Origin of the sequence: Yersinia hibernica, assembly GCF_004124235.1 — a bacterium.
In the GTDB taxonomy this organism is placed as follows: Bacteria; Pseudomonadota; Gammaproteobacteria; order Enterobacterales; family Enterobacteriaceae; genus Yersinia; species Yersinia hibernica.
Window position 1 is genome coordinate 2,072,556 of record NZ_CP032487.1, and the last position, 57,671, is coordinate 2,130,226.

Below are 57,671 nucleotides of genomic sequence, written 5' to 3' on the forward strand. Positions count from 1 at the left end.
GGCGCAGCGGCGCTGGTGATGACGGCAACACTGGCCGGCTGTAACCAACTGACTCAGTACACACTGAGTGAACAAGAAGTGAATGACTATCTGCAAAAGCACAATAACTATGAAAAACAGATAGGTATTCCAGGATTGGTTGATGCTCATATTACGCTAACTCAGTTGCAGAGCCAGATTGGTCGCGCTGAGCCGGGCAAAGTGACATTAACAGGTAATGCCAAAGTGGATATCACTTCGATCCTCGGGCCACAAACCGCGGAGATGACATTAACCTTAAAAGCGCAGCCGACATTTGATCGCGAAAAAGGCGCTATCTTCCTAAAAGATATGGAATTAACTGACTATACGGTTAAACCAGAAAAAATGGACTCGGTGATGAAAGCGCTGACCCCTTATTTGAATCAGTCGCTGAAATCTTATTTTGATCAGCAACCCGCTTATGTGCTGGACGGCGAAAAGAGTAAAGCCGAAGGGATGGCGAAAAAATTGGCAAAAGGTTTAGAGGTGAAACCGGGCCAATTAGTCATCCCACTGACTGACTAATTCTGCGGCCGGCTAATTATCGGGGTTAACTCGGGAGGAGACTGACATCACTCCTCCGGGTTATCCGCCTCAGACAGCTCATCCCACATGGCTTGCAGCGCTTCGCGGCTCAATTGTGCCAAAGTGCGATAAAAACCACTGGTGGCATGCGCTTCGACTTTGCCCAGAAAGCGGCCACACCACGGCAGCAAATAGTCATTGAATAGGGCAAATTGTGCGGCCACTTCATCTGGCTCAGCATTATCCTCAAGCCAGGATGCGGCCAATAATAAACCGCCAAAATGGTCTGTAGGCCCCGTACCTAGCGGCATTCCGCGCTGTTGCATAAAGGCTCTCACTTCGGCTTCAGGGCGCGCATCTTCATAATCGGAACCGTATGGTGAGACACTGCGCTCGTCACCGACAAACAGCGCATTATAGTCCGCGGCCAACACTTCAGGCTGATACTCTTGTTGCAGGCGCGCCAGTAACTCACTTTGCTCTAACGGCCAATGCTGCTCCAATTTCCCCTGACTTATCAGTGTAAAAAGAGGTTCTAACAGCGGATCTTGTGGCTGGCGATAAAAGAGTGATCCAAGGATACGGCACATCAGGGAAAAATCGTTCATTTACATCATCCTGTTTCTTATACATTTTTTAAATCAAATTTGTGACAACGTCACAAAAATCACAACTCGGCCAGTTCAGGTATCGGCGAGCTGCCGCGTTGTTCAAGATAGTTGAGTAGGCGGCGCGGGCTCACATTTAAAATGCGCTGCTGCGGGAAATCCACTTCGGCAATAATGCGCTCACAATGTTCAAAAATCCCCAATGAGTAGGCAATATGAGAATCTGACCCCAAAGCTAGCCATCCGCCGGCATCACGCACCGCCGCGGCAATCGCCCGGCAATTCGCTTCGCTCCCTTTACGTGAATGTGTAAAAGATGAATTGTTCAATTCCAGCGCCACATTATAGTGGGCCGCGGCTTCAGCAATGGCTTTAATATCAACCGGATACTTAGGATTACCGGGGTGGCTGATAATATGCACATGCCCCTGCGCCATGGTGGCAATCATCGCCTGAGTATGGGCGGCTTTATCTTGGGGTGGGAACACCGGCTCATGGAAACCGGCAATCAGTAAATCGATGGCATCGAGCATCGGGCCAGTGCAATCGATATCACCGGCCAGGTTTTTAATATTCGCTTCAATACCGCGCAAAATCCCCACACCATCCACCAGCCGTGGCCAGACCCGCATGTTCATAAAGTGCCAATAATGCGGGGCATCCGCCATATCCGGGCCATGGTCGGTAATGGCGAACAGTTTGATATTTTTTAGCTTAGCTTCGGCAATATAATCGTGCAGGGTACTGTAAGCATGGGTACTGGCAATGGTATGCATATGTAAATCAACAGGATACATGACTACTCCACAAGGTCTTTTAAGGCGGCATAGCTTTTTTGCAGGCAAAACATAGTCCGCTAATGATAGCAGGAATTCCGCTCATCAGCAGCGCTAAAACCTCGCCGGCAACCGCTCCCCCCAACAAACGGTGGTAGATCAGTACCCCCTCACCACATCCACTCGCCCAACGGGTTCTCTTCCCGCTTCGATAGCCCGGATATTGGCGACCACCTGATCCATTGCCGCCTCAGGCAAGGTGACAGCCGCAATATGTGGGGTGATAGTAATGCGCGGGTGGCTCCAGAAAGGATGCATCGAGGGCAGCGGCTCTTCTGCAAACACATCTAAGGTCGCCGCGGCGACTTGACCAACACTCATTGCTGCCAGCAAATCTCGCTCCAGGAGATGCGCACCCCGGGCAATATTGATGATATAAGCATTGGCATTCAATTGTGAAAAAAACGCCAGATTAAGGATACCGGCGGTCTCAGGGGTGTTGGGCAAGAGATTAATCACTAATTGTGTCCCTTGAATGAACACTGGCAACTGCTCTTTACCGGCATAGCTGGTCACACCATCAATCTGTTTTGGTGTGCGGCTCCAGCAACGAACCGTAAAACCAAATTCAGCCAGTTTGTGGGCGACACTCTTGCCCAATACCCCCGCGCCGAGAATCCCTATGGTGAATTTATCGTGCTGATGTGGCTCCAGCGGTTGCCACAGTTTCTGTTGTTGTTGCAGTTGGTACTCATCCATGCGGCGAAAATAGCACAGTACCGTCGCCACCACATATTCCTGCATCTGCAAAGACATACCGGTATCTTCTAACCGCACCAACGGCACGCCGGCAGGTAATGTCCCCGGGTGGCGGCGCTCTTGATCCAAGATAGCATCCACTCCGGCTCCTAACGCAAAAATACCCTTTAATTCAACACGACTGGCTAGCATTTCCTGCGGTGGCTGCCAAACCAATGCATAATCTGCCGGTTGTGTATCGCCACGACGCCATTGCCTGATATTCGCGGTAGGCAAGCGCGACCGCACCCCTGACAACCACTGTTTTGCTTCAAAAAACGGGTGATAAAAAATAATATTCATTATTTGCCAGCTCCTTGCGAAAGTGCTTGCTAGATTTCCGCGATTATCGTGCAGATGCAAGCGCTACTGATAAGAAATGCCGATGAAATCAGCAAACTGCTGTAACTTTAGCTAAACAGCAATAAAGCGCACATAAGAGGGTTGACGCTGGGCACACTTTTGCCTACATTACGCCGGTCAGCCTGTTGAACACGGCTGATTGCAGTAACACGGTGAGGTGTCTGAGTGGCTGAAGGAGCACGCCTGGAAAGTGTGTATACGCGTAAGCGTATCGAGGGTTCGAACCCCTCCCTCACCGCCATATAAAATAGCTCGCAGGTTAAATACTTGGAGCCAGTCAGCGGCAATCAATAGCAAGTTTGGTGTTTCTGCCCAAAATTTGTTTTGATTGCCGTTTTTTTTTGTCTTTTTTACCGCCCCCGAAGTCCTGCAAACTATTTTTGCCGTTGACCTCCTCATATTTCCACTCGGTATAAATAACAAATATTCCCCACTGATTATAAAACTCCGTTGCTATTAATTGATTATGTCGCTCTCTGGTACCCCATGTTACAACGGGGAAATATTTTGATGCTGAGATATAAACCCTAAGGGAAAAAGCATATGAAACTCTCATTTACGTCTTTATTACTTCTTTTTTATCTGCAAACCCCATTGGCAGCCCCGATGATTGTTGCTCACCGGGCGGGCACTGCTGATCATCCTGAAAATACCCTGCATGCTATCAATATGGCATTACAAAATAGTGCTAATGTTATCTGGTTAAGTCTTCAATTCACGAAGGAAGGCATCCCGGTATTGTATCGGCCGAGTGACCTTAATACCCTGACAGATGGCCACGGCCCGGTTTCAGCACATCATTGGCAAGAAATACAACAATTAGATGCCGCATATCATTTTAATATTCAAGGGCAATACATTTATCGCGGTTTAGGGGTAAAAATACCCACCCTACGACAAGCGCTTATTGCCTACCCTAATGCAGAGTTTATTCTTGATATTAAATCCCCGGATGCAGACCCCGCCATAATGGCAGAGATACTCGATGAATTACTCACAGAGACAAATTCACTGGATAGAGTAAGATTCTATTCGACTGAGAAACGATATTTGACTGCACTGCCAGCCACGATGAATAAATTCAAACCCCGAAATCTTACCCGCAAGATTCTCGCCAATGCCATCATGGCAAATTACTGTGAACTCGCCACAACTCAGGACAAAAAATCCAACAGATATTCAGATGAATATCATGCATTCGAATTAAGGCGGGATGTGAGAGTCGTTGAGAAATTCACCCTTGGCAGAGGCACATCAAAAGCGCAATTAGTCTGGAGCCCAGCAGCTATGGCCTGTTTTAAACACAATCCTAATACTAAAGTTCTCCTAATAGGGATAAGTTCCTATCAAGATTACCAAATAGCTCAAAGTCTTGGTGCCGATTATGTGATGGTAGATTCCCCTGCCGCGGCTAAACACTGGCGTTAAATGAACAAAATTTACCCGCGATTCACCCTATATGCACGCGGAATAACCAGATGACAAACAACGAATAAATACTGCTTGACCATCAGGCTGCTGCTCACTATAGTACCGCCCCGTTGCAGTGCATAGCGCGGTAACGAACGGTGAGGTGTCTGAGTGGCTGAAGGAGCACGCCTGGAAAGTGTGTATACGCGAAAGTGTATCGAGGGTTCGAACCCCTCTCTCACCGCCATATTCGAGCAAAAGGCTCTGACGAAAGTCATGGCCTTTTTCTTTGGTGTGCAAAACTAATGTTCCCTAAATCGTAAGTTTAGATAATAGTTGCCGCTTCCAACCTAAATCTTCGCTGTGAGATAGCCTTTATGGCTGAGAACTTCATCATGTGGCGCTTTCTGTTGTCAGATAACCAGATATTACCTGAACACTGAGACCCAACAGGATGACACATATCACTCGGTTTCCAGTGACTGGAGTGAAAAAGAGGTGATATCAGGGATAATGTTCACTTTTTATTTAATCATAGATAAAAAATGCATGGCCACCATGAATCTGTTCATCTAAAACACTTTATAAAATACACAGTTATCTACATTCTCGTCAGAGCTTGATATACATCTAGTTCTCCTGATGAGAATTGACGTATCCTTACTGCTCGCTATCGGAGACGGCCCCATACTGGCCCGCCATTTATTTTGTCTTTTCTTTACTTGGTTTGCAACTTAGATGAAAACGCACGGAATTAACGGCATCAGGCCGTTCAGCGCGATTATTGACGCTTGTTGGCGAGAAAAATACACATTACAAAGACTTACAAAAGATGTAATTGCCGGTATTACTGTCGGCATTATTGCGATTCCACTGGCGATGGCGCTAGCCATTGCCAGTGGTGTTCCCCCCCAGTACGGCTTGTACACCTCGGCAATTGCCGGAATCGTGATTGCTGTTAGCGGGGGTTCCCGCTATAGCGTATCTGGCCCAACGGCCGCCTTTGTGGTTATTCTTTACCCCGTTTCGCAGCAATTTGGCTTGGCTGGCTTATTGCTGGCAACATTACTCTCTGGTGTATTTTTACTGTGTATGGGGCTGGGGAGGCTAGGCCGGTTAATCGAATACATTCCGCTATCCGTCACCCTGGGTTTCACCTCGGGGATCGGCATCACCATCGCCACTATGCAGGTAAAAGATTTCTTTGGCCTGCATCTCCCAGAAGTGCCAGAAACCTATGTAGGTAAAGTGGCCGCGCTGGCACAGGCAATGCCAACCATTAACTTCAGTGATACGTTAATTGCTACTGTGACTTTAATGGTATTGATTCTCTGGCCACGATTAAAGCTGAAGTTACCGGGTCACTTACCCGCACTGGTCGCTGGCACCGTCGTTATGGGCCTGCTATCACTCTTTGACCAGCAGGTTGCGACTATCGGATCACGTTTTGGTTATTTGTTGGCAGACGGCACTCAAGGCCAAGGTATTCCGCCTATTTTGCCGCAATTCCTGTTACCTTGGCATCTTCCTGCCGCGAATGGACAAGAGTTTGTCTTAAACTGGGCAACACTTTCGGCGCTACTGCCGGCGGCCTTTTCGATGGCTATGCTCGGCGCGATTGAGTCGTTATTATGCGCGGTGGTGCTTGATGGGATGACCGGGCAAAAACATCATTCAAATAGTGAGTTAGTCGGGCAAGGATTAGGCAATATGGTCGCGCCGTTCTTTGGCGGCATCACTGCGACCGCCGCGATTGCTCGCTCAGCGGCCAACGTTCGTGCTGGCGCGACCTCGCCGGTCTCTGCGATTGTCCACGCCCTGCTGGTGTTATTGGCTTTATTAGTTCTAGCGCCGATGTTGTCTTACCTGCCGTTGGCGGCGATGGCTTCGTTGTTATTAATTGTGGCCTGGAACATGAGTGAGGCCCACAAAGTTGTCGACTTACTGCGCCGCGGCCCTAAAGACGACATCATCGTGATGGTGCTGTGCATGAGTTTGACGGTGTTATTTGACATGGTCATTGCCATCACCGTGGGGATTGTACTGGCCTCACTGCTGTTTATGCGCCGTATTGCCCGGATGACACGCCTGAGTGAGATACCCGCCGAAATGAGCGAGCACCGCCTGGTCTTACGGGTTAACGGGCCACTGTTTTTCGCCGCCGCTGAGCGGATATTTAACGAGTTATTGAGTCGTAGTGAACATTACGAGACGATTATTCTGCAATGGGATGCCGTCCCGGTGCTGGATGCCGGAGGGCTGAATGCGTTCCTGCGCTTCACTGAGGCCTTAGGTAAGCATCAGCAACTCATCATCACCGATATTCCCTTCCAGCCCCTGAAGACGCTGGCAAGAGCACGAGTGAAGCCCATTGAGGGGAAACTGAGTTTTTATGGTTCCTTGCCAGAAGCCCTGGCAGCATTACAAGCGAACAATTAAGTCATTTCAGCGGCAAAAAAGGCAATGTAGGTTGCTACATTGCCTTTTCTTTATTCACTTTAGCGTCGAGAGCGAAAGATATTTATTTGCTAGTGTCGAGTTCTGGGAAGTTTTTCACCAAATCGTCGATAGCTTTCATCTGCACCAGGAACGGCTCCAACTTGTCTAATGGCAAGGCGGACGGGCCATCGCATTTAGCGCTGTTCGGCTCAGGATGTGCTTCGATAAACAGCCCTGCCAAGCCAACGGCCATTCCCGCGCGAGCCAGTTCCGCCACTTGAGCACGGCGACCGCCGGATGCCGAGCCAAACGGGTCACGGCATTGTAATGCATGGGTGACGTCGAAAATGACCGGGTGGCCGCCTGTCGCTTGTACCATGACATTGATGCCCAACATATCAACCACCAGATTGTCATAACCGAAGTTACTGCCACGATCACAAAGAATAACCTGGTCATTACCGGCTTCTTTGAATTTCTCCACGATATTGCCCATCTGGCCGGGGCTAACAAACTGAGGTTTCTTCACATTGATAACCGCGCCAGTACGCGCCATCGCCTCGACCAAATCAGTTTGGCGCGCCAAAAATGCCGGTAACTGAATGACATCAACCACCTCAGCCACCGGCTGACATTGGCTTATTTCGTGCACATCAGTAATGACTTTCACACCAAACTGCTGCTTCAGTTCCTGGAAAATTTTCATCCCCTCTTCCAGGCCGGGACCACGGTAAGAATGAATTGAAGAACGGTTGGCTTTGTCGAACGAGGCTTTAAAAACGTAAGGAATCCCTAATTTTTGGGTCACAGTCACGTAATGCTCGCAGATGCGCATCGCCAGATCACGCGACTCAAGCACGTTCATGCCACCAAACAGCACGAAAGGCAGGTCGTTCGCTACGTTGATATCGCCAATGCTAACCACTTTCTGTTTCATACTAATACCTTTATAAAGGGTAAATCGAGATTAATGACGGCGACTGAGACACCACAAATAGCACCTAGCTCCACGCCGAATTCATGCCGCCACACGCCGTCTAGAAAAGAATATCAGTGCAATGTCACTCGTTGCTGCTCAATGGAGTGGATCTGCATTTTTATCATTTCAGCAATGGGGTCTTCCGGGCACTGTTCGACAAAATAGCTTAAATCAGAGATAGCAATATGGTTGCAATCCAATTGGGCATAAATCAGGCCACGATCGCGGATTTCATAGGGGTCATCGGGATCAAAAGCCAAAACGGCTTCACTGGCGCGCAAGGCCAGTTCCATCTGCTTCTCTTCCATTAATGCGGCTTTCAGTGTGTCGAGCATTTTGCGCACAATCAGGGTGTTTTCCGCCTCTTCCAAATCCTCATCTTCCAGTTCGGCGCTCAAACCCAAGTTGCCTTTGATCCACACTTCGAGCATATGCTCACTTAAGGTTTCACCATTCAACGGGTTAATCAGCCACATCTCTTCATCTAGCCAATCGGCACGAAGGATTAATTGGGTTGGGAAAATAACGGGCATCAATGGCAAGTCGAGTTGATGCGCAATATGCAGGAAAATAACCCCCAGAGATACCGGGGTTCCCTGGCGCTTATCCAGCACTTTATCCAGCCAGATAGCATCTGACAGACGGTAAACTCCCCCGGCACCGCCAAATTTCCATTGGCGGTAAAACAGATCGATAAGCACTTCTAATTGCTGATCCTGATTGAGCCCTTCGGGTATCGCAGCCTTGGCATCATCAACCAGCTGTTGCAGTTGATTGCGCACATCAGCCAGCGGAAAATTCGGTCGAATCTCCTGGGTAACCAGTAGCACCCCATCACACAGGGACGCGTTGTTAAATTCGAAATCAGCAATGCTACTCATAGATATCCCATCAGCAGTGGTAACTTAGTTGTTGCCAGTTTTATAATCAAATACAGGCAACCCAATGCGAGTATAAAGGCAAGCCAGCGACAATTCTGGCTGCGAGTTCGCTTACCTAATGCAACATAGCCAAGCAGGATATAGATAATAACGCCAAACAGCTTTTCAGTCAGCCATGTTCCTTGCGGACTGAACGGGTAAAATCCGGTAATGAAAATCAACACAATGCCGCTGACAAACAGCAGCGTATCATTGATATGCGGTGTTATTTTTACCCAGCGTTTATCCATCATGGCTGAACCGCGACATTTCCAGAAGAAACGTAACACAAACAGCGTAATACTGATAACCACTGTAAGTAAATGCAAATACTTCATCGCGATGTAATCAATCCACATGACTTCCGCTTCCTTATTTTACCCTGTTCATTTGGCCATGCCGCGGTGTTGAGCTGCCACACCAATGACCTAGGTTCTGTTAATTATTCATCGCTCGATATTCAGTACATAAATTCGACTGTCACGGGAATTTTCTTGAGGCAACACCCCATTGCCCCAAAGTGACGCGATCATTATTACCATAATCTTTATACGTCATTACAGCACTAAATCCGGTATTGTTAAGGTGATTTTGTACTGCTTCAGCTTGCTGCCAACCGTGCTCCAGCATTAGCCAGCCCCCGGCTTCTAAATAGCCGGAGGATTGGTGAATAATTTCAATCAAATCCGCCATGCCCTCAGCCGGTGCTACCAGCGCACTGTGCGGTTCATAGCGCACATCACCCTCATTAAGGTGAGGGTCATTAGCATCAATATAGGGCGGGTTGCTGACAATAAGTGCAAAGCGCCCAGCCACTGAGTCAAACCAGCGACTTTGCAGGAAATGCACATTATCTATCGCCAGTTTTTCTGCGTTATGGCGAGCCAAAGCCACAGCATCAGCTTTAATATCAACCCCCACGACCGTGCAATCTGGGCGTTCACTGGCTAATGCCAACGCAATTGCGCCGGTGCCAGTCCCTAAATCCAGTATCCGACACGGGGTATTAGCGATATGGGCCAAAGCTTGCTCAACCAGACACTCAGTATCCGGGCGGGGAATCAATGTCGCGGAGGAAACACTCAACGGCAGCGACCAGAACTCGCGCTCCCCGACCAAATAGGCAATGGGTTCGCCGAGTTCACGGCGTGCCGCCAAAGGTGCTAAAGCCGCTAACTGCTCGGCGGTAAGCACAGTTTCACCGAAAGCCAGTAAATAGGTACGTGCGCGCCCGGTGACAAAACTCAGTAAAATCTCGGCATCGCGCTTCGGGCTGTCACTTTGGCTAAAACGGGCTGCCGTTAACGACAGCCACTGCTGATAATTCATTAGTCTTGCTCAGACAACGCAGAGAGCTGATCCGCTTGATATTCCTGCACAATTGGCTGGATAAGCATATCCAGTTTCCCTTCCATAACCTCATCCAGACGATACAGTGTCAGGTTGATACGATGGTCAGTCACGCGCCCTTGCGGGAAATTATAAGTACGATTACGGTCAGAGCGATCACCAGAGCCTAACAAGTTGCGGCGTTCTGAAGCTTCGGCTTGCTGACGTTTTTGCATTTCTGCGGCCCGAATACGTGCGCCCAACACCGACATTGCTTTCGCTTTGTTCTTATGTTGCGAACGCTCATCCTGACACTCCACCACAATTCCGGTTGGAATATGGGTTATACGAATGGCGGAATCCGTGGTGTTAACGTGCTGGCCACCCGCACCTGATGAGCGGAAGGTATCAATACGTAAGTCACCCGCATTGATTTCTGGCATTTCAGCTTCTGGGATAGCTGGCATGACGGCAACAGTACAAGCTGAAGTATGAATGCGGCCCTGTGATTCGGTTTCGGGGACACGTTGAACACGGTGACCGCCCGACTCAAATTTCAGTCGCCCAAAGACCCCCTCACCGGAGACCTTGGCAATCACCTCTTTATAACCGCCATGCTCACCCTCACTGGCGCTCATGATTTCCACTTTCCAGCGACGCGCTTCGGCATATCGGCTATACATACGGAACATATCACCGGCAAAAATAGCCGCCTCATCACCACCGGTTCCGGCACGGATTTCCAGGAAGCAATCGCGCTCATCATCCGGATCTTTTGGCAACAACAGAACTTGCAGTTGTTGCTCTAACTCTTCACTACGAGCTTTAGCGTCTTTCAGCTCTTCCTGTGCCATCTCACGCATTTCGAGATCGTCGAGCATCATTTCTGCGGCTTCGATATCATCTTGCACACTACGCCACTCTTTAAAACAGCGAGTGACATCCGTTAATTGCGCATATTCACGTGATAACGCGCGGAAACGGTCTTGGTCGGCAATAACATTGGCATCGCCAAGGTGCGCTAGCACTTCTTCGTGGCGCTCTTGTAACGCTTCCAGTTTGGCAACAATAGAAGACTTCATCCGTGGTTTTAAACCCTGTAATTAGAGGAAACTAGTGCTGATCCAGCCCAAGGCTGTCGCGTAATAATTGCAACCGCTCCATATCGCCATCACTGGCGGCTTGCTGGAGGGATTTGGTGGGGGCATGAATTAGGCGGTTAGTCAGTTTGTAGGCCAGTTCATTAACCACCTGTTCAACATTAGCACCCTGCTCAATAGCGGCCAATGCTTTTGCCGTCATCTCGCTGCGAACCTGTTCGGCTTGAGAACGGTAATCACGAATGGTTTCGACCGCCCCCTGAGCGCGTAGCCAGGTCATAAAATTGATGCTTTCTTGCTGTACTATCGACTCCGCCTGAACTGCGGCAGCCTGACGTTGCGCCATATTGTGCTGAATAATCGTCTGTAGATCATCAACACTGTATAAATAAGCATTAGACAGTTTACCCACTTCCGGCTCAATATCGCGCGGCACTGCGATATCAACAAACAGCATCGGCTGGTTGCGGCGGCTTTTCAGGGCGCGCTCTACCATCCCTTTACCAATAATCGGCAGTGGGCTGGCCGTTGAGCTGATAATGATGTCGGCATCGGCTAGGCGCGCATCAATTTCAGGTAAAGTAATCACTTCAGCCCCAACCTCCGTGGCCAAGGCTTGCGCTCGCTCACGGGTGCGGTTAGCGATAATCATATGTTTGACTTGATGCTCTCGCAGATGGCGCGCGACTAATTCTATCGTTTCACCCGCCCCGACCAACAACACATTCAGTTCAGAAAGTGATTCAAAAATTTGCCGCGCCAAGGTACAGGCCGCAAATGCCACCGAAACAGCACTGGCACCGATTTCAGTTTCTGTCCGAACCCGTTTGGCAACTGAGAAGGTTTTTTGGAACAACCGCTCCAATTCGCCGGAGAGCGATTGTTCGCGTTGAGATTCTGCAAAAGCTTTTTTCACCTGCCCCAGAATTTGGGGTTCACCCAAGACCAAGGAATCCAACCCACTGGCAACGCGCATCAAATGGCTGACGGCATCATTACCATGATGCCAATAGAGGCTCTTTTTCACTTCATCCGGGCTGAGCCGATGATAGTTACACAGCCAGGCGATAAGTTGTTCATGCAGATTTTCTTGCTGTTCTACACTGAGGTATAACTCAGTTCGGTTACACGTAGACAACACGACACCGCCCTGCACCAACGGTTGTTGGAGCAAGCTAGCCAGTGCCCTATCGATCGATTCCGGTGAAAATGTCACGCGTTCACGTAGCGATACAGGAGCGGTTTTGTGGTTAATGCCTAGTGCAAGCAGAGTCATGAGAACGGCTTCGAGTAATACTGATGTTAGTATGGATTCTCGTCTGAACCGCATTCTACTTGATGCGCGAGATCAATAAAAGTCACAGTGCAATATCCTAACTATTATCATAAATTATGCTCAAAAATTGGTTATCTGCTGTACAGAAATAGAACAATGTATTGACGCCCCGCCGTTAGGCCGTTAGCGTGGGCAAAAATGATGCCCATTATTCAAACGCATCGACAAAATTTGCTTTATCATAAAGCCGCTTTATAGAAACGTGCCGCCAGTGAAAAACGCGACCGATAGGATTCATACCCATATGCCTCAGCGCAAAATCAGTTTTTATCGCCTACTTCCGTTAGCGACTTTAGTGCTAGCCGCCTGTAGCACCACCCCGTCATCCGGCCCGGCGACCAGTCCCACCTCGCCTCAATGGCGTCAACATGAACAGCAATTACAGCAATTGAGCCAATTTCAAACGCGTGGTGCTTTTGCCTATATCTCAGAAAAACAAAAAGTTTATGCGCGTTTCTTCTGGCAACAAACCACCCCAGAGCGCTATCGCCTCTTGCTAACCAACCCGTTGGGCAGCACTGAGTTGGAGTTGCTGGTGCAGCCGGGGGTAACCCAGTTGACGGATAACCAGGGCAAGCGCTATGTCAGTGATGACCCACAAGAAATGATTCAAAAGTTAACCGGAATGTCGATTCCTTTGGCAAGTTTACGCCAATGGATTCTGGGATTACCGGGCGATACCACTGATTTTACTCTCGATGATAAATACCGCCTGAAACAGCTGACTTATCAACAAAATGGCGTGACGTGGGTCGTTGATTATCAGGAATACAATACTCAAGTCACCCCAGCACTGCCTAGCCGTATGGAACTGAGTCAAGGTGGGCAACGCATTAAACTAAAAATGGATAACTGGACGGTCAAATAGCATGGTTAGCACCAATCAACATGTCTGGCCAGCGCCCGCAAAATTGAATTTATTTCTCTATGTCACCGGGCAACGTGCTGATGGTTATCATCTATTACAGACTTTGTTCCAATTTCTCGATTATGGTGATGTGTTAACTATCGTGCCGCGTAATGATACACAGATTCGTTTGTTGACACCGATTGCCGGGGTAGCAAACGAGCAAAATCTGATAATCCGCGCGGCGCGATTACTGCAACAGCATCCTGGCGTGGCAAAAGTGCCGCGCGGCGCGGATATCAGTATCGATAAACGCTTACCCATGGGCGGCGGTCTCGGCGGTGGTTCGTCCAATGCCGCCACCGTGTTAGTGGCTCTCAATACTCTGTGGCAATGTGGTTTATCTGATGACGAACTGGCTACCCTTGGCCTCACATTAGGTGCCGATGTGCCCGTGTTTGTTCGAGGGCATGCCGCCTTTGCCGAGGGCGTTGGTGAGAAGTTGCAGCCAGCAGACCCGGCAGAAAAGTGGTATTTGGTGGCTCATCCGGGTGTAAACATCCCAACCCCGATTATTTTTTCTGATCCTGAATTAAAAAGAAATACGCCAACTCGCCCACTGGCGGCGCTTTTAAGCACTCCGTACGCAAATGATTGCGAACCGATCGCAAGAAAACGTTTTCGCGAGGTTGAACAGGCTCTTTCATGGCTGTTAGAATATGCTCCGTCACGCCTTACCGGAACCGGCGCTTGTGTCTTTGCTGAATTTGACACTGAGTCATCGGCCCGGCAGGTGTTAAGTATTGCCCCTGAGTGGTTGCACGGTTTTGTCGCCCGTGGAGTGAACATTTCTCCACTGCACCGCGTACGCTCTGGGAAAAGTGAAGCCGTGAGCACAGATACCGATTTACAGCGAAGGTCTAAGTAATGGCACCCCTGACCTTGGGTTCTGAAAATACCTGTCTCATTTGATTGAAAGCCGGTTCATAATGCTGTTTTAGGTTTGATGTGTTTTGGCTTTAAATACCCGTATGTATATTGCAATCAGTATGAATAATCGCCCGTGATTACTGATCCGACAATATCTTCTCTGGACGCATGCCTGAGGTTCTTCTCGTGCCTGATATGAAGCTTTTTGCTGGTAACGCCACCCCGGAACTAGCACAACGTATTGCCAACCGTTTGTACACCAGTCTTGGTGACGCCGCTGTAGGTCGTTTTAGCGACGGCGAAGTGAGCGTGCAAATCAACGAAAATGTACGCGGTGGTGATATTTTCATCATCCAGTCCACCTGCGCACCCACGAACGATAACCTGATGGAACTGGTTGTCATGGTTGATGCCCTGCGTCGCGCCTCCGCAGGACGTATTACTGCTGTTATTCCTTACTTCGGTTACGCCCGTCAGGATCGCCGCGTGCGTTCCGCTCGTGTACCTATCACTGCCAAAGTTGTGGCCGACTTCCTCTCAAGTGTTGGGGTTGACCGCGTATTGACAGTGGATCTTCATGCTGAACAGATCCAAGGCTTCTTTGATGTTCCGGTCGATAACGTATTTGGTAGCCCAATCCTGCTGGAAGATATGTTGCAGCAGAATCTGGAAAACCCAATTGTTGTCTCACCAGACATTGGCGGCGTTGTTCGCGCCAGAGCCATCGCAAAACTGCTGAACGACACTGATATGGCGATTATCGACAAACGCCGTCCACGCGCTAACGTTTCTCAGGTGATGCATATCATCGGTGATGTCGCTGGTCGTGACTGCGTATTAGTTGACGATATGATCGATACCGGTGGGACTTTGTGTAAAGCGGCAGAAGCTTTGAAAGAACGCGGTGCCAAGCGTGTATTCGCTTACGCAACTCACCCGATCTTCTCCGGCAACGCCGTTGAAAACATCAAACACTCTGTCATTGATGAAGTGATTGTTTGTGACACTATCCCGTTGTCAGCTGAAATCAAAGCATTGAAAAATGTTCGCACTCTGACACTGTCCGGCATGTTGGCTGAAGCCATCCGTCGCATCAGTAATGAAGAGTCGATTTCTGCAATGTTTGAGCATTAATCAATCTTCGGTTGTGAGTATCCCTGCGGTGCTATCTGGCCGCAGTAGTTAGCCTGATGAGCCACCTTGGGCATCATTACGGGATGTTTATGACTGACAGGCGATGAGCCAGCGAAAGCAGATAAAGAAAAACCCGTTGAAGCAACTGCAACAACGGGTTTTCTACTCTTGGTCTATAGGCTCTTGACCAATAGATTCTTGAGCCGCCATTTACGCCTCCGGGACATTAGCTCAATTCAACGCTGTGGAAACAGATTATCATTTGTTATCCACCTCATGTCATATGCAAAAGTTATGAATGGCGTTGGTTGCGGTTACACCGTTTATCGAAGTGTTTAACCCACCAATAGCGATCAGCAACTTGTTCACGGCCACCAATACGAGCGCCCACCAGCCAGAGCAGTGCGCCAACAAAAATACTCATAACCGCACCGTGGGCAAAGAATTGTGGTAAACCAATCTGTGTGACTTCAGCCAAAATTGAGTAACCGACCCCAACGACCATTGTCACCAGCCCCAGACCCATTAGCACATTACCGAGCATTGCTGCGCTTTTACGTTTCATAAGCCACCTCCACTTGGGTTGCCAATAAATAATCACTTCACAGAGCGTTCAAAAGTGCTTGCTTAATGCGATTATTCATGTCCATTTAATAACTCAGTATAGTCAGCCTGACGATAATGGTATTGCGCTTGCGATCACAACTGGCAAATATATTCCGACAAATCTTTACATTATCCAGCTATTTGGCACTAAACTTGAATTATTCCGCAAGTGAACTATTCACCCTTCTAATTATTCACTCCCAGCAAACTTGCACTGCACTCTGACGTTGATGGCCCTCATCGGAAAAAGGCCGGTTTCGCTTGGTTTTGTTATTACGCTTCATGACAGGTAAACTGTCACACTTTAATTCCTTTAGTAATAGCGAATGACGACGTGAGTAGCATTAAATTAATCGTTGGGCTGGCAAATCCGGGCGCTGAATATGCCCAAACCCGCCATAATGCGGGAGCCTGGTATGTGGACTTATTGGCGCAGCGTTATCAGCAAGAACTGAAAGAAGAGAGCAAATTCTTCGGCTATACCGCGCGGTTAAATCTGGCAGGCCAAGATGTGCGCTTGTTGGTGCCGTCTACTTTTATGAATTTAAGTGGCAAGGCGGTTGCGGCGATGGCGGGTTTTTACCGCATCTTACCGGAAGAAATTTTGGTTGCTCACGATGAGCTAGATATCCCACCCGGGGTAGCGAAATTAAAACTCGGGGGTGGCAATGGCGGCCACAATGGCCTGAAGGACATTCAGAGCAAACTTGGGAATAACCCAAACTTCTACCGCTTGCGCATTGGTATCGGTCACCCTGGTGATAAAAGTAAAGTTACCGGTTTTGTCCTGGGTAAACCCCCGGCTAGCGAACAAACCTTAATTGATGACGCAATTGATGAGTCGATTCGCTGTACTGAAGTGCTGCTAAAAGAAGATATCACCAAGGCGATGAATCGCCTGCACTCCTTTAAAGCCACGGCATCGTAATTGACTCCGTTCCCCGGATAGCCGATATGGGCCGGGGAATGGCCTTTCACATCATTCATTTTTATGACACAGCGCATTAATTCCCTGCTGGCCTTCACTGGTCAGAACAACCCCGGCAATAATCACCCTAACCTGCCCGAAAAAATTATGACTTTTAGCATCATATTCGCCCGCGATATCTTGTAGTGTGTCAGTACAAAAAAGCTTCTCCCACTCAGCGGCCTTTCTCTTATTATCTGCCAAATCGTGGCTACGCTCGAACGTGCCGTTTATGGCAGTAAACTTCAATTGGACGCTATCAAAATCCTCATAAAGTGTATTTTTCTTGAAGCCAACATATTTCACACTATTGTCGGAGTGATTTTCTATTTGCACGCCGTATTGATCCACTAGCTGCGCAAAAGTTGGCCCAGAAGGCTCGGTATCTGCCGTCAGCAACCGCATTCCCAAGATACCCAAGGTGCCCCCAAACAACATCACTATCAGCCATTTATAGATATTCATTTCCATGGGGGAATTCCACATTCAGTATGCAAACCCTAATGACTAGTTATCGGACATCAATCAGAAAACTTCAGGTAGCAGAAGCGTGATCTCGAGCACAGAGCGAGAAAAATCAATTACCTATCGACTATTACGATAAAAGCAATTCCGGCAACGAAACAGCATGATCGAGATAAATCGTCATTATGTGTATAATGGCGGCATAAATATTGATTGCATCGGTCCGTTAAATCTAACGTACTGATTTTTAAGTTATTTAAGGTGATATAAAACATGGGATTCAAATGCGGTATTGTGGGCTTGCCTAACGTGGGTAAATCCACCCTGTTCAACGCGTTGACACAAGCGGGCATCGAAGCAGCTAACTTCCCGTTCTGCACCATTGAGCCCAATACGGGTGTGGTGCCAATGCCGGATCCGCGTCTGGACCAACTGGCCGAGATAGTTAAACCTCAGCGCATCTTACCAACCACGATGGAATTCGTTGATATCGCGGGCTTGGTTAAAGGGGCATCCAAAGGTGAAGGCCTAGGTAACCAATTTCTGACCAATATTCGTGAAACTGAAGCGATTGGCCATGTGGTGCGTTGCTTTGAAAATGACAATATCATCCATGTTGCTGGCAAAGTTGATCCAGCGGATGACATTGACACCATCAATACTGAATTGGCCCTTTCCGACCTGGAAACTTGCGAACGTGCTATTCATCGGGTGCAGAAGAAAGCCAAAGGTGGCGATAAAGACGCTAAAGCCGAACTGGAAGCACTGGAAAAATGTCTGCCACATTTAGAGAATGCCGGCATGTTGCGCGCGCTGAATCTCACAGCAGAAGATAAAGCAGCCATCCGTTATCTGAGCTTCCTGACACTGAAACCCACGATGTACATTGCTAACGTCAATGAAGATGGTTTCGAAAATAACCCCTATCTGGATCAGGTGCGGGCTATCGCCGCAGCTGAAGGTTCTGTCGTCGTAGCCGTTTGTGCGGCAGTCGAATCTGATATTGCCGAACTGGAAGATGAAGACCGCGCTGAGTTTATGGCTGAATTGGGTATTGAAGAGCCCGGCCTGAACCGGGTGATCCGCGCCGGTTATGAATTACTGAATCTGCAAACCTATTTCACCGCCGGTGTTAAAGAAGTTCGCGCCTGGACTATTCCGGTTGGCGCAACCGCCCCACAAGCCGCAGGTAAAATTCACACTGACTTCGAAAAAGGCTTTATCCGCGCCCAAACTATTGCTTTTGATGACTTTATTACCTACAAAGGTGAGCAAGGCGCGAAAGAAGCTGGGAAAATGCGCTCCGAGGGTAAAGATTACATCGTCAAAGATGGCGATGTGATGAACTTCTTGTTCAACGTCTAAATGGTTCCTGTTGTCTCATTAGTTCTCACTGAATCTCATTAAGACTAACAAAACCCATAAAATCCACGCAATTGCGTGGATTTTTCATTTCATAATATCTCAACTCATCTCGTAACAACGCTGTCAAAAATGAGTACATGAATGAGTACAACATTCTTCCACCTTCATTTTAAGTGAGTACAATAACGGTATAATAAATATACAATAAATTGTTATGCTCACAGATACACAATGCCGCACTGCTAAGCCGAAAGAAAAGCTTTACCGGCTCAATGACTTCGATGGCCTGTACCTCGAAGTCAAACCCAACGGTCAAACTTGCCGAAGCTCGCGAGAAATGCGAGCAAGCACGTAAGCAAGTCGCAGATGGAGTTAGCCCGACACGGGCTCGTCATATCGCGAATGCTATATTTGTTCTTCACCCTCAGTTCAATGATTTTGTTGTGCAACTGCAGGTCAGCTTGGCTACCTTTGAATCTCCCCGCCGTTTTAGCCTGAGTGATGCCCTCTTCCTGTCGCCGGCGTCGGTCTTCATAATCTTTACGTGCAATGGCCGCCAACATATCCAGCATCATACCATTGATGGCATTTAACATGTTCTTGGTGAATTGGTCACTGGTATTGACAAAAAAACACCGTATGGCTGGTTGGCAAATCCAGGCTAACCACAATCAAGCTCTTCTCCAAGATTAACACCTTCAATTTCTACAAGCCTTCATCATCGAGTCGAGAAAGCCGGTCTACTTGTTCGATAAGAATAATGTCACGGGGGCAGCGTCATCGAGCAGTCTTAACGGGTTTGTTGCAAAAAATGGTCACGTATTCAATGTGTAGATAGGGTCATTGCAGGTAATGCTCACGCTCAATGAACGTGCCGATTATCTTGTCATGCATTTCTGCCGATTTTGAGTACCCAAGCGTTTTGCGATTCAGTCGTTTTAACCGGTTACGAAGATTCAGGTTTTTGCGTTCAATCCGCTGGGTGTAAAGCTTACCTGTGATGTCTTTTGTAGCCGGTAACATCTCATAAGCACTGAAGTTGTCTGTACACCAGAAGGCGACTCTGAAGCCCGACAGTAAACCCAGTAATTTGCACTGCGTCATTTTGCTCCTGCGCCCAAAAGCATGAGCAACAATACGTTTGAGACGAGGCTCCCATGCATACCACAGCCAACGCTGACGCTTTTTATTGCCAACAAACGACCACATTTCATCAACTTCACAGATAAGCTGAATTTGCAGGTTATCCAGAGGAAGCGTGGTTACAACTCTCGGCGAGAGTTTTTTAGTGTGCGCACAACGGCATTAATGCTGATATGTAAAGCTCGGGCAGTGTCTCGAATACCGGCATTGTTCATTGCAAGGTCGACAATTTGTGATTTCATGCCGGGTTGGCAGGCGCGATAAGCATAATCGAGCTGGAAAGTACGGCAGCACGACTGGCACCGATAGCGCTGAAGTTTGGCCTTACCCAGGCCATGCTTTTTAACAGATTCGATTTGCTCACAAAACGTGCATTTTACGTCAACTTTAGCCATCAGATGCACACTTCAAAAAGAGTGATTCTACCGCATGATCAACACATTGAATACTTGACCTATTTTTCCTGACGCTGCCCACTGAAGAGGTAATCCACACCACTGATTTCAAAATCAAAAATGTCAGCCAAAATAAAGATGCAATTCATATTGATTATGAACATAAGGATTTCGATGTCACGGTGGTGCTTAACATCCTCAAAGGGAAGTATGCCAGCATTGACTACACCATCCAGGCGAGAGGTGAACCACGGGAGGTCGCCAAAATCACGTTCTTCCCCACCAAAGGTCAGTCGCAAGCACCTTATGTTGATGGCGCTATTAATAGCTCCCCCATCATCGCCGACAGTTTTTTTATACTGCCGGAAAAACCCATCGTTAATACTTATGCATATGAAACAACAACCCACCTGAATGTTGAGCTTAAAACGCCGATTAAGACAGATGTGCCCGTGACCTTTACCACCTATTTCGGCACCTTTGAAGAAGCAAATCAGCTGCGCCGCAACTTCAATCAATTCATTAACACCATGCGGGCGCGGCCGTATCAACCCTATCTTCACTACAATAGCTGGATGGATATTGGTTTTTTCACAACCTATACCGAGCAAGAAGTGCTCGACCGAATGGACACTTATGCCCACGAACTCATCAAAAAACGCGGCGTGAAATTGGATGGTTTTCTGCTGGATGATGGCTGGGATGACCGCACCGGAAAATGGCTGTTTGGCCCGGCGTTCAGCAACGGATTTGGCGTCGTGAAACAGAAAGCTGACAGCCTGCATACCTCCGTTGGTTTATGGCTATCCCCGTGGGGCGGATATAATAAACCACGTGATATTCGTGTTTCACATGCAAAAGAGAGTGGCTTCGAAACCGTTGATGGGAAGTTCGCGCTCTCCGGCCCTAATTATTTCCGTAATTTTAATGAGCAGATTATTAAACTCATCCAAAATGAACATATCACCTCCTTCAAGCTGGACGGTATGGGCAACGCCAATACCTATATTAAGGGCAGCCAGTTTGCTTCTGACTTTGACGCCTCCATCGAACTGATTAAAAACATGCGCGCGGTCAATAACGAGCTGTTTATCAACCTGACAACCGGCACCAATGCCAGCCCCTCGTGGCTATTTTACGCAGATTCTATCTGGCGTCAGGGCGATGATATCAATGTCTTTGGCAAAGGCTCCCCCGCCCAACAGTGGATGACCTACCGAGATGCCGAAACCTACCGCTCCATTGCGCGCAAAGGGCCGCTGTTCCCGATAAACTCACTGATGTACCACGGCATTGTCAGTGCCGAAAATGCCTATTTTGGCCTGGAAAAAGTACAAACCGACCGGGACTCAGCTACAGGAGCTCTACATCACACCATCAATGCTCAACAGTAATAAATGGGACACTCTGGCAAATGCCGCTAAATGGTCGCGGGAAAATAGCGCGGTTCTGGTAGATACCCACTGGGTTGGCGGTGACCCTACGGCACTGGATATTTATGGTTGGGCATCATGGAGCCCAAATAAAGCCATTCTGGGCCTGCGTAACCCATCGGATAAAGCGCAAAGTTACTATTTAGATTTGGCGAAAAGCTTCGAAACGCCAAGTGACGCCCCCGCCCATTTCACTCTCAAACCGGTCTACGGCACCAATGCATCACTGGTCAAAGATTACCTCGCCCCGGTGATTATCACCTTACAACCCCTTGAAACCTTGGTCATTGAAGCCCGCCCCATAGCTAACATAAAATAATCTTCACCTCATCGTCAGGCCTGATAACCGCGGTTATCAAGCCTGCCTCGAGTCAAATTCTTAGCAATAATCCGGTTCTGGCTTTTGACGCCTATAGCTCAAATGTTACTATAGGCAGCTGAGGGAATTTGACATCACGATGACAAAGGAAACGTTTTGAACACGAAAAGCGCAATGCGGTTGTGGCCACGGTTGGCGGTATATGCGATGGCTATCTTGTTATTAGCTGGGTGCTCAAATAAATCAAATCGTGACTATGCCAAACTGCCAAAAGGCAGTTACAACGACAAATCCTATACCGTTAAAAAGGGTGATACCCTCTATTTCATTGCTTGGATAAGTGACAGTGAAGTGAGTGACATTGCGCGTATCAACAAACTAAAACCCCCTTATAGACTGGAAGTCGGGCAAAAACTGCAACTCGAGAGTTCCACGTCGACCGGGCGTTTGACATCAAATAAACGTAAATCCTCGAACACCGCACTGGCAAAATCAACGCCTCCGCCAGGCGCGAGCCGCTGCTGGCGTTGGCCCACCAGCGGGCAGGTCATCTCCAAATATTCTACTGCTGATGGCGGCAACAAAGGGATTGATATTGCAGGTAAACGCGGGCAGCCCGTCTATGCATCAGCCAAAGGGCGGGTGGTGTACGTCGGGAATCAACTACGCGGTTATGGCAATCTCATCATGATTAAGCACGGTGAAGATTTCATCACAGCTTACGCCCATAACGACACCATGCTGGTGAAGAATGCTCAGGATGTGAAAGCCGGGCAGAAGATTGCCACCATGGGCAGCACCGGAACAGACACCCTAATGCTGCATTTTCAAATTCGTTATCGCGCAACGGCACTTGACCCACTGCGTTACTTGCCTGCCCAAGGAACCTCACCTAAGTGTTAGTCAAACAGAAGCGCTCCCGTCATGTTAGACGGTTACAGCAACACAAAAGGCCCCTTTTCAGGGGCCTTAGTTCTTAAAACTTGCGGCGGTTTTACGCTAAAATCTGTTTCACAAAGGCTTTAATTTCTTCAACCTGACAGTTGTCGAAGAAGCACTGTTGGAAACGTTCACCGCTCACGGCTGTTTTCACCAATTCTGGATCAATTGCACGCAATGTATCCAGATAGTTTTCTTTCACCACTGCCGCTTTCACTTGGTTCAAAATACCGGCATTACGGACTTGCGGCTCTTTACGATCCAGTGGGTAACCTTCACCTTTCACGCCAGTAAAGGCTTTCTCAAAGATGTAACGCACATTCAGCTCAGCACCCCAGCCAAACCCTTTGGCGAATGGCAGTGACAGTGCATTACCATTGTTAATTTGAGCAAACAGGAAAGCATCTGCCGGATCGATGCAATAACCGCACACGACACCAGGATGAATGTTCAATGACATCATTGCGCCCTGACCGGTGCCACAACCCGTCACCACGAAATCAACAGCTTTAGAGTTAAGCAGGATGCTGGCCATAATCCCCAGATGGATATAAGTCAGGTGATGGTCATTTTCATCACTCATACCTACGTTGTATACCGGGTACGCTTTTTCCGAAGCCACCGCGTTCAGCTCTTTCAGAATAATAGCGTTTTTAGTTGCCTGACTGTTTTCCATCATCAGTGCAATTTTCATTATGTTCTCTCCGATTGGGTCAATGAAACAAAATCCATTGAATGTATTGTTTGGCTTGATTATAGCGAACATAGCACTAGTAAAACAACATTTCAATTTTAATGAAAATTAGTTCTACAGCCATCACAAATCACAATCACCCACCCACCCAAGGGTGCCAATGAAAGACTTCAGTGTCGAGCCTGCCCCTCGGCAATCAACCCGCCCATCAGATGAACTTTAATGTCTCTGATTCAGGGCAAAATGGCAGGATAACAACAGGGTAAATCAGGCTGCTATCTAAAACTAAAGCCGCGTCATTGGCTAGCGCGGCTTTTTTATATTTTAGTGATGTAACATCTCGTGAATAATATCATTTTTATCTTGAGATATCGGATAAAAGGTTGGCCAATTATCCATTTCTTTAAGCAGTTTCTCTTGTGACTCGTTACCCATGTAAATATGAAAATGATGGGATTTTTGCGGTTCAATAATATGGTCACTAAATTGAACATATTTGGGGGCTTTAGAGTGAGTATCTTTACATTCGTATAAATAACGCACACCTTTCTTTCCAGAATCATAATGCATTATTTTCAAGCCAGCGTAGCTGTATTGGCAGGAGTTAACAGCTTCAGGGGTATGGAAATCAATAGTGTTATTTTCAATACCAATCATCGTGATATCAGTGGCATAACCCTTTTTGTAATATTCTCTATATTCCTCAATTGTTTTATTTTGACTCTTTTTCGCTTTATTGGCCAAGACGGGATCTAAATCCCCCTGTAATAAATAAGGATTGATAGATTGCCAAACGCCATCCCAGTTACTCAGTGGCCTGTCTTTCACATCTTTATCTGCAAAAATACCCTCACTCGCTCTACGCGCACTTTCCGATTGTTGCTGCTCATGACCATGACTATGTTTACCATGAGCGAATGAATTAAAACTGGTCAATACCACACAAAGACTAAGAGGCATGATGAATAGATAAGGCAATTTCTTTGGCATGAATCACTCCTGACTGATTGTTAGTTATGTAATGTTATATTATTACACAACTAGCAATCAATCGTTATTCACGACAAATGACTAACGTTTTTTACGATTACGGTGCATATCAATAGCCACTGCGCTAACAATAATAACCCCTTTGATAATGTCCTGAATGTATGAATCTACGCCAATAAATGTAAAACCACTCTTGATAAGCCCCAAGATAACCGCCCCAATAACCGTGCCAGTGATACGGCCCACACCGCCCATCAGGCTACTACCGCCAATAACTGCGGCAGCGATCGCATCTAGCTCATATGATTGACCCATGCTAGATTGCCCGCTACTCACACGCGCTGCCAACACCACCCCGGCCAACCCTGCAAGCCCTCCGGCAATGGTATAAACCAGCACCAGATATTTATTAACATTAATACCCGAAACTTTCGCAGAAATCATATTGCCACCAATGGCATATACATATTTTCCATAGCGAGTATGTCTTAGGGCGATATGAAAAATCACGGCAACAACCAAGAAAATAATTACCGGCATTGCTCCCTGACCAATCGCCGTAAAATCATCCGAAAGGAAACTCACAGGGTTACCCTTGGTATAATATTGAGCAAGCCCTCGAGCAGAAACCATCATCCCCAGTGTTGCAATAAACGGCGGGATCCCCGTACGGGTGATCAAAAAACCATTAATAAAGCCGCATATTATCCCAACACCTATTCCAGCTGTAATGGGAATAGCTGCAGGCAAATCCAATAAATGGGGATACATAGGTGCAATACTGTCTGATGTTTGCGCCAAACTGGCGGCCACCACGGCGGTTAAGGCAATTAAAGAACCCGATGAGAGATCAATACCGGTAGTAATAATAACTTGAGTAACCCCAACGGCAATAATACCAATAATGGCAACCTGCAAAATAATTAATAATAATCGGTTGGGGTTGAGTAAAAAGGATTGATCGCGGATAAACCAGCCTAAAAACTCAAAGATTAATGCAATACCAATCATGACAATAAAAATACCGGTATCTTTAGGTAACTTACCCTTTATCCCAGACATAAACGAATATTCTTTTATCGAATCAGCCGCTGGTGATTTATCAATTTTAATGTTATTCATTATCATAACCCTTCTACAATTATTCAGAGGCCAGTGCCATTATTCTCTCTTGACTCGCATCTTGCTTATCTAATATTCCCGTAATATGGCCTCCATGCATGACCATAACTCTGTCACTCATGCCGAGAACTTCAGGTAGTTCCGAAGAAACTAAAATAATAGCGACACCCCGGTTTGCCAGCTCACTAATTAAACGATATATTTCTGCTTTTGCCCCAACATCAATACCGCGAGTAGGTTCATCAAGAATTAGTATCTTAGGTTGAGCTAATAGCCAACGAGCAATTAAGACTTTCTGTTGGTTTCCTCCACTCAGATTATTAATAATTTGATCCATGGTTGGAGTTTTGATATTTAATTTTTTAATCTGCTCCATACAGTCTTGTGCCATTTGGTCATGACTGACAAAGCCTTTTTTATTAATATATTCAGAAAGGTTGACAATACTCATATTTTCAACCACAGATAGCACGAGAAATAGTCCCGACTTTTTGCGATCTTCCGTCAAAAAAGCTAATCCTTGCTCAATGGCTTTTGATGGGGAATCAATATTAGCAGGTAAGCCCTCAATGAAAATTTCACCACTATCCGCTGGGTGCATACCAAATAAGCTTTCCATCACTTCACTGCGGCCTGCTCCGACCAATCCAGCAACACCCAATATTTCGCCACGTTTCACAGAAAATGAAATATCGCGGAATAGGCCAGCACGCTGTAGCCCACTGACTTTCAGCACTTCCTCACCAATATTATTATTAAATTTGGGGAACATATGAGTCAGCTCACGCCCCACCATCATGGTAATTAATGATTGCTTGGTTAAATTTTCGGTCTTATCAGTGGCCACCAACAGACCATCACGGAAAATACTGACTTCATCCGTAATTTCAAAAATCTCATCCATTTTATGGCTAATATAAATAATGCCTTTCCCTTGTTCTTTTAATTCCTTAATGATAGCAAAAAGGTGGAAAACCTCACCTTCTGTCAAGGCCGATGTCGGTTCATCCATAATCAACACATCAGCATCATAGGAGACAGCCTTAGCAATTTCGACCATCTGCTGACTGGCAATATTTAAGTCTCCGACAATCATATCTGGTTTTAATTTTATATTAAGATATTGTAATAAATCTTGTGTTTTGCTATTCAGTAAATCATGATTAACGAGCCCATAATGGACAGGCTCTCTCCCTAACCAAATATTTTCCGCAACAGTCATATGTGGAACTAAATTTAACTCCTGATGAATCATTGCAATTCCAGCATGGAGTGCATCTAAAGTATCGTTAAAAGTAACTGTCTCACCTCTTACTTTTATCGTTCCCTCATCCGGGTGATATATACCAATCAAGCATTTCATCAATGTTGACTTTCCCGCACCATTCTCTCCCATTAATGCATGGACACTGCCTGGTTTTATTTTAATGCCCACTTTATTCAGTGCCTTTACACCAGGAAATTGCTTACTGATGCTTTCAGCTTCGAGAATGTAAGGATACATATCATCATCTCCATAATCATCTCAACACTTTCATTTTGGTAAAATACCGAGTTTATCAATTGAATAAACTCGGTGTATTTATCCATTAGAATCGAGTAATACACATTTTATTTTATGTGTAATTCTAGTCTTAAAAATATTACCTATTCCATGAGTGTTATTTACGCCCTATCCGGCACCGTAAATTATTTATTTCTTATTTTTATTCGCGAAGTCTTGATAATTATCTTTAGTTATAAGCTGATAAGGGATCATTACACTACTTTCTACTTTCTGACCTGATGCTAATTTAATCGCAGTATCTACCGCGCCCTCACCCTGCCCTTTCGCATCCTGGAAAATACTGACATTAAGATCGCCTTTCTTAATAAATTCGAGTGCATCTGGCGTACCATCAATACCGCCAATTACGACACCTTTTTTCTTTGCCTGTTTCAATGCAAGGATAGCGCCAATGGCCATTTCATCATTATTTGAGGCAATCGCATCAATTTGCTGTCCAGAGAGGATCCAATCTGTCGTGACATCCACCGCTTCTTTACGGAAGAATTTCGCTGTTTGTTTATCAATAATATGAATATCTGGGTACTGAGCTGCAACTTTCTCGACACCGCGGGTTCTGTCGCGGGTGGCCTCACTGGAGAGTTCGCCCATAAGAATCATGACATTGCCTTTTCCCCCCATCAATTTTGCCAGCTCCTCCATCTGTAGCCGTCCTGCAAGTTCAGAATCTGAACCCACATAGGCCATACCTGCTGGCAAGGTTATCTCCGGGCGACGATTCACAAAAACCAGTGGGATTTTTGCCTGCTCCGCTAATTTAATCATCGGCTTCACGCCCTGAGTATCAACCGGGTTCAGAATGATGGCATCAACCCCTTGGCTGACAAAGTTTTCTACCTGCTGAATTTGTTGAGCAATATCTCCTTTTGCATCTTCAAACTGCCCAGAAACATTGCCCTCTTCTTTCATTTTATTTTGCATTGCCTGACGTAATATTGTCAGGAAATTGTCATCGAAGTAAGCCATGGAAACCCCGATTTTAAGATCTTTAGCATAGGCGCCCAGTGGCAGCATACAGATAGCAAGTGAGGCAATAATGATTTTTTTCAGCTTCATGATCTATACCCTTAAATAATGGAATGCATAAACATATCGGTGCCTTTATATTGAAAATATTTTTTTACAATGACTTAACTCAGCACAGCGTAAACATCGCTATATTAGGCACTTCAATGCGCTTTCCGTGAATGAAACTGCCCCATCCCCGGCCTAATCTTTACAAATAAGTAAGTTAAAACAATAAATTACTCTTTTATTATTTTACTACTGCCATCTCTCCTTTCTTTTTTAAACGTTTATTTCAAAATTAAGATTATTGAAATTTTTAACACCAAACAACCGAAATGTGTGTTTTGAACCTGACAAATAACAAAACTATGACAGGGATCTAACAAATGCTGTTAATTTGAGCGCTTCGGAGGGGTAAACACGAGACTTCGCAAGCAACAAAGCCGCGAGATATCATTAAAGAAGTGAGAAAGAGAAGGTAAGAATAATGGGAGAAAGCGATAGAGTAATGGCCACTGTACATTCAGGGCCATTACTTTCGCGCCCAAATTTATATTAACAATTACAATCAATAGATAACGGAAACTGCCAATACTTGAAATGAACAAAGCAATATATGAGTTACCGCTCAGGGAACAAACTTACCCACAATAAACAGCTGTCGGTAACCAGTGGCTGCAATTGCCCCCCTTTAATAGCTGGCCGCCACCAGCACCCTTGCGAAGCAGCAAGTTCATGTGTTTCGGTATGGCTGATAAGCCATTTCCCTCTCACAACATAGATTAAACCACCGTGCGATGCCGGTAGTTCTTGTTGCGATTGAATCGGCATTACACTCGCCTGCCAGCACCCCCGCCGAGTCATGATATTAAAATCTTGGCTACTTCCCCCGAGTAAGCGAGCATGAATGGGAATATCACCAGGAAACGTAAAAGGCTGTAATGGTGTTGAAAGTGTATGGGCCTCCCAATCTGGGCTGGAAAGCACAACCCCATCACCCGATAGTAATGTTATAGACCGGTCAATATCTGGAAATACTGAAAATGGGCCATCCTGTTCAATCGTCGCGATACTGGCACGCCAGGCAAAATCATCTCCCCCGACGGGCCAACAGGCGATTTCACGGGTTTCGCCACCACCATTTCGCCAGCGGCTAACCGGTAAATCAGCAAAATCAAAAGCAGTAAAGCTCATCAGACCTCCTGTTGACAGGCTTTTAATAGCGCCAGAAAAGCCTGTGCAGTTTGCTGTTGCATTGGGTGATATCTATCCACTATTACTGCTTTGCCTGCCACATAAACATCCCGAATTTGCGATTTATCCCCCGCAAATAACCACCGATTCAAGAGTGAAGCAGATTCCGTGCCAGCGATATAAGGATCATCGCCATCTAAAACTAACCAGTCAGCTCGGTAACCTTCCGCTAGCTGACTGATATTACGACCACAAGCTTGCCGGCCCCCGGCTAAAGCTTGGGTATAAAGTAGATTAGCCACCGCTGGATACTGTTCATTTATCAGGCGATTACGGCGTTGATCACGCAAGCGCTGCCCATACTCAAGCCAGCGTAGCTCCTCCACAACATTCAGAGAAACATGGCTATCAGAGCCAATCCCCCAACACCCTTGATGATTTAAAAAATCTACTGCCGGAAAGATACCGTCCCCCAGATTGGCTTCTGTCGTTGGGCATAATCCGGCTACCGCCTGACTTTTAGCCAACCGCACAAGCTCAGACTCATCTAGATGTGTAGCATGAACCAGACACCATCGGCTATCGACCGATAAATGGTCATACAGCCATGCCACTGGCCGTTGGCCACTCCAGGCAATACAGTCGTTAACCTCTTTTTGTTGCTCCGCGATATGAATGTGTACCGGTAATTTGTTATCCGAAGCCTGCAAAACTTCCTGCATCTGGCTCAACTCGACAGCACGCAATGAGTGAAAGCATAAACCGTGGTTTTGTAGCGGCTGATTTGCCAGTTGTTTACTGATAACTTGCTGCTGTTTGAGATAGTTTTCTGTCGTTTGAATAAAGCGCCGTTGCCCCTGTTGAGCAGGTTCACCACCAAACCCCGCATAACTATACAAGACGGGTAATAAAGTCATTCCGATTCCCACATCATGCGCAGCCTGGCTGAGTTGCGATGCCATTTCGCCTGGATTGCAGTATGGATTGCCATCAGCACTGTGGTGTAAATAATGGAATTCTGCGACCTGGGTATAGCCGCCTTTCAACATTTCGATATACAGCTGGCGGGCAATCACGCCAACTTGTTCTGGTGTCAATTGCTGAACTAGTCGATACATTAAATCTCGCCAAGTCCAAAAACTATCCTGCGGATTACCTGCTATTTCGGCCAATCCGGACATCATGCGTTGAAAAGCATGGGAGTGGAGATTCGGCATGCCAGGGACTATTGGCCCGGAAAGAATCTGACAACCGGCGTCACTGCTGCCTGTCATAATGTGCTGAATATTCCCCAGCTCGTTAACCGTAATCTGTACATCATTCGCCCATCCATCGGCTAAAAAAGCGCGTTTGGTAAAATAAACTGGCATAGCGATATCCCAATATTTAGTTCAGAGTCAAACGCGCTGAGCAGCAGCTGCGTCAATTAATTAAATCACCCACTTGTATATACATATACACACGCTAAATTCAACCGTAGACTTAGCGTATAATTTCTTATCAGACGAGGTTAACGTCGTGGCGGAACAGCAAACGGCCTTACAATTAAGTCCCGCAATGGACGATACCCCTGCACCTATTTATCAACGGGTTAAGTTGGCGATCATCCGCCAAATCAGAACCGGTGTCTGGCAACCCCATCAACGCGTCCCTTCTGAGAGTGAGCTGGTCACTGAGTTAGGCGTCAGTCGCATGACTATCAACCGGGCGCTACGTGAGCTCACCAGTGAAGGTTTTCTCATCCGTATGCAAGGCGTCGGCACCTTTGTTTCTGAAGCAAAAGCGCACAGTGCCTTACTGGAAGTTCATAATATTGCTGACGAAATCACTGCACGTGGTCATCGTCACCGCTGTAAAATCTTGCAGTTAGAGGCGCGCCCAGCAAGCTCTGAAGAGGCTATCGCGCTAGGTATTCAGCCCGGCCAGCAACTGTTCTACTCGCAAATTGTTCATTATGAAAATGACGTTCCCATTCAGGTAGAGAATCGTTGCGTCAATCCAAGTACCGCGCCTGATTATATGAAGCAGGATTTCAACCAGATAACCCCTTACAGCTACCTTACCCAAGCCGCTCCGCTGACTGAGGGTGAGCATATTGTTGAAGCCGTGATCCCAAATCCACTTGAGCGCCAGTTGTTACAACTAGGTGAAAATGAACCCTGTCTACTTATCCGCCGGAGAACCTGGTATGGAAAAGCAATCGTGACGGCTGCTCAACTGCTTTATCCTGGCTCCCGCTATCAACTCTATGGCCGTTTTACCCCACAAGGTACCGTCACGTCCTGAACAATTTTTTTTCTCTTCAAGAACTGCGAAGTGTTACGCAATTGTTTAAATCCCTATCTTGCCGATAGTGAATTTATGCGCTAGGTTGTCCATGATTGTATATACAACTTAATTCTGTACATCTTAGGGAGTCAGATGGTGTCAATAATTCACTGCGACAGTTTGTGGTACGGTGCCGATATCGTGACCATGCGTGGGGGGAAATATCACCTGGTTCCGCAAGGCGCTATGGCGGTTACTGAGGGTAGAATAGTCTGGATCGGGCCATATAATGAGTTACCCGAACTCAATGCCGCACGTGAAGTCGTCTATCCCGGCGGCTTGATCACTCCCGGATTGATTGATTGTCATACACATTTGGTCTTTGGTGGTGATAGAAGTGCCGAATTTGAGCAACGTCTTAATGGTGTCAGCTACGCAGAAATTGCGGCTAGTGGTGGCGGTATTGTGTCAACGGTCAGAGCAACGCGAAATACCAGTGAACAACAATTATTAGAACAAGCTCTATTTCGCCTAAAACCCCTACTTGCAGAGGGTGTGACCTGCATTGAAATTAAATCCGGTTACGGCCTTAGTCTTGAAAGTGAAATGAAGATGCTCCGCGTGGCGCGCCAGTTAGGTGAGTTATTGCCAGTGACGGTTAAGACCACCTGTCTGGCCGCTCATGCTTTGCCAGCCGAGTTTGCTGGCCGTGATGATGACTATATTGATTTTGTTTGTGACACTATCATTCCTGAAGTCGCAAACAAAAAGTTAGCTGATGCGGTGGATGCATTTTGTGAGCATCTGGCATTTTCACCGGCTCAAGTTGAGCGCGTATTCTTAGCGGCGCAGCAAGCTGGTTTACCCGTAAAATTACATGCTGAACAGCTCTCATCACTAAATGGCAGCACTCTTGCGGCCAAATTTAATGCCTTATCGGCGGATCATCTTGAATACGCTGCAGAGTCAGATGTTCAGGCTATGGCTAATGCCGGTACTGTCGCGGTATTGTTGCCCGGAGCTTATTATTTATTGCGCGAGACACAATGCCCGCCAGTGGAATTGTTTCGCCAATATAACGTACCAATGGCATTGGCCAGTGACGCCAACCCGGGAACCTCTCCCGCGCTCTCCCTGCGGTTAATGCTTAATATGGCATGTACATTATTCCGCATGACGCCAGAGGAAGCGCTAGCGGGCGTAACTTGTCATGCCGCACAAGCTTTGGGATTACAAGATACTCAGGGAACACTGGAAACGGGTAAATGGGCAAATTGGGTTCATTGGCCATTATCCCGCCCTGCTGAATTGGCTTACTGGCTAGGTGGTCAACTACCTGTGTCTGTGGTTTTTCAAGGAGATACCCGTCTATGAATCTAATTGATCCACTTAGCTTCCAAGCTGGAAAATTGCCGTTATTAATCAGCATTCCACATGCGGGAACGCGATTGACTCCAGCTGTTGAGGCCGGGTTGACAGATGCGGCTCGCCCTCTATCAGATACCGACTGGCATATACCTCGTCTCTATGACTTCGCCCATAACATTGGTGCCAGCATAGTTATCGGGAATTACTCCCGTTTAGTGGTTGATCTGAACCGCCCCGAAGATGATCAACCGCTCTATACTAGCGCGACCACGGGGTTGTTCCCTGAAACACTGTTCGATGGACGGCCATGCTTTATGCCGGGCAAAACCCCCTCGCCACAAGAACGTCAATCCTATCTGTTACATATTTGGCGGCCTTACCACCAACAACTGCAAGGGGAACTGGCACGTCTTAAAGCCAAATTTGGCTATGCATTATTATTGGATGCGCATTCGATTGCCTCGGTTATTCCGAGACTGTTTGATGGACAACTGCCAGACTTGAATTTTGGCACTAACAGCGGTGCCAGTTGTGACTCATCATTAAGTAAGCAACTAATAGAATGTTGCGAACAGCAATCGACATTTAGTCATATATTAAATGGCCGCTTTAAAGGTGGTTATATAACTCGAGCATATGGTTTACCACATAGCCACCAACACGCGGTGCAACTTGAATTATCACAGTTAAATTATATGTCTGAAACTGAACCTTATTCCTATTTACCAGCACAAGCGAGTCACTTACAAAAATTACTCCAACAGCTGGTAAACACCATGCTGGCATGGGGTGAACAGCACTATTCGCGCTGATTGGTGATAACACTCTCTTTGTAATAACACCCTGTACCTAATGGTTGAATATTTAAACGTAAAAAAGGCGGGGCTAATCCCGCCTTGTTAATTCACCTATTTCCGACACAGAAAAGGATAATATTTACAGCTTAAGTTAACTTAGAAACGGTAGGTCAAGTTAACTGCGACGGTGTCATCTGTGCCCAGACCCAGTGGGTTGTTGTCTTGATCCAGCAAGTTAATCTGGTAATCAACATAGGCAAACATGTTCTTATTGATGTAGTAAGTCACACCAATTTCAGCATATTTCAGCAAGTCAGCACTTCCCACTGCATCTAGGTCTTTACCTTTAGACTGAACATAAGCAATCGACGGGCGAATACCGTTTTCAAATTGATATTGAGCAACCAATTCTACGTTCTGGGTTTTATTCGCGATCAATGCTTTGTATGGCGTCATATTCAAGGTTTCGCCGTACATTGCTGCCAGGTAAACCTGGTTTGCATCATACTTCAGTGCAGTCGCCCAAGCTTGAGCTTTGTCACCAGTAGCACTGTTAGCCAGCGTTTTCTGACCCAGAGTACGGTTAGAATTAGAGTATGCGGCTACGACACCAATACCACTGCCTTCAATGTCTTGATAATCAACAGATAAACCAAAACCGTCGCCGTTAGCTTTCTGAATGGCGCGCTCATTTTTACTGGTATCGCCATCATCATTGCGGCCCTGATACTGAGCTGCAACATTCAGCCCTTTTACCATGCCGAAGAAGTCAGAATTACGGTAAGTTGCCAGACCGGTTGACCGGCCAGTCATGTAGTTATCGGTGTACGCAATTGAGTCGCCACCAAACTCTGGCAGCATATCGGTATAAGCTAATGCGTCATACACGACGCCATAATTACGGCCATAATCAAAAGAGCCAAATTCAGCAAATTTTAAACCAGCAAAACCTAAGCGGGTTTTATTACCTTTATCACCTTATGATTCAGCATTTTTTGCCGCTACGTTATATTCCCACTGACCATAACCAGTCAGTTGGCTATTGATTTGTGTTTCGCCCTTAAAACCAAAACGCACATAAGTATCATCAGCATTATTATGGTTTGAGAAAAGGTACTTAGCGGCTACGCGGCCATAAAGATCCAGTTTGTTACCATCTTTATTATAAATCTCGGCTACATTTGTAAGAGTAGGAACCATACTCAAGGTGACCGCTAAGGCCAGAACACTGCGCTTCATCATTATTTTTCCTTTAAATTTTAATAAAATTAACCCGCGGGCTAAATTAATTATTTAGCCTCATAAAAGTTAACTTTTAATTTTTTATAGTTACCTGTCTTTGTAAAGCGAATAGACATTATCACTAAGCACGAAAAGTTAAAACGGTAAATTTGAAGATATATAGGTATAAATAGGTAATCAATTGTAACAAAATATCTCAAACGGAACTTATCATAACTTACTGATTAACAATGATTTTAAGTAATTAGATATAACCAAAACAGTGCATTAGCACCATTTAAGTGCAAAGTCATTTCAATTTGTTTCTTTTTGTTCTTTTCCGTGATTAGATTTGTAAAATGGAGTTGATATCACACTTCTATTCTATTTTTTATATATCAAAAGCAATTTACCGACTATTTAAACAGCAAGTCATAAAAGACTTAATAACCTATTTGGTGCAAAAGATAAAAACTGAAAGATAAACTGTCTTAGTAGGTTTATAAAAAGTGTGGGTTTAAAGAGGAAGAATCAGCAGGGTTTTATAAAGTAGCCGGGCATTGTTTTAAAATAGCCTAAAACGTTCTTTAATTTAATGAATAAAAAATGAGCTATTGATGATAAGAGCTCATTTTTCTGTGTACCAAAAAACATACCTCTTTAAATTTAGCTTAAGTAAAACGCCCCATAGTGATATTACCCTAAGTCACTATTTGGGGCGGTAATAGTCATATGGCCCTGACTTATGTTTTGGTGAGTTCACTCTCATCCATTTGCACCAATATGATCCCTGCACGTAATCCCAGCGCAACCCGGGGATTGGGAAATAAAATCCATTCATACTCATGTTCGACACAATAATGCTCATTCAACTGCTCTGCCAGCAAGGTTCCTTGCGGATAGCGAGTGAAGTTCACTGTGTCATCCGCTACCCACAATTTAAAATCAGCGTGCTGCTTAAGCAGTGATTTCACTACCCGATAAAATATCATGGCCTCTGTAGAGCGCTTTGGCAGCGCTGCACCACTGACTAATGCCCGCAGCCCCGCAGTGATAGCACTAAATTGTTTGAGTTGATTTTCGCCAAAAGGCATGGCCTTACCTAATTCCAGCGTACAACTTGCCGCCTGACAAAATTCACTGCTGAAGTGGGCAAAAGTTCCTCCAGCCGAGGTGTGCATGACTAACGCCTCTAACTCACTGTCGTTTAGCCAGCGTAACATTTGCGCCGAATATGGTGTGGTTCGGTAAGGTAATAAGCCAAAGCGGGTATGATAAGAACCGCGGATCGCGGTGTGTAAATCATAATGCAGCCGGGTAGACTGAGGGGCTGTCGCAAAAAACTCCCCCACCCATTGCTCGAGTGTTTCAGCCCGCCGGGCCTCATCTGCTGGCAAATAATTCTGGTGCCGCCCAGCAAACATGCGATTGATATCGGCGGTGAGATAGCGCTCTCCGGCCCTGATGGCCGGTGGATTGCCCAATATGACTAACAAACGTATTGCCAGCGTCAATTTGCCAGCTAATAAGTCTGATACTAATTGGTCTAGAATCTCAATTGGCGCGGTTTCATTTCCGTGAATACCGGCCGAGAGCACGACTGACTGCGTATAGCCGCGAAGCGGAGTAAGCAGCAAGACCCCCTCATCCAGCCATTGCCATTTAAGATTCGGCGTTTCCCCCTGAGTGACTGCGGGTGGGTGACCCGATAGAGTGACAGACAGAAAATTTAGCATCATTGCCCCTGCCATTGACCTATGCTTATCATCATGCATACCGCGGGATTACTCAGGTTTGCATTAATGATGTTGGAACGGGTATATCGCACCCAGATGGAGGATTCTCGTCAGCTCATCCAAGGCTTGCCGCCCTTCTTGCAGTAACTGCGGGTCAGCTAAGTCCTTAAATTGCAAACGATCGCGATAATGCTGGTCAATCCAATTATTCAGTGTAACAAACAGTGCCGGGGTCAGCATGACTCGGCTATTGACTGCCTGCAACTCTGTTTCATTGAGTGCAACACGTAGCCGCAAACAGGCCGGCCCACCGCCATTGCGCATACTTTCGCGCAGATCAAACACCCTGACTTCATCAATCGGGCCGCCACTGTTGATCAATTCGGACAGATATCCCCACACCGCGGAGTTGTCTTGCGACTCTTGCGGCATAACTAACAGCATCTTGCCATTCGGTTTGCTCAATAACTGGCTGTTAAACAGATAAGTCGATACCGCCTGTGCAACAGAAACCTGCGCGGCGGGCACTTCAATGGTGATCAGTTGTTGCTCAATCCGCGCCATCTTGCGGCGCAGGTCATCAATGATGTTAAGGTCAGGTACAAATGCATGTTGGTGATGGAATAATACGTTTTGATTACTGACCGCAATAACATCATTGTGAAATACCCCTTGGTCAATCACCGCTGGATTTTGCTGTATAAAAACCGCCCGCTCCGGTTCCAGCAGGTGCAATCGCGCCACGGCCTCACTGGCCTCCAATGTTTGGCGAGCAGGATATCGTGTCGGTGCAGCCCCACTTTCAAGCCCTTGCCGACCATAAACAAAGACTTGAATCGCCGGCTGGTCATATTCCCCGCCCAAACGATTATGGTTAGCCGCCCCCTCATCACCAAACAACGCCACCGAAGGCAAGGCCGCGTGATGCACAAAGTGGCGATGATGATTAAACACGCCTTTTAATATTGCCGAGGTTGTTTCTGCTTCAATCGCCCGATGAAATTTATTGTTCAAGTTGGCGACAGTAAAATGAACCCGATTGTCGGCGCTGTCGGCCGAGGGCGATACCGTCGCCGCATTAGCGCTCCACATTGATGATGCTGAGCTGACCGCAGACAACAGGCGGGGTGATTTGCGCGCCACTTCACTCAACACTTGTTCATCTGAGCCACTAAATCCCAATTGGCGCAAAACCCCCAGTGCCGGGCGTTCCTGTGGTGGCAAAACCCCTTGTTTGTAACCTAAATCAGCCAATGCTTTCATTTTCAGCAAGCCCTGCTTGGCTGCCAGCCGAGGGTTGGAGATTGCATTTTGATGCTTGGTCGAGGCTTCATTCCCAAAAGATAAGCCCGCATAGTGATGTGTCAGCCCAACCAGGCCATCGAAGTTAACTTCATATCCTGCCATCATATTCTCCATTCACGCGCGATTGGCTACTCGGGTAAATCAAAAGAAATCCCCGGCGACAAAGTGGCTGGCAGTGTCAGATGCTCACTTTCCAGCGATGCCATTGGCCAGGCGCAATAATCAGCGGCATAAAATGCACTTGGCCGATGATTCCCCGAGGCCCCAATACCACCAAATGGTGCTGCACTGGAGGCCCCGGTTAAGGGTTTATTCCAGTTAACAATCCCCGCGCGAGCTTCAAGAAGCAGCTGTTCAAACTGTTGCCGGTCTTCTGACACCAGGCCGATGGCTAAACCAAATCGGGTCTGATTCGCTATTTTTAGCGCCTGACTAAAATCGTCATAGCGGATAACACTCACCAGCGGGCCAAAATACTCTTCATCAGGCACATCATTGACACCGCTGATATCAATAATACCCGGTGTCAACACCGCACTTTGGCTATCAGGCCGGGTCATGGTCAATAAGGATTTCCCGCCTAACGCCAGCAAATGTTGCTGTGCTGCCAACATTTTTTCCGCTGCCTGAGCGGAGATAACCGCGCCCATAAACGGTGGCGGCTGCATATCCCAACGTCCAATACGCAGTGCCTTGGCCACCGCCACAAAACGTTGCAGGAAAGCATCCCCTTGGGCGCCACATTTCACCAACAGACGGCGCGAACAGGTGCAGCGCTGACCGGCAGAGATAAAAGCAGACTGAATCGCCAGGTTCACCGCCGCATCACAGTCAGTAACCTGCTCGACGATAAGGGCATTATTGCCGCCCATCTCCAGCGCCAGAATTTTCTCTGGCTGCCCCGCTAACTGCCGGTGCAAGTGATAACCAGTATTAGCACTGCCAGTAAACAGTAGGCCGTCAATCTCTGGCTGTGCCGCCAGTGCCTCGCCCGTTTCACGCCCACCCTGCACTAAATTGAGCACCCCCGCGGGGATACCTGCCAACTGCCATAATTTAACGGTTTCTTCGGCGGTTACTGGCGTCAGTTCGCTGGGTTTAAACACCACCGTATTGCCCGCCAGCAAGGCGGGAACAATATGACCATTCGGCAGGTGCCCGGGGAAATTATAAGGGCCGAAGACGGCTAGCACCCCATGTGGCCGGTGGCGCAGCACTGAAACGCCCTCAGCCATTGGGGTTTGACTGCTACCGGTGCGAGTTTGGTAAGCCTGCAATGAAATGGCCACTTTCCCCACCATCGCCTGCACTTCCGTCAGAGTTTCCCAATGCGGTTTGCTGGTTTCCAGGCTAATAGTGCGCGCCAGTTGCTGTTTATGCTGTGCGAGCAGCGCGGCAAAACGTTGCACCATCGCCACCCGCTGTTCCAGTGGCGTTCTGGCCCAAGCTGGGAACGCGTCCCGAGCGGCGCGGCAGGCCGTGGCGACATCCGTGCTATCCGCCGCACGCGCTTGCCATAATAATTGCTGCTCCATCGGGTCATGCTTGTCAAAATGAGCACCTTTACCGGTGCGCCATTCTCCCTGAATAAACAGTGCGGGATGGGTCATTTTTTGGTCTCCGGAGCAAAGAGGCTGATTATCCGAACCATATCACCGGCCACCACACCCAGCGCGGCGGCATTTTCAGGTGTTAAATGCAGAAATTCATCTGATAAATGAGTGTTGAGCAATATCGAGCGGAAATATTTATAACTGTCATTGGACACCAAATAAGCCGTGCCACTGGGGTCAATGTCGATATCGTCGATAACCACTTTTCGCTGGCTGCTATCCCGTATCGCCCGCACTTCATCGGTATTGGCCTCTAATGTCGGGCCACCATCAAAAATGTCCACATAGCCCTGATATTGTAGCCCTTCCGTTTCCAAAACCGCACGAGCCGGCGCAGTATGAGGATGCACCTGGCCTATCACCGCCCGGGCTTCCTGCGCCAGAAAGTCCACATACAGCGGGTGCTTGGGCATCAATTCAGCAATAAAGGCTTTTTGCCCTGTCCCACTCAGATAGTCCGCCTTAGCAAATTCAATAGCAAAAAAGTGGCGGCCGACATTCTCCCAAAATGGCGAGCGGCCTTGCTCATCGGTATAACCCCGCATTTCGGCAATCACTTTGCGCGAGAAATACTGGCGAAATGCAGCAATAAACAGAAAACGAACTTTTGACAAGAAGGGGCCGTTTTTATCCTTACGGTACTCGGGATCGAGAAACAGTGTACATAACTCGCTGTAACCGGTGTGGTCATTGCTCAAAAACAGGGTCGGGACAGATTTGTATACATTGAGCGTTTTCGAGGCATGCACCAACGTCCCCACCCGAAAATTATACCAAGGATCATTCATCCCAACCGCCACTTCAATGGCGCTAACCCCCACCACTTTCCCACGCTCAGTATCTTCCAGCACAAACAGGTAGCCCTGTTCACCCACAGCCAAAGAACCTTGCCAGGTATTTATTGCGCGCTCAATTCTCGCGGCGAGGTGCTGCTCATTTTGTGGCAGTGAGGTCATGCCAACGCCGGTTTTCCCAGCCAATTCAAGAATATCGGCTAAATCACGGCGCTCTACCGGGCGAATGATCATCATATTCAAGGTCCCTTGCTGACTGCATCAATTTTACGGCTTAGCCTTACGGCAGACTTGCTCAATACCCATGGCAAGTCGGGCCAAGCCCTGTTTAATATCGTGTTGCGAGATAATCAGTGACGGTGCAAAGCGCACTACATCGGGCCCGGCAATCAAGGCTATCAGCCCATGTTGCGCCGCAGCCTGAATGATATCTTTGGATTTACCGGCGTAATCGCTGTTAAGCACACAGCCAATTAATAAGCCGCGGCCACGGATTTCTGCAAAAACCTTGTAACGCGCATTAATGTCCGCCAATCCATCCAAAAACCATTGATGCCTTTCTTTCACTCCCGCCAATACATCAGGAGTATTAATGAGGGACAAAACCGTTCCCGCCACGGCACAAGCCAGTGGATTGCCACCATAAGTTGTCCCGTGACTGCCGACATTCAATGCACTGGCATATTTTGTGGTCGTCAGCATCGCGCCAATCGGGAACCCGCCGCCCAGTGCTTTGGCACTGGTCAGGACATCCGGTGTCACGCCATAGTGCATGTAAGCATACAGTTCACCGGTGCGACCCACTCCGGTTTGCACTTCATCAAAAATCAGTAATGCCTGATGGCGATCACACAATGCGCGCAGGCCATGCAGGAACTCACTATCAGCCGGTAATACTCCGCCCTCGCCCTGAATCGGTTCGACAATCACCGCACAGGTTTGGTCTGTAATCAGGGCCTCGGCAGAAGCCAGATCATTGAAAATGCCGTGTTTAATCCCCCCCGGCAATGGCGCGAAATCCTGTGAATACTTAGGCTGCCCCCCCGCCGAAACAGTGAATAATGTCCGGCCATGAAACGCATTTCTGAAGGCAACAATCTGATTCTTTTCCCCTTGTTGCCCCGGCTTATTGGCAAAATTATCCAATGCATATTTACGTGCTAATTTCAGCGCCGCTTCATTGGCTTCCGCCCCTGAGTTACAGAAAAATACTTTTTCAGCGAAAGTGGCATCAATCAGTTGTTTTGCCAGGCGCAGCACCGGCTCATTGGTATATCCGTTGCCCAAATGCCATACTTTATCTGCTTGCTCAATCAATGCAGCTTTGACCGCGGGATGCCCATGCCCCAAGGCATTGACTGCAATTCCCCCGGCAAAATCGATATAAGATTTGCCCTGCTGATCCCACACCGTCGCGCCCTCGCCACGTACCACAATAAAATCTGCTGGAGCATAAGTTGGGACGATCCATTCATCAAAAGACTGTCGGGTAACCGGGATTGGCTGTTCCATAGTGGCCTCTTTAATCAGCGTAAATATCGGGTGGCGAGATGTGTGGTTAGGAATCACCGCCCCGCCACAACAAATCTCTTATTCTGTTAACAATAAAGAATGAAATATATTCACCTGATATAAAGTGTAGAGCAGCTTTCGTGCCACACCGCTCGCAATGTGAATAAAATGTATAATTCTCATTAAAACAAATATTTAAAATGCATAACTATGCATATAGGCCGCATTCATACTGATGTTAAGCCCATGATTTGACCTATTAGCGGGCTTGCGCTCGAAATTATATGCACTTGATACCAATGTTGATTTTTGCTCTATCAGATCACACTTTTGCAACACAAAAATAACAATAAATATTCCTAGCGCCCTATAAATGAGCAGTGAATGCATCAATTAAGTGCATTTCTGCTGTAGCAAAAGTGAATATGACATGATGGGTCACGCCATTTATGCATAACAACAGCACAAAAATGGCGGACTTTTCAGTAGAAGGTAATGCTGGCATAGCCCCATTTTCTGGGGGGCAGCATCAATTAATTGCGAAAGGAAATAGCAAAATTAACGCGGGCGACTTTCAACACCGCGGGTCAGTTGAGTTATCAGCATAGCCAGAATACCAATGGCTTTTTCACTCTGTTCCGACCAGGCAAATGAGGCATTCAGACGAAAGCAGTGATCAAATTGGTTGCCGGTCGTAAACATCCGCCCCGGCGCAATACTGACCCCCTGCGCCAGCGCGCGGCGATACAGTTCACTGGCATTGAAAGGCGGCTCACATTCCAGCCACAAGAAATACCCTCCCGCGGGATGGCTAATTTTGACATGCTTGGGAAAGTGCTCAACAACCGCCTGGCGCAGTGCATTAAGCCGCTGCTCCATGATGCGGCGCAACCGGCGCAAGTGAGTATCATACCCGCCTTGACTGAGATAATCGGCAATCGCCAACTGAGTCGGAACACTGGCAGAAACCGTGCTCATCAGCTGCAGATGTTGTACCCGCTGTGCATGTTCACCCGCCGCAACCCAGCCCACACGAAACCCCGGGGCCAGACATTTGGAAAAAGAGGAACAATGCAGAATCTGCCGGTGTTGGTCGAGTGCTTTCGCCGGCAAAGGGCGCTCCGCACCGAAGTACAACTCGCCATAGACATCATCTTCAATCAGCGAAATATTATGTTGCTGCAACAGCGCCACCAGCCGTTTTTTCTGAGGCCAAGACATAGTACAGCCTAGCGGGTTCTGAAAGTGGCTCATCAGCCAACAGGCTTTGATGGGGTACTGACTGATAACCTGCTCGAGCGCATCGAGATCCATCCCCTGCTGCGGGTGGGTCGTAATGGCGATGGCCTTTAAGCGCAGCCGCTCGATGGCCTGTAATGCACCATAAAATGCCGGTGACTCAATCACAACCCAATCTCCGGGCTGAGTAACCGCTTGTAAACTCAGGCTAAGAGACTCCATCGCCCCCGCAGTAATGACAATTTCTTCCGGTGAAACATTCATCCCACTGGCCGCATAGCGCTGAGCAATATTGCGCCGTAAACTTTCATTGCCCGGGGGCAAGTTAGTGACCGAGCTCTGCGGGGATATTTTCCGCGCGACCCCCGCCAGCGCGCGGGATAAACGGGGCTGTAACAATAAGCTGGGGTCAGGAAATGCTGAACCAAAAGGCATGATGGCCGGGTCTTTACCGGCCTGTAACACATCAAAAATAAAGGTATTAATGTCGACCTGCTCATCCAGATGCAGTTTTTTCCCCCGCTGTGGCTGGGGCAATTGAGTCGGGCGCGAGGCAACATAATAACCTGACTGCGGGCGCGCCACGATCCATCCCTGGCTTTCCAGTAGCTGATAAGACTGCACCACGGTCATTAAGCTTAACCCCGACTGCTTACAACTTTCCCGCAGCGAGGGCAGTTTGTCACCCGCTTGCCACACCTTGGACTGGATTTGCGCCCGGATTTGTTGCGCTAACTGTTCATATCGCGTCATAAGCCAACTGTTATAGGTAAGATTGAATTAATTGTCACTATTATAGCCACTTTAACTTATGGTTAACTAACTGCCAAGTTTACTCCGCGAAATAATCGCCCGTTGCAACGCCACACAGTAGGCAATGTGGCGCGATTTATTTTATAGTTTGATGAGGCAGCACCATGTTTGCAGTGAGGTCGCTATGTTTGGCTTAACCGCTCTCGAGTTGGCCAGAATCCAATTCGCTTTTACCATTTCGTTCCATATCATCTTCCCTGCTATCACTATCGGGCTGGCCAGCTTTTTGGCGGTGCTGGAAGGTTTATGGCTCAAAACCAAAAATGAGGATTACCGCGATCTTTACCATTTCTGGTCCAAAATTTTCGCCGTCAACTTTGGCATGGGGGTGGTTTCCGGCTTGGTCATGGCCTACCAGTTTGGCACCAACTGGAGCTTTTTCTCTGAATTTGCGGGTAGCATCACCGGCCCATTGTTAACTTATGAAGTGTTAACCGCCTTCTTCCTCGAAGCTGGTTTTCTGGGGGTTATGCTGTTTGGCTGGAATCGTGTTGGCCCCGGTCTGCATTTCTTTGCCACCTGCATGGTGGCATTAGGAACGCTGATGTCGACCTTCTGGATACTGGCCTCCAACAGCTGGATGCAAACCCCGCAAGGATTTGAAGTCATTAACGGGCAAGTGGTGCCGGTTGACTGGCTAAAAGTGATATTTAACCCCTCCTTCCCCTATCGCCTGTTGCACATGTCAACCGCCGCGTTTTTGGCCTCGGCATTCTTTGTTGGGGCTTCTGCGGCCTGGCATTTGCTGCGCAAACGCGATACGCCGGCAATGCGAAAAATGCTCTCGATGGCGATGTGGATGGCCTTGATTGTCGCCCCACTTCAGGCGGTGATTGGCGATGCCCATGGTCTAAATACGCTGGAATATCAACCGGCTAAAATCGCTGCGATTGAAGGCCATTGGGAGAATAAACCCGGTGAACCCACGCCACTGATTCTGTTTGGCTGGCCTGACATGCAACAAGAGAAAACCCGTTTCGCGCTGGAAATCCCTTATTTAGGGAGCCTAATCCTGACACACAGTCTGGAAAAACAGATCCCCGCGTTGAAATCTTTCCCCACCGAAGACCGCCCGAACTCAACCATCGTATTCTGGTCTTTTCGTATAATGGTCGGATTAGGCATGTTGATGATTTTGGCCGGATTTTGGAGTTTATGGCTCCGTTGGCGCGGCGGGCTATATCACTCTCGCCCCTTCCTCTATTTTGTGCTGTGGATGGGCCCATCCGGGTTGATTGCCATTCTGGCGGGTTGGTTTACCACCGAGGTAGGCCGCCAGCCGTGGGTCGTCTATGGTTTGCAGCGCACCAGTGATGCCGTCTCATCACATGGTGAACTGCATATGAGCATCAGCTTGCTGATTTTTATCTTGGTGTATGGCTCAGTGTTTGGTGTGGGCTACGCCTATATGATGCGACTTATTCGCACCGGGCCAAAGACCCATGAGGGGCAGCAGCAAAACCCGGGAGGCCCAGGCCACCATGCCACGCCAGCCCGCCCGCTGTCGGCAGTCAGTGACCCACTGCATGCTGATGACCCTTTATTGACGACCGACAATAACCAAAACAGGAGCTAATTATGGGCATTGATCTTCCACTGATTTGGTTTGTCATCATTGTCTTTAGCACCATGATGTACGTGGTGATGGATGGCTTTGATTTAGGGATTGGCATCCTGTTCCCGCTGGTGAAAAACAGTCCTGACCGTGATTTGATGATGAACAGTGTTGCCCCGGTGTGGGATGGCAACGAAACCTGGTTGGTTCTAGGGGGCGCGGCATTACTGGGGGCTTTCCCGCTGGCTTATGCAGTGATTCTTGATGCTTTGGCAATCCCACTGACATTAATGCTGCTGGGGCTGATTTTCCGTGGCGTTGCCTTCGAGTTCCGCTTTAAAGCCACAGCGGAAAAACAGCATATCTGGGATAAAGCTTTTATTGGCGGCTCATTGATTGCCACCTTTACACAAGGAATGGTCGTCGGCGCTTTTATTCACGGTTTCCCGGTTTCGGGTCGCAGTTACAGTGGCGGGCCATTTGATTGGTTCACTCCTTTTGCACTGTTTTGTGGCTTGGGTCTGGTTGTGGCCTATGCTCTGCTGGGGTGTAGCTGGCTCATCATGAAAACTGACGGACATGTTCAGCAAGTGATGTATAAATTGGCCAAGCCGCTGACAATTATTATGCTGCTCATTATTGCCATCATTAGCTTGTGGACCCCCCTGAGCCAGCCACACATTGCTGCACGTTGGTTTAGCTTACCGAATCTGTTCTGGTTCCTCCCCGTGCCTATATTGGTACTGCTGGCCAGCGGGGCTTTACTTCGCGCAGTCAAAAATGGCGGTCATTACGCACCATTCCTGCTCACACTCTTGTTAGTCTTTTTGGGTTACAGCGGTTTGGGCATCAGTATCTGGCCATATCTTATTCCGCCATCAATTACCCTATGGCAGGCAGCGGCACCGGCGCAAAGTCTTGGTTTCATGCTGGTTGGCGCACTCTTTATTATTCCCATTATTCTGGTTTATACCTTCTGGAGCTACTACGTATTCCGGGGGAAAATCAATCACCAACAGGGCTATCACTGAATGATCAAATCACAACCACCGGCCCAAATAGTGGAGCCGATAAAATCTCCTTGGTGGAAAAAAGTCGGCTGGCTGTTGCTTATCTGGTGCAGTAGTGTGCTGGCATTATTGGCAGTATCTCAGCTGTTCCGTATGATGATGACAGCCGCTGGGATGAAATCCCATTAACGCAACATCTTGAGATAAAAAACGGCAAGGTGGCCACGCTGATATGCTCAATAATTCGCGTGCTGGGAAAGCGGCAATGGGGCCGCCCCCAACAACTGACACACCTCAGTGACCGGGGGGCCTGGCGCACATGCCGCTCGCAGCATGACGAATATATTAGTTAAGGGAATACCGCATTATGAAACGTTACCTAATCCCATTAGTTAATCAGATTGCATTGCTGATGATACTGCTGGGCATGTTGGGGCTGGCGGGCATGACAATTTCGTCATGGATGGCCCAAAGCATTCAAGGTAATGCGCACGCCATCAATAAAGCGGGTTCTCTACGAATGCAAAGCTACCGGCTGCTTTCCATCGTGCCGTTAGATAAAGCAGATCAGCGCTATCTGGCAGCCCTGGAGCAAGACAAAACCAGTAGTGATTTACAACTCGCCCTTCAGCGCGAGGGGCTGACCGGTCAATATCAGCAAATCGAACGCTATTGGCAAACCACCTTGAAACCACAACTGCTGCAAGCCAAACAGCCCGATGATGTTGCCGCCAGTGTGGCCGATTTTGTGCATCAACTGGATGCATTAGTCTTGGCTATTGACCATAAAACCGAGCAGCGCCTGCTGTTGGTGACCCTGATTCAGTTAGTTTTCATTGTGTTAACTCTGGGGTTAATGCTCGCCACCATTTATTACCTTCGCCGTCGTTTATTACGTCCATGGCTGCAATTGATCTCGATGGCAAATGCAATTGGCCGCGGTGACTTCAGCAAGCGCTTTATTTTGCCCCATCAGCGCGACGAAATGGGGATGCTGGGCGCGGCATTAAACCGCATGTCGCAAGAACTTTCGGTGATATACAGCCACCTGGAACAGCGTGTTGCCCAGAAAACCGCTGATTTACAACAGAAAAACCAGGTTTTGGCCTTCCTTTACCACAGCAGCCGCCAACTGCATACTTCTCAGCCGCTCAGTGAGCGGTTGGTGCCAGTGATTGAACAATTACAAACACTGACACCATTGGAAAATGTGCAAATCTGTTTATATGAAAATCATCTTTATCGCTCAAGTCTGACTAACAATTTGGATGGTGAATACTTCCCACCGCAAAATAGCCCTACACACTTAACCATTAGTGGCTCTTCATTTACTGCGAGCTCCGCGACAACGCGGGAGTCTCTCAGTTGGAGTTTGAGTGATAAACTTGGTCAATATGGTTTATTACTGGCAACAATCCCCTCAGAAAACCCGCTCAATTCAGATCAACAACAGTTGGTAAATATGCTAGTCGAGCAATTAACCAGCACGCTAGCACTGGAAAGTCAGGCGAGGCATCAGCAACAATTACTGCTGATGGAAGAGCGCTCCGCTATTGCGCGCGAATTACATGACTCTATCGCCCAATCTCTTTCCTGTCTGAAAATACAAATCAGTTGTTTGCAAATGCAGGTTCCTGACTTGCCCGACCCCAGTAAGTTATTGATTCAACAGATGCGCGATGAACTTAACATTGCCTATCGCCAATTGCGTGAGTTGCTGACAACCTTCCGTTTAAAACTCCACGAGGCGACATTACAGGCCGCACTGCAAACATTGGTCAATGAATTCAGCGAGCGCGCCGGTTTGCCCATCACTCTCAATTGCAACTTGCCATCAGACGCGGTTCCTACCCATCAAGCCATTCACATGGTCAATATCGCCCGCGAAGCACTAAATAATATCTATAAGCATGCCCACGCCACTGAAGCCGCGGTGAACATCACCACCGAACAAGGTGATGTTGTCATGTCCATCACTGACAATGGTTGTGGGATTGGCCAAGCCCATCAGCGGCCCAACCATTATGGCCTGATGATTATGCAAGACCGGGCCGCGAGCCTAAATGGCCGGTGTGATATTCGTCAACGGGAAGTGGGTGGAACAGAGGTGCGGGTGCAATTCACGCCAGACAATGATGACCTTGACTGACGATGTTACCCGACGGGTCAGCACCGCACATCCACACTAAATCTCAAAATCAATGGCGGCCTCATCTAGCGCTTCTGCCAATACTTTCTCTTTAATATCATGCAGGGACAGTGTGGGATTACACAGCTGGATAAAGAACCAGATAAAGTTACGTTGTAACTGGCCCCGTTTTAACCCTAACCACACGGTATTAGCATCAAACAGATGCTCGGCATTGAGCCGCACCAACCCTTTATCACGATGGGTTTCATAAGACATATCCGCCAAGATCCCCACCCCCAGGCCCAGTTCAACATAGGTTTTAATCACATCAGAATCCTGCGCGCTCAGGGCGATATCAGGGGTTAATCCGGCATTTTTGAAAGCATTATCCAGCCGGGAGCGGCCTGTTATTCCTTGCCGATAGGTAATTAAGGGCAAGGTGCTTAGGGTTTCCAGAGTGATATTCGGCTCTTGTGTTAATGGGTGATTTTCTGGCACTACAATCGCGTGATGCCAGCGATAATAAGGAAACGCCGCCACAGATTCATCACTCATCAATAATTCAGTGGCAATGCCAATATCAGCTTCACCAGATTGCAACATCGCCGCGATTTCTTGCGGATTTCCCTGACTAATAACCAATTTTACCTGCGGATACAGCAGACGAAACTCTTTAATCACCCGCGGCAAACTATAACGCGCTTGAGTATGTGTGGTGGCGATATGTAGCTGCCCACTGTCATTATTACTAAACACATCCGCTAACCGACGGATTTGATTAGCATCATTTAGCATGCGCTCGGCAACTGTCAGCAATTCTTTACCCGGCTCGGTCATTCCTAATAGCCGTTTACCGCGCCGAATAAATATCTCAATACCCAGTTCCTCTTCTAGCTCGCGAATATGGCGGCTAACGCCAGATTGCGAAGTAAATAAGCTATTGGCCACTTCAGTCAGGTTGTAATTGCAACGGGCTGATTCCCGAATAATTTTTAGCTGCTGGAAATTCATACCAAGCCCCTTTCATTTCATTCTATTGATATGCCCAATGCAAATGGCGTAACAGGTCAGTGGCAAGTGCATAAGGTATAAATAGATTTACGGCGAATGAGCGGGACAAACAAAGACAAAAAAACCGTTGCTTATGTTTTTTTGTACTAAGAAAAGTTAATGGCTAACAGAAAAAACATATTAGTCCATAGATTTTAAAAATAGTCTTATTTTTCAAAAAAATAAATATTTAGCAAAGCGGCCCCATTTTACCCGACCCGCGACTCAAACATGCAATCCGCTATATTAAATAACTTTTTAATATAGCGGATTGCCCTTTGGGGCCAGTGATAAAACCGTCTCATTAAATTCACCGGCCAAACGTTTGCTCGATGGGCGCAAATGTATATTTTCGTTTTCCATACATTGTTTTCATGCAAATAATTATCATTAACATTTCTTGGTGATATAATTCATCTCTTTGTAAGCCATGCCATGCTGGCTGATGACCCAGAATAAAACACCATAAGATTAGAGGGATAAACTGTGACTGCAGAATCAACAGCAGCAAAAACCAAATACCGCCCGACTCCGCCGCGCCTAGTACAAGTCAAACAGGTGGTAGACAGTTCGCCACATTTGCGCCGAATTACCTTTCACAGCCCAACATTGCAAAATTACCCGGCAGATTGTGCTGGTGCGCATCTAAAAATTTTCCTGCCATTGGCGCATCAAACCCAGCCAGAATTACCGGTTCTTGGCGAAAAAGGCCCGCAATGGCCCGCTGCGGATGTGCGCCCGACGGTGCGAACCTATTCTGTGCGCGCTATTCGCCCTGAACTTTGTGAGATAGATATTGAATTTGCGCTGCATGACCACAGCGGCCCGGCGGTCAATTTTGCCCGCCATGCCAAAGCCGGGGATTGGCTGGGAATTACCAATCCCGGCGGGCCTGAAACCATGCTGCCAGCGGCGACATACAGTTATCTGGTGGGTGACCCCTCTTCACTGCCGGCAATTGCCGCCTTGTTGGAAACACTGCCGGCCCATGCACAAGGTCATGCCATTATTCGCGTCGATACCCCACAAGATGTGCTAAATCTGGTGAAACCGGCAGGTGTTGAACTCAGCTGGGTCATAGGCGGCACTGAAAAAACTGATGACGTGATTAACCAATTCTGCGCGCTGGATTTGCCGATGGCAGAAGCGACATTCTGGTTGGCCGGTGAAGATAAGCTGGTAGTGCAGCTGCGCCGCTATCTTCGCCGCGAAAAAGGCTGTGAACGCCAGCAACTGTACGCCGTGCCATATTGGCGCGAAGGCCTCAATGAGGAAGATTATCATCACCAACGCCATGAAGTAATGGATAACATTGACGGCTAGATTTCATTAATATTTGTAAAATCAATGGACATGACTTTGCCGTGTCCATTTTTATGACGTTTTTCTACCTTTCCCCGTTAAAACCCTGTAAATTTTCTGCGACAATTCCCTGTTATTTGTTAGTCTTAAAGCTACTTAGCCTGCAATATGGCGCTTAATTATCGTTAAATGGCTCTAATGCCCGTTTAATGCAGTAAAGTTATTAGGAGCGTTCCCAAAATGAAGTCGCAAAATGATCCTGGCCGATCTAAATCTCGCCATCACGAATACTCCCTTATCCTGCCAATTGTTGCGCTGGTTATTCTTAATCTTTGGGGCGATACCAGCAATTTTGCCGCTGTCATTGTGATTAACCTGATTGCGCTGGTCGGTATTCTCAGCAGTGCTTTCAGTGTCGTGCGCCATGCAGACGTCCTAGCTCACCGCCTGGGTGAACCCTACGGTTCCTTGATTCTCAGTCTGTCAGTGGTGGTGTTGGAGGTCAGTTTGATCTCGGCAATGATGGCGACTGGCGATGCCGCACCGGCATTGATGAGGGATACACTCTATTCAATCATCATGATTGTTATTGGGGGATTAGTTGGTGTGTCGTTGCTGCTTGGTGGCCGCAAATTTGCCACTCAGCATGTCAATTTGGTCGGTATCAAACAGTATCTGATGGCTATCTTCCCGCTGGCCATTATTGTCTTGGTATTACCCAGCACCTTGCCTGACGGTAACTTTACCGTGGCACAATCCTTGGTTGTTGCGGCTATTTCGGCGGCAATGTATGGTGTTTTCTTGCTTATCCAAACCAAAACCCATCAGAACCTGTTTGTCTACGAGCATGAAGACGAGGGGGATGACCCGAGTGACCCACACCACGGAAAACCCTCATCTCACAGTAGTCTGTGGCACACATTTTGGTTATTGATTCATTTGGTTGCGGTAATCGCGGTGACAAAATTTGACGCGAACCCATTGGAAGCACTGCTCACCGAGCTCAATGCACCGGCTAAATTTACCGGCTTCCTGATTGCCTTACTTATCCTGTCACCAGAAGGATTAGGTGCTTTAAAAGCGGTGCTGGCAAATCAGGTACAGCGGGCCATGAATCTGTTTTTCGGTTCTGTGCTGGCAACCATTTCACTGACTGTCCCTGCGGTAACCTTGATTGCAGTATTGACCGGGCAAGAGTTGAATTTTGGGCTTGAAGCACCGCATATCGTGGTGATGGCCAGTGTATTGCTTCTGTCGCAAATCTCATTTTCTACCGGCAGAACCAATGTACTCAACGGCACCGCGCATCTGGCGCTGTTTGCAGCTTATATGTTAACAATCATGTTATAGCGGTTATTTATCAATAGCAAAGGGCAAGCGTGAGTCGCGCTTGCCCTTTTTTATCATCTATTCATAATGTTGAGTTATGAATAGGCATTTAAAGTGCGTTGGCAGAGTGCAGAGCGGACACAATCCTGCTTATCAAAGCGAATGATGCCAATCATATCATCTTCAGCAAAACGCTCCAGTGCATCGCTAAGACCGGATTTCACACCGCGCGGTAGATCGCATTGGGTAATATCGCCATTCACGATAACGGTGACATTCTCACCGAGGCGGGTCAGAAACATTTTCATTTGGCTGGCGGTTACATTTTGTGCTTCATCAAGAATAACCACCGCATTCTCAAAGGTACGCCCACGCATATAAGCGAAAGGCGCAATTTCTACTTTACCGATTTCCGGCCGCAAACAATATTGCATGAAAGATGATCCGAGGCGGCGCAATAGAATGTCATACACCGGGCGGAAATATGGCGCGAATTTCTCGGAGATATCACCGGGTAAGAATCCCAAGTCTTCATCTGCCTGCAATACAGGCCGCGTCACAATTATCCTATCAACTTCTTTGTGAATTAATGCTTCAGCAGCCTTGGCCGCGCTAATAAAGGTTTTACCACACCCCGCCTCACCGGTGGCGAAGATGAGTTGTTTACTTTCTATGGCTGATAAGTAATGACCTTGAGCTTGTGTACGCGCCTGAATAGCGGAGGTATCACGGCTATCCCGTGCCATACCGATTGATTCAACACCGCCCATTTGCACTAACGATGTCACATTTTCTTCCTCACGCTGACGATGACTACGTGAATCACGTCTAATTACGCGTTTCGCTTCACGACGAGCTTTGATCACTGCTTTCTGTCTTCCCATAGTGGCACCTTTCAGTTTGATTCACCTACCGCAGCAGATTTATCTGCGCGATTATGTTTCACATACAGATGAGGTTTTGGCTTCCTTTGCAGCCAATGATAGCCAATGAAAATGCGAATAAAGTCAACACACCGGCTTAATGGCCGGATGAAAACAATATCGCAAGGGGAGTGATTACATGACGTTGATACAGGCAAAGAAAGTAAGGATGACACTAATATATTAAAGGTAAATAATGGCGTTACTGCTGTAATTTGAGAGTCGGAGGGAAAGCCCTCGTCACTACGAGTCGCGTGGGTGAAACTTTGGTTTTCTCTTAACAGCCCAATCATGGACTTTACCATTAGCGATCCCCGCAGTGATAAACAACAGCCTAAGCTGTGCACCGTGTGAAAAATACCGCCAGATGATTACAGTATAATGACACTCTGAGGATTCGCGATAGCAAAATGTAAAAAAATATAACATTTCGATTTGGTCATATTTCACTCTAATTATTTTTTATAGCACGCTATACTATTAACCCCCCTGCCTCACTCACTGCATTAAACTCAATTTTTATTTCGCCTTTACCTTTCTTGATTATTTTTTAAGCAAAGGCGATAATTAAAAATAACCATTATAAACAATTAGATAGCGCCAACCTTAATTAAGCCGGTTACCATTAACAGCTGATTCTTAAATCCTGTAAACGCCGCTTTTGCTTACCCTCACTATCAAAGTTTTCGCTGTCCAGCCAATTGTTAAACGTCTGCTTAATAAGTGGCCATTCATGGGCTGTTATGGAATACCAATTAGTGTCTCTATTACGCCCTTTAGTCACAATCGCCTGGCGAAATTGCCCTTCATACTGAAAGCCAAATCGCATTGCCGCCGCATTTGACGGCCCGTTCAATGAATCACATTTCCACTCACAACGGCGATAGCCTAATTTGTCGAATATATAATGTAATAGCAAATAGATAGCCTCAGTTCCCGCGGAATGGCGTTTTAAGCGCGGCGACCAATTAACCGAACCAATTTCAATCACTCCATTTTTTTCATCAATCCGTTGTAAACCTACCGTCCCTAATGCCAAACCTGATTGTGTCCCCATCACTGTATAGTGGACAGCATCTTTAGCACTGATTAATGTCTGTAGGTATTGCTGGAAATCATCTTTATTTTCTGGCCGCTCACAATAAAAATAGGTCCAGTCACTGGCATCGGCTATCAGATGGTAGCTCTGATATAAAGATTCTTCATGTTTATCTGAGTCTATCGGAGCCAGAGAGCAAAAATGCCCGGATAGCAGCTCTTTCTGTGGCCGCCGTGCAGATTGCCAATGTGGTAATTCTGCCCCAATAATTTGTCCGAAATGATTTTGATTCACTATGTGCTCCGGTTTAATTGATTCTCAGAGAAATATCATAGGCTATTACCGCAATAAATTTTGCCAAATCATTGCAATATATAAAGCAGAGGCGGTAAATGAAAACTGAGTTTTGCAAGATTGATTAGGGGAATAACACGAAATCACCCTGAATACCCGATATAAGTGGCTAGCACTTATTATCAGGTATTCAGAGAGGAGAAACTTATCCTCGGCGTAAATTCACGACCGGTGCCACAGAGGGAAGTTGTAATCCTTCTTTGACATCCAGTAATTGGCCGTGTTCATCATTATACAGCGTGAGGCAGGAGCCTGCTTTTAATTGAGCAATCATCTCAGGCGTCATTTCCATACTATTGGCAAGTTCATCATCATCTAAATGCGGACGATGACCACGGCGCTCAACCTGAAAACGTACTTGGTTATATTTGGCCCAAACAATCAACACGATAGCATTAAATGCGGCAATTGCTGCATACAAGGCGAGTGTCGTCAGGCCCGCCAAAATATACATTCTGAACGGAATTGGCCCCATATTCGGGGCGCGGTGGATCATATCCAGAAAGCCCTTCACAAACAGGAAGATAAAACCAAACCAAGCTAATGCAGTAATGGTAATATCAATCAAGCGCGGGATTAACCGCTGCTCGGTATGAATCAGAGGCGTACTCATGGTTTAACCCTCCCGATCCCGCGATCCGGGCTGACCCAGCGCGCACGTTTGCGTTTAGTGTTCAGCATGACTTTGGGGAACGACACCACGGTAGTGAACAAACTGAGCATCCAGTAGACCATGGGGTACCAGATAATCCAAAACAGTGAGCTGCCCAGTTTAGGTTCATAGCGCCGTTCAATCACCAAACTAATGGCAAATTGCAACAAACACGTCAGCGCCAATACCATCCCGGTAAAGGCCGGTGGGAAGACCGTCTGCACATGAATGCCCGGCGGTAAGGTAATCACCAAGCCCAGCAGGAACAGAATGATACTGAACAGATAAGTAAATGCCCACGTGATAGACAGTGAATATTCCAAGAATAACAGCCACATCCGACGATTACGCCAGCGCCACAACTTGAACATATTCTTCAGGAAGACCTCAGCCCCACCTTGCGCCCAGCGCAGACGTTGCTTCCACAGCCCACCTAACGTTTCGGGCATCAAAATCCAGCACAAGCCCCGAGGTTCAAAGAACACCGACCAATGTCTTATCTGGAGTTTCCAACTGATATCAATATCTTCAGTTATCATATCCGGGCTCCAGTAGCCCACATCCGCCAATGCTCGACGACGGAAAGCGGCAACAACCCCGGAGACGGTGAAGACTTGCCCATACACGCGCTGAGTCCGTTTAATCAGCCCAATGATAGAAGAAAATTCCCCCACCTGAACACGGCCAATCAAGGTTGAGCGCGTGCGGATACGCGGGTTACCGGTCACTGCGCCAGTACGCGGATTCGCAATCAGCGGCGCGACCAAATAAGGCACCGCATTCTTGTCCAGCAAGGCATCACCATCAATACACACCAGATATTCGCTGCGCGCAGCGGCAGTGCCCATTCGCAAAGCAATGGCTTTGCCTTGGTTATGGGCCAGGTGAATAACACGCAGGCGTGGGTCTTCAACCAACATTGCATCTAACACTTGCGCCGTGTCATCACTGGAGCCGTCATTGATGGCGATAACTTCAATATTGGTGTAGGTCTGTGCCAATGCCGCGTGAATCGTTTCCCGCGCATTCAAGCCCTCGTTAAAACAAGGAATTAAAATAGACACCAGCGGATTGCCCTTCAGTTCCGGCGCAGGAACATTATCGCCCCACGGCCAATGTCTTTCACGGCGTAGCCAGAAATAGACACCGCCAGTTATCCAAATGCCAGACATAAAGAGCGGGTAGAAGAAGACAAAGTTCAGCAGCACATCGCCGGTAAAGAGCAGGATCATTCCCGCGGGAATGCTCAGTACCAGACATAGGATGAGTAATGCAATAATTCTATCGATCATATAAAGGATACCAAGCAGAAGATAGCACAGGGCGGACATCTTTCAGCGGTGGTTCGCCAGTGATAAAGTTATCCGGATAGTAACCAAAATTTTGCGCGCCATTTAACTGCAACTGGCGCATCCATCCTGCCAGGATCGGGCCACTGATAGCATTATTGCCCTCAGGTTTAGTCCAGTCTTTCGATTGCAGTTCAAATACAGTTTTATTGAGTGCGCCTGGACGCTGCGCAACTTTATTAACCATTTGAGAGAGCCACTCGTTAGACTCTGAGAGGGGCACTTTCTCCATTAATGGCATGGCCATTGGGGCAACCCAATCATAGTTAGCCAAGAAATCATCAAAATTCTGTGCAAACCATGCCTCGCTTTCCGGTTCCATAATCGGCATCGCAAATATATTGCGGGCTGACTTCACTTGCGGGCCACGGATATCTCGCACTTGGCGGGTCAATTCATTGGTAAAATCGACCAAATATTTGCTCTTATAGTGCGTCCAGCGCGCCATGGTTTCCGGGTTGTTGCGTATCTCGACAATCGACCCTGGGAAACCTGCTTTTTGGTATGCACGCATAGCATCCGGTGATGCATCTTCGAAATCAGACATGACGGCATCGTCATGATACAAAATCCCGTCAATCGGGGCGCT

At 47.4% G+C, this 57,671-nt stretch carries 49 protein-coding genes, 2 tRNA genes and 4 pseudogenes (2 of these 55 cut by a window edge); 22 read left to right on the forward strand and 33 right to left on the reverse strand.

What is annotated here, in order from left to right:
• Positions 1 to 546: the 3' portion of a lipoprotein gene (locus D5F51_RS09730; RefSeq protein ID WP_025378069.1), read on the forward strand. 18 nt of this gene lie to the left of the window's left edge; 546 of the gene's 564 nt are visible here — the last part of the coding sequence; its start codon lies off the left edge, out of view; its stop codon occupies positions 544 to 546.
• A 47-nt stretch (positions 547 to 593) separates the two neighbouring features.
• Here D5F51_RS09730 and D5F51_RS09735 read toward each other — a convergent pair whose 3' ends face one another.
• The 3 genes from D5F51_RS09735 to ghrA form a co-directional block, all read right to left on the reverse strand.
• On the reverse strand, positions 594 to 1,154 hold the full coding sequence (locus D5F51_RS09735) for a TorD/DmsD family molecular chaperone (protein WP_129196408.1): 561 nt from the start codon (positions 1,152 to 1,154) through the stop codon (positions 594 to 596).
• 59 nt (positions 1,155 to 1,213) lie between these two features.
• Positions 1,214 to 1,951, reverse strand: coding sequence for a phosphatase (locus tag D5F51_RS09740; RefSeq protein ID WP_129196410.1), 738 nt, complete (start codon positions 1,949 to 1,951; stop codon positions 1,214 to 1,216).
• A 138-nt stretch (positions 1,952 to 2,089) separates the two neighbouring features.
• Positions 2,090 to 3,031, reverse strand: coding sequence for a glyoxylate/hydroxypyruvate reductase GhrA (ghrA, locus tag D5F51_RS09745; RefSeq protein ID WP_129196412.1), 942 nt, complete (start codon positions 3,029 to 3,031; stop codon positions 2,090 to 2,092).
• Positions 3,032 to 3,242: 211 nt separating this feature from the next.
• On the opposite strand from ghrA, the gene D5F51_RS09750 reads away from it, so the two are divergent.
• The 4 genes from D5F51_RS09750 to dauA all read left to right on the forward strand — a co-directional run bounded on the left by D5F51_RS09750 (position 3,243) and on the right by dauA (position 6,940).
• Positions 3,243 to 3,332: transfer RNA gene (locus D5F51_RS09750), tRNA-Ser, on the forward strand.
• Between the two features lie 302 nt (positions 3,333 to 3,634).
• Positions 3,635 to 4,519 (forward strand): glycerophosphodiester phosphodiesterase family protein, encoded by an 885-nt coding sequence (locus D5F51_RS09755; protein ID WP_129196414.1) that lies wholly within the window; start codon positions 3,635 to 3,637, stop codon positions 4,517 to 4,519.
• A gap of 139 nt (positions 4,520 to 4,658) precedes the next feature.
• A tRNA-Ser gene (locus tag D5F51_RS09760) sits at positions 4,659 to 4,748 on the forward strand.
• A gap of 491 nt (positions 4,749 to 5,239) precedes the next feature.
• Positions 5,240 to 6,940, forward strand: coding sequence for a C4-dicarboxylic acid transporter DauA (gene dauA / locus D5F51_RS09765; RefSeq protein ID WP_129196415.1), 1,701 nt, complete (start codon positions 5,240 to 5,242; stop codon positions 6,938 to 6,940).
• An 82-nt stretch (positions 6,941 to 7,022) separates the two neighbouring features.
• Here the strand turns inward: dauA and kdsA are convergent, their stop codons facing one another.
• The 6 genes from kdsA to hemA all read right to left on the reverse strand — a co-directional run bounded on the left by kdsA (position 7,023) and on the right by hemA (position 12,544).
• Entirely contained in the window at positions 7,023 to 7,877 is an 855-nt protein-coding gene (gene kdsA, locus D5F51_RS09770) for a 3-deoxy-8-phosphooctulonate synthase (RefSeq protein WP_129196417.1), read from the reverse strand.
• 113 nt (positions 7,878 to 7,990) lie between these two features.
• Positions 7,991 to 8,800, reverse strand: coding sequence for an invasion regulator SirB1 (gene sirB1, locus D5F51_RS09775; RefSeq protein WP_025378061.1), 810 nt, complete (start codon positions 8,798 to 8,800; stop codon positions 7,991 to 7,993).
• Positions 8,797 to 9,198 carry a SirB2 family protein gene (locus D5F51_RS09780; protein WP_129196419.1) on the reverse strand — a complete coding sequence of 134 codons (402 nt, stop codon included), beginning with the start codon at positions 9,196 to 9,198 and terminating at the stop codon, positions 8,797 to 8,799. The genes sirB1 and D5F51_RS09780 overlap by 4 nt, the downstream gene beginning before the upstream one ends.
• A 121-nt stretch (positions 9,199 to 9,319) precedes the next feature.
• The gene (gene prmC / locus D5F51_RS09785) at positions 9,320 to 10,168 is read right to left on the reverse strand and encodes a peptide chain release factor N(5)-glutamine methyltransferase (RefSeq protein ID WP_129196421.1); all 849 of its coding nucleotides are present in this window, start codon (positions 10,166 to 10,168) and stop codon (positions 9,320 to 9,322) included.
• The gene (gene prfA / locus D5F51_RS09790; protein ID WP_025378058.1) at positions 10,168 to 11,250 is read right to left on the reverse strand and encodes a peptide chain release factor 1; all 1,083 of its coding nucleotides are present in this window, start codon (positions 11,248 to 11,250) and stop codon (positions 10,168 to 10,170) included. Before prfA ends, prmC begins: the two co-directional genes overlap by 1 nt.
• A gap of 31 nt (positions 11,251 to 11,281) precedes the next feature.
• On the reverse strand, positions 11,282 to 12,544 hold the full coding sequence (gene hemA, locus D5F51_RS09795) for a glutamyl-tRNA reductase (protein WP_025378057.1): 1,263 nt from the start codon (positions 12,542 to 12,544) through the stop codon (positions 11,282 to 11,284).
• A gap of 304 nt (positions 12,545 to 12,848) precedes the next feature.
• Here hemA and lolB point away from each other — a divergent pair, with 304 nt between their 5' ends.
• The 3 genes from lolB to prs all read left to right on the forward strand — a co-directional run bounded on the left by lolB (position 12,849) and on the right by prs (position 15,515).
• On the forward strand, positions 12,849 to 13,472 hold the full coding sequence (lolB, locus tag D5F51_RS09800; protein WP_129196423.1) for a lipoprotein insertase outer membrane protein LolB: 624 nt from the start codon (positions 12,849 to 12,851) through the stop codon (positions 13,470 to 13,472).
• Position 13,473: 1 nt separating this feature from the next.
• Positions 13,474 to 14,379, forward strand: a complete 906-nt coding sequence (ispE, locus tag D5F51_RS09805; protein ID WP_087768599.1) for a 4-(cytidine 5'-diphospho)-2-C-methyl-D-erythritol kinase — start codon at positions 13,474 to 13,476, stop codon at positions 14,377 to 14,379.
• 188 nt (positions 14,380 to 14,567) lie between these two features.
• Positions 14,568 to 15,515 (forward strand): ribose-phosphate diphosphokinase, encoded by a 948-nt coding sequence (gene prs / locus D5F51_RS09810; RefSeq protein WP_004390739.1) that lies wholly within the window; start codon positions 14,568 to 14,570, stop codon positions 15,513 to 15,515.
• 292 nt (positions 15,516 to 15,807) lie between these two features.
• Here the strand turns inward: prs and ychH are convergent, their stop codons facing one another.
• The gene (gene ychH, locus D5F51_RS09815) at positions 15,808 to 16,080 is read right to left on the reverse strand and encodes a stress-induced protein YchH (protein ID WP_025378055.1); all 273 of its coding nucleotides are present in this window, start codon (positions 16,078 to 16,080) and stop codon (positions 15,808 to 15,810) included.
• Between the two features lie 375 nt (positions 16,081 to 16,455).
• Here ychH and pth point away from each other — a divergent pair, with 375 nt between their 5' ends.
• A complete protein-coding gene (pth, locus tag D5F51_RS09820) occupies positions 16,456 to 17,049 on the forward strand; it encodes an aminoacyl-tRNA hydrolase (protein WP_025378054.1) in 594 nt (197 codons plus the stop codon).
• 51 nt (positions 17,050 to 17,100) lie between these two features.
• Here the strand turns inward: pth and D5F51_RS09825 are convergent, their stop codons facing one another.
• Positions 17,101 to 17,559 (reverse strand): hypothetical protein, encoded by a 459-nt coding sequence (locus D5F51_RS09825; RefSeq protein ID WP_025378053.1) that lies wholly within the window; start codon positions 17,557 to 17,559, stop codon positions 17,101 to 17,103.
• A gap of 267 nt (positions 17,560 to 17,826) precedes the next feature.
• Between D5F51_RS09825 and ychF the strand changes: the two genes are divergently transcribed.
• Positions 17,827 to 18,918, forward strand: a complete 1,092-nt coding sequence (ychF, locus tag D5F51_RS09830) for a redox-regulated ATPase YchF (protein WP_013649761.1) — start codon at positions 17,827 to 17,829, stop codon at positions 18,916 to 18,918.
• Positions 18,919 to 19,132: 214 nt separating this feature from the next.
• Positions 19,133 to 19,316, forward strand: a pseudogene (locus tag D5F51_RS22495) (Arm DNA-binding domain-containing protein); the annotation flags it as partial.
• Here the strand turns inward: D5F51_RS22495 and D5F51_RS09835 are convergent.
• Positions 19,314 to 19,712, reverse strand: a pseudogene (locus tag D5F51_RS09835) (recombinase family protein); the annotation flags it as partial. The pseudogenes D5F51_RS22495 and D5F51_RS09835 overlap by 3 nt on opposite strands.
• A 46-nt stretch (positions 19,713 to 19,758) precedes the next feature.
• A protein-coding gene (locus D5F51_RS09840; protein ID WP_129196425.1) for an IS1 family transposase occupies positions 19,759 to 20,456 on the reverse strand; the annotation gives its coding sequence in 2 pieces (ribosomal slippage) (positions 19,759 to 20,207 and positions 20,207 to 20,456; 699 coding nt in all).
• 53 nt (positions 20,457 to 20,509) lie between these two features.
• Between D5F51_RS09840 and D5F51_RS09845 the strand changes: the two are divergent.
• Together D5F51_RS09845 and actS are read left to right on the forward strand one after the other, a co-directional pair.
• A pseudogene (locus tag D5F51_RS09845) lies at positions 20,510 to 22,208 on the forward strand (alpha-amylase family protein); the annotation flags it as partial.
• A 174-nt stretch (positions 22,209 to 22,382) separates the two neighbouring features.
• On the forward strand, positions 22,383 to 23,111 hold the full coding sequence (gene actS, locus D5F51_RS09850) for an amidase activator ActS (RefSeq protein ID WP_025378044.1): 729 nt from the start codon (positions 22,383 to 22,385) through the stop codon (positions 23,109 to 23,111).
• A gap of 91 nt (positions 23,112 to 23,202) precedes the next feature.
• Here the strand turns inward: actS and D5F51_RS09855 are convergent, their stop codons facing one another.
• The 7 genes from D5F51_RS09855 to D5F51_RS09885 all read right to left on the reverse strand — a co-directional run bounded on the left by D5F51_RS09855 (position 23,203) and on the right by D5F51_RS09885 (position 31,092).
• Positions 23,203 to 23,841, reverse strand: a complete 639-nt coding sequence (locus D5F51_RS09855; RefSeq protein ID WP_025378043.1) for an RpiB/LacA/LacB family sugar-phosphate isomerase — start codon at positions 23,839 to 23,841, stop codon at positions 23,203 to 23,205.
• A 324-nt stretch (positions 23,842 to 24,165) separates the two neighbouring features.
• The gene (zinT, locus tag D5F51_RS09860; protein ID WP_129196427.1) at positions 24,166 to 24,831 is read right to left on the reverse strand and encodes a metal-binding protein ZinT; all 666 of its coding nucleotides are present in this window, start codon (positions 24,829 to 24,831) and stop codon (positions 24,166 to 24,168) included.
• Positions 24,832 to 24,912: 81 nt separating this feature from the next.
• On the reverse strand, positions 24,913 to 25,953 hold the full coding sequence (locus tag D5F51_RS09865) for an ABC transporter permease (RefSeq protein ID WP_087768608.1): 1,041 nt from the start codon (positions 25,951 to 25,953) through the stop codon (positions 24,913 to 24,915).
• A gap of 19 nt (positions 25,954 to 25,972) precedes the next feature.
• A complete protein-coding gene (locus D5F51_RS09870) occupies positions 25,973 to 27,457 on the reverse strand; it encodes a sugar ABC transporter ATP-binding protein (RefSeq protein ID WP_129196429.1) in 1,485 nt (494 codons plus the stop codon).
• Between the two features lie 189 nt (positions 27,458 to 27,646).
• Positions 27,647 to 28,576 (reverse strand): sugar ABC transporter substrate-binding protein, encoded by a 930-nt coding sequence (locus D5F51_RS09875; RefSeq protein WP_025378040.1) that lies wholly within the window; start codon positions 28,574 to 28,576, stop codon positions 27,647 to 27,649.
• Between the two features lie 573 nt (positions 28,577 to 29,149).
• Positions 29,150 to 29,722 carry a HutD/Ves family protein gene (locus D5F51_RS09880; protein WP_129196431.1) on the reverse strand — a complete coding sequence of 191 codons (573 nt, stop codon included), beginning with the start codon at positions 29,720 to 29,722 and terminating at the stop codon, positions 29,150 to 29,152.
• Positions 29,722 to 31,092, reverse strand: coding sequence for a formimidoylglutamate deiminase (locus D5F51_RS09885; RefSeq protein ID WP_129196434.1), 1,371 nt, complete (start codon positions 31,090 to 31,092; stop codon positions 29,722 to 29,724). Before D5F51_RS09885 ends, D5F51_RS09880 begins: the two co-directional genes overlap by 1 nt.
• A 148-nt stretch (positions 31,093 to 31,240) precedes the next feature.
• On the opposite strand from D5F51_RS09885, the gene hutC reads away from it, so the two are divergent.
• The 3 genes from hutC to hutG all read left to right on the forward strand — a co-directional run bounded on the left by hutC (position 31,241) and on the right by hutG (position 34,170).
• The gene (hutC, locus tag D5F51_RS09890; RefSeq protein ID WP_129196436.1) at positions 31,241 to 32,008 is read left to right on the forward strand and encodes a histidine utilization transcriptional repressor HutC; all 768 of its coding nucleotides are present in this window, start codon (positions 31,241 to 31,243) and stop codon (positions 32,006 to 32,008) included.
• A 135-nt stretch (positions 32,009 to 32,143) separates the two neighbouring features.
• Complete coding sequence (gene hutI, locus D5F51_RS09895) at positions 32,144 to 33,364, forward strand: imidazolonepropionase (RefSeq protein WP_129196438.1); 1,221 nt, start codon at positions 32,144 to 32,146, stop codon at positions 33,362 to 33,364.
• Complete coding sequence (gene hutG, locus D5F51_RS09900) at positions 33,361 to 34,170, forward strand: N-formylglutamate deformylase (RefSeq protein ID WP_129196440.1); 810 nt, start codon at positions 33,361 to 33,363, stop codon at positions 34,168 to 34,170. The genes hutI and hutG overlap by 4 nt, the downstream gene beginning before the upstream one ends.
• Positions 34,171 to 34,311: 141 nt before the next feature.
• Here the strand turns inward: hutG and D5F51_RS09905 are convergent.
• From D5F51_RS09905 to D5F51_RS09940, 7 genes and pseudogenes are all read right to left on the reverse strand, one after another.
• Positions 34,312 to 35,397 (reverse strand): annotated as a pseudogene (locus D5F51_RS09905) (porin).
• 722 nt (positions 35,398 to 36,119) lie between these two features.
• Positions 36,120 to 37,112, reverse strand: coding sequence for a succinylglutamate desuccinylase (gene astE / locus D5F51_RS09910; protein ID WP_129199296.1), 993 nt, complete (start codon positions 37,110 to 37,112; stop codon positions 36,120 to 36,122).
• Positions 37,113 to 37,175: 63 nt separating this feature from the next.
• Positions 37,176 to 38,519, reverse strand: a complete 1,344-nt coding sequence (gene astB, locus D5F51_RS09915; RefSeq protein ID WP_129199298.1) for an N-succinylarginine dihydrolase — start codon at positions 38,517 to 38,519, stop codon at positions 37,176 to 37,178.
• Between the two features lie 26 nt (positions 38,520 to 38,545).
• Entirely contained in the window at positions 38,546 to 40,027 is a 1,482-nt protein-coding gene (gene astD / locus D5F51_RS09920) for a succinylglutamate-semialdehyde dehydrogenase (RefSeq protein WP_129196442.1), read from the reverse strand.
• Positions 40,024 to 41,061, reverse strand: coding sequence for an arginine N-succinyltransferase (astA, locus tag D5F51_RS09925; RefSeq protein ID WP_129196444.1), 1,038 nt, complete (start codon positions 41,059 to 41,061; stop codon positions 40,024 to 40,026). The genes astD and astA overlap by 4 nt, the downstream gene beginning before the upstream one ends.
• Before the next feature lie 30 nt (positions 41,062 to 41,091).
• On the reverse strand, positions 41,092 to 42,336 hold the full coding sequence (locus D5F51_RS09930; RefSeq protein WP_129196446.1) for an aspartate aminotransferase family protein: 1,245 nt from the start codon (positions 42,334 to 42,336) through the stop codon (positions 41,092 to 41,094).
• Between the two features lie 558 nt (positions 42,337 to 42,894).
• Positions 42,895 to 44,328 (reverse strand): aminotransferase-like domain-containing protein, encoded by a 1,434-nt coding sequence (locus tag D5F51_RS09940; protein ID WP_129196448.1) that lies wholly within the window; start codon positions 44,326 to 44,328, stop codon positions 42,895 to 42,897.
• A 184-nt stretch (positions 44,329 to 44,512) separates the two neighbouring features.
• On the opposite strand from D5F51_RS09940, the gene D5F51_RS09945 reads away from it, so the two are divergent.
• From D5F51_RS09945 to narX, 4 genes are all read left to right on the forward strand, one after another.
• A complete protein-coding gene (locus D5F51_RS09945; protein ID WP_129196450.1) occupies positions 44,513 to 45,964 on the forward strand; it encodes a cytochrome ubiquinol oxidase subunit I in 1,452 nt (483 codons plus the stop codon).
• A gap of 2 nt (positions 45,965 to 45,966) precedes the next feature.
• Positions 45,967 to 46,974, forward strand: coding sequence for a cytochrome d ubiquinol oxidase subunit II (gene cydB / locus D5F51_RS09950; RefSeq protein WP_087768613.1), 1,008 nt, complete (start codon positions 45,967 to 45,969; stop codon positions 46,972 to 46,974).
• Positions 46,975 to 47,142: a DUF2474 domain-containing protein gene (locus tag D5F51_RS09955; RefSeq protein WP_129196452.1), complete on the forward strand. Its 168-nt coding sequence runs from the start codon at positions 46,975 to 46,977 to the stop codon at positions 47,140 to 47,142.
• A gap of 178 nt (positions 47,143 to 47,320) precedes the next feature.
• Positions 47,321 to 49,102, forward strand: coding sequence for a nitrate/nitrite two-component system sensor histidine kinase NarX (narX, locus tag D5F51_RS09960; RefSeq protein WP_129196454.1), 1,782 nt, complete (start codon positions 47,321 to 47,323; stop codon positions 49,100 to 49,102).
• A 36-nt stretch (positions 49,103 to 49,138) separates the two neighbouring features.
• Here the strand turns inward: narX and cbl are convergent, their stop codons facing one another.
• Positions 49,139 to 50,095, reverse strand: a complete 957-nt coding sequence (cbl, locus tag D5F51_RS09965) for an HTH-type transcriptional regulator Cbl (RefSeq protein WP_025378029.1) — start codon at positions 50,093 to 50,095, stop codon at positions 49,139 to 49,141.
• Positions 50,096 to 50,620: 525 nt separating this feature from the next.
• On the opposite strand from cbl, the gene D5F51_RS09970 reads away from it, so the two are divergent.
• On the forward strand, positions 50,621 to 51,457 hold the full coding sequence (locus D5F51_RS09970) for a siderophore-interacting protein (RefSeq protein WP_129196456.1): 837 nt from the start codon (positions 50,621 to 50,623) through the stop codon (positions 51,455 to 51,457).
• Positions 51,458 to 51,676: 219 nt separating this feature from the next.
• Positions 51,677 to 52,786 carry a sodium-potassium/proton antiporter ChaA gene (chaA, locus tag D5F51_RS09975; RefSeq protein WP_129196458.1) on the forward strand — a complete coding sequence of 370 codons (1,110 nt, stop codon included), beginning with the start codon at positions 51,677 to 51,679 and terminating at the stop codon, positions 52,784 to 52,786.
• A 74-nt stretch (positions 52,787 to 52,860) separates the two neighbouring features.
• Here the strand turns inward: chaA and phoH are convergent, their stop codons facing one another.
• The 5 genes from phoH to pgaB all read right to left on the reverse strand — a co-directional run.
• On the reverse strand, positions 52,861 to 53,649 hold the full coding sequence (phoH, locus tag D5F51_RS09980) for a phosphate starvation-inducible protein PhoH (protein ID WP_025378025.1): 789 nt from the start codon (positions 53,647 to 53,649) through the stop codon (positions 52,861 to 52,863).
• Between the two features lie 664 nt (positions 53,650 to 54,313).
• Positions 54,314 to 55,021 (reverse strand): GNAT family N-acetyltransferase, encoded by a 708-nt coding sequence (locus D5F51_RS09990; RefSeq protein ID WP_129196460.1) that lies wholly within the window; start codon positions 55,019 to 55,021, stop codon positions 54,314 to 54,316.
• 205 nt (positions 55,022 to 55,226) lie between these two features.
• Positions 55,227 to 55,694 (reverse strand): poly-beta-1,6-N-acetyl-D-glucosamine biosynthesis protein PgaD, encoded by a 468-nt coding sequence (gene pgaD, locus D5F51_RS09995; RefSeq protein ID WP_025378023.1) that lies wholly within the window; start codon positions 55,692 to 55,694, stop codon positions 55,227 to 55,229.
• Positions 55,691 to 57,025, reverse strand: a complete 1,335-nt coding sequence (pgaC, locus tag D5F51_RS10000; RefSeq protein ID WP_025378022.1) for a poly-beta-1,6-N-acetyl-D-glucosamine synthase — start codon at positions 57,023 to 57,025, stop codon at positions 55,691 to 55,693. Before pgaC ends, pgaD begins: the two co-directional genes overlap by 4 nt.
• Positions 57,015 to 57,671 carry the 3' portion of a poly-beta-1,6-N-acetyl-D-glucosamine N-deacetylase PgaB gene (pgaB, locus tag D5F51_RS10005; protein ID WP_129196462.1) on the reverse strand. 1,368 nt of this gene lie beyond the right edge of the window, so 657 of the gene's 2,025 nt are visible here — the last part of the coding sequence; its start codon lies off the right edge, out of view — the gene reads right to left on this strand; its stop codon occupies positions 57,015 to 57,017. Before pgaB ends, pgaC begins: the two co-directional genes overlap by 11 nt.

Excerpts from the sequence above, each read along its gene's own strand:
- dauA (WP_129196415.1), top strand. The coding sequence starts at position 5,240 with ATGAAAACGCACGGAATTAACGGCATCAGGCCGTTCAGCGCGATTATT.
- D5F51_RS09780 (WP_129196419.1), bottom strand. The coding sequence starts at position 9,198 with ATGTGGATTGATTACATCGCGATGAAGTATTTGCATTTACTTACAGTG.
- hutG (WP_129196440.1), top strand. The coding sequence starts at position 33,361 with ATGAATCTAATTGATCCACTTAGCTTCCAAGCTGGAAAATTGCCGTTA.
- D5F51_RS09825 (WP_025378053.1), bottom strand. The coding sequence starts at position 17,559 with ATGGAAATGAATATCTATAAATGGCTGATAGTGATGTTGTTTGGGGGC.
- D5F51_RS09955 (WP_129196452.1), top strand. The coding sequence starts at position 46,975 with ATGATCAAATCACAACCACCGGCCCAAATAGTGGAGCCGATAAAATCT.
- cbl (WP_025378029.1), bottom strand. The coding sequence starts at position 50,095 with ATGAATTTCCAGCAGCTAAAAATTATTCGGGAATCAGCCCGTTGCAAT.
- D5F51_RS09740 (WP_129196410.1), bottom strand. The coding sequence starts at position 1,951 with ATGTATCCTGTTGATTTACATATGCATACCATTGCCAGTACCCATGCT.
- astA (WP_129196444.1), bottom strand. The coding sequence starts at position 41,061 with ATGATGATCATTCGCCCGGTAGAGCGCCGTGATTTAGCCGATATTCTT.
- prfA (WP_025378058.1), bottom strand. The coding sequence starts at position 11,250 with ATGAAGTCTTCTATTGTTGCCAAACTGGAAGCGTTACAAGAGCGCCAC.
- ispE (WP_087768599.1), top strand. The coding sequence starts at position 13,474 with ATGGTTAGCACCAATCAACATGTCTGGCCAGCGCCCGCAAAATTGAAT.
- ychH (WP_025378055.1), bottom strand. The coding sequence starts at position 16,080 with ATGAAACGTAAAAGCGCAGCAATGCTCGGTAATGTGCTAATGGGTCTG.
- narX (WP_129196454.1), top strand. The coding sequence starts at position 47,321 with ATGAAACGTTACCTAATCCCATTAGTTAATCAGATTGCATTGCTGATG.
- D5F51_RS09885 (WP_129196434.1), bottom strand. The coding sequence starts at position 31,092 with ATGCCAGTTTATTTTACCAAACGCGCTTTTTTAGCCGATGGATGGGCG.
- D5F51_RS09945 (WP_129196450.1), top strand. The coding sequence starts at position 44,513 with ATGTTTGGCTTAACCGCTCTCGAGTTGGCCAGAATCCAATTCGCTTTT.
- lolB (WP_129196423.1), top strand. The coding sequence starts at position 12,849 with ATGCCTCAGCGCAAAATCAGTTTTTATCGCCTACTTCCGTTAGCGACT.
- hemA (WP_025378057.1), bottom strand. The coding sequence starts at position 12,544 with ATGACTCTGCTTGCACTAGGCATTAACCACAAAACCGCTCCTGTATCG.
- astD (WP_129196442.1), bottom strand. The coding sequence starts at position 40,027 with ATGACCCATCCCGCACTGTTTATTCAGGGAGAATGGCGCACCGGTAAA.
- D5F51_RS09870 (WP_129196429.1), bottom strand. The coding sequence starts at position 27,457 with ATGTATCCTTACATTCTCGAAGCTGAAAGCATCAGTAAGCAATTTCCT.
- astE (WP_129199296.1), bottom strand. The coding sequence starts at position 37,112 with ATGCTAAATTTTCTGTCTGTCACTCTATCGGGTCACCCACCCGCAGTC.
- phoH (WP_025378025.1), bottom strand. The coding sequence starts at position 53,649 with ATGGGAAGACAGAAAGCAGTGATCAAAGCTCGTCGTGAAGCGAAACGC.
- D5F51_RS09755 (WP_129196414.1), top strand. The coding sequence starts at position 3,635 with ATGAAACTCTCATTTACGTCTTTATTACTTCTTTTTTATCTGCAAACC.
- actS (WP_025378044.1), top strand. The coding sequence starts at position 22,383 with ATGCGGTTGTGGCCACGGTTGGCGGTATATGCGATGGCTATCTTGTTA.
- ychF (WP_013649761.1), top strand. The coding sequence starts at position 17,827 with ATGGGATTCAAATGCGGTATTGTGGGCTTGCCTAACGTGGGTAAATCC.
- D5F51_RS09735 (WP_129196408.1), bottom strand. The coding sequence starts at position 1,154 with ATGAACGATTTTTCCCTGATGTGCCGTATCCTTGGATCACTCTTTTAT.
- D5F51_RS09875 (WP_025378040.1), bottom strand. The coding sequence starts at position 28,576 with ATGAAGCTGAAAAAAATCATTATTGCCTCACTTGCTATCTGTATGCTG.
- D5F51_RS09855 (WP_025378043.1), bottom strand. The coding sequence starts at position 23,841 with ATGAAAATTGCACTGATGATGGAAAACAGTCAGGCAACTAAAAACGCT.
- hutI (WP_129196438.1), top strand. The coding sequence starts at position 32,144 with ATGGTGTCAATAATTCACTGCGACAGTTTGTGGTACGGTGCCGATATC.
- kdsA (WP_129196417.1), bottom strand. The coding sequence starts at position 7,877 with ATGAAACAGAAAGTGGTTAGCATTGGCGATATCAACGTAGCGAACGAC.
- cydB (WP_087768613.1), top strand. The coding sequence starts at position 45,967 with ATGGGCATTGATCTTCCACTGATTTGGTTTGTCATCATTGTCTTTAGC.
- prmC (WP_129196421.1), bottom strand. The coding sequence starts at position 10,168 with ATGAATTATCAGCAGTGGCTGTCGTTAACGGCAGCCCGTTTTAGCCAA.
- chaA (WP_129196458.1), top strand. The coding sequence starts at position 51,677 with ATGAAGTCGCAAAATGATCCTGGCCGATCTAAATCTCGCCATCACGAA.
- sirB1 (WP_025378061.1), bottom strand. The coding sequence starts at position 8,800 with ATGAGTAGCATTGCTGATTTCGAATTTAACAACGCGTCCCTGTGTGAT.
- D5F51_RS09930 (WP_129196446.1), bottom strand. The coding sequence starts at position 42,336 with ATGGAACAGCCAATCCCGGTTACCCGACAGTCTTTTGATGAATGGATC.
- astB (WP_129199298.1), bottom strand. The coding sequence starts at position 38,519 with ATGGCAGGATATGAAGTTAACTTCGATGGCCTGGTTGGGCTGACACAT.
- zinT (WP_129196427.1), bottom strand. The coding sequence starts at position 24,831 with ATGCCAAAGAAATTGCCTTATCTATTCATCATGCCTCTTAGTCTTTGT.
- D5F51_RS09880 (WP_129196431.1), bottom strand. The coding sequence starts at position 29,722 with ATGAGCTTTACTGCTTTTGATTTTGCTGATTTACCGGTTAGCCGCTGG.
- pgaC (WP_025378022.1), bottom strand. The coding sequence starts at position 57,025 with ATGATCGATAGAATTATTGCATTACTCATCCTATGTCTGGTACTGAGC.
- D5F51_RS09940 (WP_129196448.1), bottom strand. The coding sequence starts at position 44,328 with ATGACGCGATATGAACAGTTAGCGCAACAAATCCGGGCGCAAATCCAG.
- pgaD (WP_025378023.1), bottom strand. The coding sequence starts at position 55,694 with ATGAGTACGCCTCTGATTCATACCGAGCAGCGGTTAATCCCGCGCTTG.
- D5F51_RS09865 (WP_087768608.1), bottom strand. The coding sequence starts at position 25,953 with ATGAATAACATTAAAATTGATAAATCACCAGCGGCTGATTCGATAAAA.
- ghrA (WP_129196412.1), bottom strand. The coding sequence starts at position 3,031 with ATGAATATTATTTTTTATCACCCGTTTTTTGAAGCAAAACAGTGGTTG.